At 61.5% G+C, this 57223-nt stretch carries 52 protein-coding genes and 1 riboswitch (2 of these 53 only partly in view); of the genes, 20 read left to right on the top strand and 32 right to left on the bottom strand.

All coding sequences use genetic code 11. The features are described 5' to 3' along the window. The 3 genes from OF385_RS03225 to OF385_RS03215 all read right to left on the bottom strand — a co-directional run. Window positions 1-213, bottom strand: partial view of an NRAMP family divalent metal transporter gene (locus OF385_RS03225; protein WP_264276954.1) — the 5' portion only. Its footprint begins 1008 nt before the window's first position; the window shows 213 of its 1221 coding nt (coding positions 1-213); the start codon lies at window positions 211-213; the stop codon falls past the left edge of the window. A 274-nt stretch (window positions 214-487) separates the two neighbouring features. Beyond that, window positions 488-2158, bottom strand: a complete 1671-nt coding sequence (gene purH / locus OF385_RS03220) for a bifunctional phosphoribosylaminoimidazolecarboxamide formyltransferase/IMP cyclohydrolase (RefSeq protein ID WP_264276953.1) — start codon at window positions 2156-2158, stop codon at window positions 488-490. Between the two features lie 97 nt (window positions 2159-2255). Then, the gene (locus OF385_RS03215; protein ID WP_264276952.1) at window positions 2256-3032 is read right to left on the bottom strand and encodes a hypothetical protein; all 777 of its coding nucleotides are present in this window, start codon (window positions 3030-3032) and stop codon (window positions 2256-2258) included. 150 nt (window positions 3033-3182) lie between these two features. Here OF385_RS03215 and OF385_RS03210 point away from each other — a divergent pair, with 150 nt between their 5' ends. Then, window positions 3183-4520: an MFS transporter gene (locus tag OF385_RS03210; protein WP_264276951.1), complete on the top strand. Its 1338-nt coding sequence runs from the start codon at window positions 3183-3185 to the stop codon at window positions 4518-4520. A gap of 150 nt (window positions 4521-4670) precedes the next feature. Here OF385_RS03210 and OF385_RS03205 read toward each other — a convergent pair whose 3' ends face one another. Further along, window positions 4671-5159 (bottom strand): TetR/AcrR family transcriptional regulator, encoded by a 489-nt coding sequence (locus OF385_RS03205; RefSeq protein ID WP_264276950.1) that lies wholly within the window; start codon window positions 5157-5159, stop codon window positions 4671-4673. Window positions 5160-5510: 351 nt separating this feature from the next. Between OF385_RS03205 and OF385_RS03200 the strand changes: the two genes are divergently transcribed. Next, a complete protein-coding gene (locus OF385_RS03200; RefSeq protein WP_264276949.1) occupies window positions 5511-8531 on the top strand; it encodes an alpha-mannosidase in 3021 nt (1006 codons plus the stop codon). Window positions 8532-8568: 37 nt separating this feature from the next. Here OF385_RS03200 and OF385_RS03195 read toward each other — a convergent pair whose 3' ends face one another. Then, the gene (locus OF385_RS03195; protein WP_264276948.1) at window positions 8569-9087 is read right to left on the bottom strand and encodes a hypothetical protein; all 519 of its coding nucleotides are present in this window, start codon (window positions 9085-9087) and stop codon (window positions 8569-8571) included. 169 nt (window positions 9088-9256) lie between these two features. Between OF385_RS03195 and OF385_RS03190 the strand changes: the two genes are divergently transcribed. After that, window positions 9257-9790 carry a sigma-70 family RNA polymerase sigma factor gene (locus OF385_RS03190; RefSeq protein ID WP_264276947.1) on the top strand — a complete coding sequence of 178 codons (534 nt, stop codon included), beginning with the start codon at window positions 9257-9259 and terminating at the stop codon, window positions 9788-9790. Window positions 9791-9797: 7 nt separating this feature from the next. Here OF385_RS03190 and OF385_RS03185 read toward each other — a convergent pair whose 3' ends face one another. Next, window positions 9798-11312 carry an SDR family NAD(P)-dependent oxidoreductase gene (locus OF385_RS03185; RefSeq protein WP_264276946.1) on the bottom strand — a complete coding sequence of 505 codons (1515 nt, stop codon included), beginning with the start codon at window positions 11310-11312 and terminating at the stop codon, window positions 9798-9800. Between the two features lie 62 nt (window positions 11313-11374). Further along, complete coding sequence (gene purN, locus OF385_RS03180; protein WP_264276945.1) at window positions 11375-11944, bottom strand: phosphoribosylglycinamide formyltransferase; 570 nt, start codon at window positions 11942-11944, stop codon at window positions 11375-11377. Between the two features lie 109 nt (window positions 11945-12053). Here purN and OF385_RS03175 point away from each other — a divergent pair, with 109 nt between their 5' ends. After that, window positions 12054-12584 (top strand): DinB family protein, encoded by a 531-nt coding sequence (locus OF385_RS03175; protein WP_264276944.1) that lies wholly within the window; start codon window positions 12054-12056, stop codon window positions 12582-12584. Window positions 12585-12616: 32 nt separating this feature from the next. Here OF385_RS03175 and OF385_RS03170 read toward each other — a convergent pair whose 3' ends face one another. The 4 genes from OF385_RS03170 to OF385_RS03155 all read right to left on the bottom strand — a co-directional run bounded on the left by OF385_RS03170 (window position 12617) and on the right by OF385_RS03155 (window position 16409). Further along, window positions 12617-13930 (bottom strand): DUF6350 family protein, encoded by a 1314-nt coding sequence (locus OF385_RS03170; RefSeq protein ID WP_264276943.1) that lies wholly within the window; start codon window positions 13928-13930, stop codon window positions 12617-12619. Window positions 13931-14011: 81 nt separating this feature from the next. Then, a complete protein-coding gene (locus OF385_RS03165) occupies window positions 14012-14821 on the bottom strand; it encodes an aldolase/citrate lyase family protein (RefSeq protein WP_264276942.1) in 810 nt (269 codons plus the stop codon). Continuing rightward, on the bottom strand, window positions 14806-15591 hold the full coding sequence (gene hpaH, locus OF385_RS03160) for a 2-oxo-hept-4-ene-1,7-dioate hydratase (RefSeq protein WP_264276941.1): 786 nt from the start codon (window positions 15589-15591) through the stop codon (window positions 14806-14808). The genes OF385_RS03165 and hpaH overlap by 16 nt, the downstream gene beginning before the upstream one ends. 131 nt (window positions 15592-15722) lie before the next feature. Further along, window positions 15723-16409: a CE1759 family FMN reductase gene (locus tag OF385_RS03155; protein WP_264276940.1), complete on the bottom strand. Its 687-nt coding sequence runs from the start codon at window positions 16407-16409 to the stop codon at window positions 15723-15725. 120 nt (window positions 16410-16529) lie between these two features. Here OF385_RS03155 and kynA point away from each other — a divergent pair, with 120 nt between their 5' ends. Both kynA and OF385_RS03145 read left to right on the top strand, forming a co-directional pair. Further along, complete coding sequence (gene kynA, locus OF385_RS03150) at window positions 16530-17396, top strand: tryptophan 2,3-dioxygenase (protein WP_264276939.1); 867 nt, start codon at window positions 16530-16532, stop codon at window positions 17394-17396. After that, the gene (locus OF385_RS03145; protein WP_264276938.1) at window positions 17386-18225 is read left to right on the top strand and encodes a PaaX family transcriptional regulator C-terminal domain-containing protein; all 840 of its coding nucleotides are present in this window, start codon (window positions 17386-17388) and stop codon (window positions 18223-18225) included. The genes kynA and OF385_RS03145 overlap by 11 nt, the downstream gene beginning before the upstream one ends. On the opposite strand, the gene OF385_RS03140 is transcribed toward OF385_RS03145, so the two are convergent. Together OF385_RS03140 and OF385_RS16620 are read right to left on the bottom strand one after the other, a co-directional pair. After that, window positions 18222-19592 (bottom strand): CoA transferase, encoded by a 1371-nt coding sequence (locus tag OF385_RS03140; protein WP_264276937.1) that lies wholly within the window; start codon window positions 19590-19592, stop codon window positions 18222-18224. The genes OF385_RS03145 and OF385_RS03140 overlap by 4 nt on opposite strands. Window positions 19593-19704: 112 nt before the next feature. Then, complete coding sequence (locus OF385_RS16620) at window positions 19705-20460, bottom strand: transglycosylase family protein (protein ID WP_319019219.1); 756 nt, start codon at window positions 20458-20460, stop codon at window positions 19705-19707. Window positions 20461-21138: 678 nt separating this feature from the next. Between OF385_RS16620 and OF385_RS03125 the strand changes: the two genes are divergently transcribed. Next, window positions 21139-22296: a YihY/virulence factor BrkB family protein gene (locus OF385_RS03125; protein ID WP_264276936.1), complete on the top strand. Its 1158-nt coding sequence runs from the start codon at window positions 21139-21141 to the stop codon at window positions 22294-22296. Here the strand turns inward: OF385_RS03125 and OF385_RS03120 are convergent. Then, the gene (locus tag OF385_RS03120; RefSeq protein ID WP_264276935.1) at window positions 22279-22998 is read right to left on the bottom strand and encodes a M50 family metallopeptidase; all 720 of its coding nucleotides are present in this window, start codon (window positions 22996-22998) and stop codon (window positions 22279-22281) included. The two genes, OF385_RS03125 and OF385_RS03120, sit on opposite strands and share 18 nt — an antisense overlap. A 159-nt stretch (window positions 22999-23157) precedes the next feature. Here OF385_RS03120 and OF385_RS03115 point away from each other — a divergent pair, with 159 nt between their 5' ends. Then, window positions 23158-23478: a hypothetical protein gene (locus OF385_RS03115; protein WP_264276934.1), complete on the top strand. Its 321-nt coding sequence runs from the start codon at window positions 23158-23160 to the stop codon at window positions 23476-23478. Between the two features lie 108 nt (window positions 23479-23586). Beyond that, window positions 23587-27042 (top strand): TM0106 family RecB-like putative nuclease, encoded by a 3456-nt coding sequence (locus OF385_RS03110; RefSeq protein WP_264276933.1) that lies wholly within the window; start codon window positions 23587-23589, stop codon window positions 27040-27042. On the opposite strand, the gene OF385_RS03105 is transcribed toward OF385_RS03110, so the two are convergent. Then, the gene (locus tag OF385_RS03105; RefSeq protein ID WP_264276932.1) at window positions 27029-28318 is read right to left on the bottom strand and encodes a polysaccharide deacetylase; all 1290 of its coding nucleotides are present in this window, start codon (window positions 28316-28318) and stop codon (window positions 27029-27031) included. The genes OF385_RS03110 and OF385_RS03105 overlap by 14 nt on opposite strands. Before the next feature lie 226 nt (window positions 28319-28544). Between OF385_RS03105 and OF385_RS03100 the strand changes: the two genes are divergently transcribed. The 3 genes from OF385_RS03100 to OF385_RS03090 are packed head-to-tail and all read left to right on the top strand — an operon-like array spanning window position 28545 to window position 34018. Continuing rightward, window positions 28545-30005 carry a DUF3375 domain-containing protein gene (locus OF385_RS03100; RefSeq protein WP_264276931.1) on the top strand — a complete coding sequence of 487 codons (1461 nt, stop codon included), beginning with the start codon at window positions 28545-28547 and terminating at the stop codon, window positions 30003-30005. Then, entirely contained in the window at window positions 30002-30688 is a 687-nt protein-coding gene (locus OF385_RS03095) for a DUF4194 domain-containing protein (protein WP_264276930.1), read from the top strand. The genes OF385_RS03100 and OF385_RS03095 overlap by 4 nt, the downstream gene beginning before the upstream one ends. Before the next feature lie 3 nt (window positions 30689-30691). After that, a complete protein-coding gene (locus OF385_RS03090; RefSeq protein WP_264276929.1) occupies window positions 30692-34018 on the top strand; it encodes an ATP-binding protein in 3327 nt (1108 codons plus the stop codon). Between the two features lie 128 nt (window positions 34019-34146). On the opposite strand, the gene OF385_RS03085 is transcribed toward OF385_RS03090, so the two are convergent. The 4 genes from OF385_RS03085 to OF385_RS03070 form a co-directional block, all read right to left on the bottom strand. Beyond that, window positions 34147-36642: an ABC transporter permease gene (locus OF385_RS03085; RefSeq protein WP_264276928.1), complete on the bottom strand. Its 2496-nt coding sequence runs from the start codon at window positions 36640-36642 to the stop codon at window positions 34147-34149. 3 nt (window positions 36643-36645) lie between these two features. After that, window positions 36646-37395 (bottom strand): ABC transporter ATP-binding protein, encoded by a 750-nt coding sequence (locus tag OF385_RS03080; RefSeq protein WP_264276927.1) that lies wholly within the window; start codon window positions 37393-37395, stop codon window positions 36646-36648. 142 nt (window positions 37396-37537) lie between these two features. After that, window positions 37538-38464, bottom strand: a complete 927-nt coding sequence (locus OF385_RS03075; protein WP_264276926.1) for a cation diffusion facilitator family transporter — start codon at window positions 38462-38464, stop codon at window positions 37538-37540. A 2-nt stretch (window positions 38465-38466) separates the two neighbouring features. After that, on the bottom strand, window positions 38467-38832 hold the full coding sequence (locus tag OF385_RS03070; protein ID WP_264276925.1) for an ArsR/SmtB family transcription factor: 366 nt from the start codon (window positions 38830-38832) through the stop codon (window positions 38467-38469). 317 nt (window positions 38833-39149) lie between these two features. Between OF385_RS03070 and OF385_RS03065 the strand changes: the two genes are divergently transcribed. Both OF385_RS03065 and OF385_RS03060 read left to right on the top strand, forming a co-directional pair. Continuing rightward, the gene (locus OF385_RS03065; protein WP_264276924.1) at window positions 39150-39743 is read left to right on the top strand and encodes a DNA-3-methyladenine glycosylase I; all 594 of its coding nucleotides are present in this window, start codon (window positions 39150-39152) and stop codon (window positions 39741-39743) included. A gap of 5 nt (window positions 39744-39748) precedes the next feature. After that, a complete protein-coding gene (locus OF385_RS03060; RefSeq protein ID WP_264276923.1) occupies window positions 39749-40600 on the top strand; it encodes a DNA-3-methyladenine glycosylase family protein in 852 nt (283 codons plus the stop codon). Between the two features lie 297 nt (window positions 40601-40897). On the opposite strand, the gene OF385_RS03055 is transcribed toward OF385_RS03060, so the two are convergent. The 8 genes from OF385_RS03055 to OF385_RS03020 all read right to left on the bottom strand — a co-directional run bounded on the left by OF385_RS03055 (window position 40898) and on the right by OF385_RS03020 (window position 47982). Further along, window positions 40898-41752: a siderophore-interacting protein gene (locus OF385_RS03055; RefSeq protein WP_264276922.1), complete on the bottom strand. Its 855-nt coding sequence runs from the start codon at window positions 41750-41752 to the stop codon at window positions 40898-40900. A 63-nt stretch (window positions 41753-41815) separates the two neighbouring features. Further along, window positions 41816-42283: an acyl-CoA thioesterase gene (locus OF385_RS03050; RefSeq protein ID WP_264276921.1), complete on the bottom strand. Its 468-nt coding sequence runs from the start codon at window positions 42281-42283 to the stop codon at window positions 41816-41818. Window positions 42284-42297: 14 nt separating this feature from the next. After that, complete coding sequence (locus tag OF385_RS03045; RefSeq protein WP_264276920.1) at window positions 42298-43371, bottom strand: App1 family protein; 1074 nt, start codon at window positions 43369-43371, stop codon at window positions 42298-42300. A 92-nt stretch (window positions 43372-43463) separates the two neighbouring features. Beyond that, window positions 43464-44321, bottom strand: coding sequence for a 3-hydroxyacyl-CoA dehydrogenase family protein (locus OF385_RS03040; RefSeq protein WP_264276919.1), 858 nt, complete (start codon window positions 44319-44321; stop codon window positions 43464-43466). A gap of 35 nt (window positions 44322-44356) precedes the next feature. Further along, a complete protein-coding gene (locus tag OF385_RS03035) occupies window positions 44357-44704 on the bottom strand; it encodes an aldehyde dehydrogenase family protein (protein ID WP_264276918.1) in 348 nt (115 codons plus the stop codon). Window positions 44705-44801: 97 nt separating this feature from the next. Further along, complete coding sequence (locus tag OF385_RS03030) at window positions 44802-45980, bottom strand: acyl-CoA dehydrogenase family protein (RefSeq protein WP_264276917.1); 1179 nt, start codon at window positions 45978-45980, stop codon at window positions 44802-44804. An 8-nt stretch (window positions 45981-45988) separates the two neighbouring features. Beyond that, complete coding sequence (locus OF385_RS03025) at window positions 45989-47140, bottom strand: CaiB/BaiF CoA transferase family protein (protein WP_264276916.1); 1152 nt, start codon at window positions 47138-47140, stop codon at window positions 45989-45991. Between the two features lie 122 nt (window positions 47141-47262). Beyond that, window positions 47263-47982 (bottom strand): GntR family transcriptional regulator, encoded by a 720-nt coding sequence (locus OF385_RS03020; RefSeq protein ID WP_264276915.1) that lies wholly within the window; start codon window positions 47980-47982, stop codon window positions 47263-47265. Window positions 47983-48089: 107 nt separating this feature from the next. Between OF385_RS03020 and OF385_RS03015 the strand changes: the two genes are divergently transcribed. Beyond that, window positions 48090-48965 carry an inositol monophosphatase family protein gene (locus tag OF385_RS03015; RefSeq protein WP_264276914.1) on the top strand — a complete coding sequence of 292 codons (876 nt, stop codon included), beginning with the start codon at window positions 48090-48092 and terminating at the stop codon, window positions 48963-48965. A 61-nt stretch (window positions 48966-49026) separates the two neighbouring features. Continuing rightward, complete coding sequence (locus tag OF385_RS03010) at window positions 49027-49239, top strand: hypothetical protein (protein WP_264276913.1); 213 nt, start codon at window positions 49027-49029, stop codon at window positions 49237-49239. Window positions 49240-49333: 94 nt separating this feature from the next. Here OF385_RS03010 and OF385_RS03005 read toward each other — a convergent pair whose 3' ends face one another. From OF385_RS03005 to OF385_RS02990, 4 genes are all read right to left on the bottom strand, one after another. Continuing rightward, window positions 49334-50977 carry a thiamine pyrophosphate-binding protein gene (locus tag OF385_RS03005; RefSeq protein ID WP_264276912.1) on the bottom strand — a complete coding sequence of 548 codons (1644 nt, stop codon included), beginning with the start codon at window positions 50975-50977 and terminating at the stop codon, window positions 49334-49336. After that, complete coding sequence (speB, locus tag OF385_RS03000; protein WP_264276911.1) at window positions 50974-51963, bottom strand: agmatinase; 990 nt, start codon at window positions 51961-51963, stop codon at window positions 50974-50976. Before speB ends, OF385_RS03005 begins: the two co-directional genes overlap by 4 nt. A gap of 217 nt (window positions 51964-52180) precedes the next feature. Beyond that, window positions 52181-52606, bottom strand: a complete 426-nt coding sequence (locus OF385_RS02995; RefSeq protein WP_264276910.1) for a hypothetical protein — start codon at window positions 52604-52606, stop codon at window positions 52181-52183. A gap of 96 nt (window positions 52607-52702) precedes the next feature. Then, complete coding sequence (locus tag OF385_RS02990) at window positions 52703-53266, bottom strand: helix-turn-helix domain-containing protein (protein ID WP_264276909.1); 564 nt, start codon at window positions 53264-53266, stop codon at window positions 52703-52705. A gap of 176 nt (window positions 53267-53442) precedes the next feature. Here OF385_RS02990 and OF385_RS02985 point away from each other — a divergent pair, with 176 nt between their 5' ends. From OF385_RS02985 to OF385_RS02975, 3 genes are all read left to right on the top strand, one after another. Further along, on the top strand, window positions 53443-54027 hold the full coding sequence (locus OF385_RS02985; RefSeq protein ID WP_264276908.1) for a DinB family protein: 585 nt from the start codon (window positions 53443-53445) through the stop codon (window positions 54025-54027). A 73-nt stretch (window positions 54028-54100) separates the two neighbouring features. Further along, window positions 54101-54213, top strand: a riboswitch (SAM riboswitch). A gap of 13 nt (window positions 54214-54226) precedes the next feature. Beyond that, entirely contained in the window at window positions 54227-54493 is a 267-nt protein-coding gene (locus tag OF385_RS02980) for a hypothetical protein (protein WP_264276907.1), read from the top strand. 55 nt (window positions 54494-54548) lie between these two features. Then, window positions 54549-55652, top strand: a complete 1104-nt coding sequence (locus OF385_RS02975) for a VIT1/CCC1 transporter family protein (RefSeq protein ID WP_264277842.1) — start codon at window positions 54549-54551, stop codon at window positions 55650-55652. A gap of 14 nt (window positions 55653-55666) precedes the next feature. On the opposite strand, the gene OF385_RS02970 is transcribed toward OF385_RS02975, so the two are convergent. Then, a complete protein-coding gene (locus tag OF385_RS02970) occupies window positions 55667-56845 on the bottom strand; it encodes an LOG family protein (RefSeq protein ID WP_264276906.1) in 1179 nt (392 codons plus the stop codon). An 86-nt stretch (window positions 56846-56931) separates the two neighbouring features. Here OF385_RS02970 and OF385_RS02965 point away from each other — a divergent pair, with 86 nt between their 5' ends. Beyond that, a protein-coding gene (locus tag OF385_RS02965; protein ID WP_264276905.1) for a DEAD/DEAH box helicase crosses the window boundary here: on the top strand, window positions 56932-57223 show its start. It continues 3056 nt past the right edge of the window; 292 of the gene's 3348 nt are visible here — the first part of the coding sequence; it begins with the start codon at window positions 56932-56934; its stop codon lies off the right edge, out of view.

The following is a 57223-nucleotide window of genomic DNA, read 5'->3' as shown; positions in this document are numbered from 1 at the left end:
GACGCGCCAGACGTTCAGCTGCACCGCGATGTCGACGAGGATCGAGACAACGATGGCGAAAGCGAAGGCCGCGCCGATTTGTACCGTAAATTCGGTGGTCTGGGTGATGAATCCGGGACCGATGGCGCTGGTGGCCATCAAGAACATGGCTCCCAGCAGGGCGGTGCGCCGCGCCTTGGGGCTCATTTCAGTCTTTGACTCAGGAAGTGCCATGGTGACGTTCCAATGCGATAGTGGTGACAGCTGTCACAGAATCAATGTAACGCACAAGACATTACAGGTTGTTGAACAACCTTGGCAAGATGTTGTTGAACAATTTTATGTTTCGCGCGTTTCACACCTTCGCCCTCGAAGCAGTTCGAGACCGTCACAGGACGTCTCCGGCCTGCGCGGCAAGGGCTCTCTCGCCTTCCGCTTGGCCAACGAAAACAGCCACGATCCACGCGAAAAACCCGCGTGGATCGTGGCTGGAAAGCGCTGCTAATTCCTAGTGGAAGAAGTGGCGTGCACCGGTGAAGTACATCGTGATGCCGGCTTCGTTCGCAGCTTTGATGACTTCCTCATCGCGCACCGAACCGCCAGGCTGCACAACAGCCTTGACGCCGGCATCGATCAGGATCTGCAGGCCATCAGCGAATGGGAAGAAGGCATCCGAGGCAGCCACGGAGCCTACAGCACGCTGCTCCGAAGCAGCGCCATCAGCATTCTCGGCACCGCCGGCAGCATCTGCGCCGGACTCGACCTTCACACCGAGGGTGTTAGCACGCTCAACGGCAAGCTTGCAGGAGTCGATGCGGTTGACCTGGCCCATGCCGATACCGGTGGCCGCGCCATTCTTGGCCAGCAGGATCGCGTTGGACTTGGCGGCACGTACCGCGCTCCATGCGAATTCGAGATCAGCCAGGGTCGCTGCATCGGCAGCTTCGCCCGTGGCAAGGGTCCAGTTCTCCGGCTTGTCGCCCTCGGCGTCAATCTTGTCGCCGGCCTGAACCAGCATGCCGCCGGAAACCTGACGGAATTCGTTCTTGTTCCGGCCATAGCCCTCTGGCAGGGCCAGCAAGCGGATGTTCTTCTTAGCCGAGAGGATCTCAACAGCTTCTGGCTCGAAGTCCGGAGCGATGACAACCTCGGTGAAGATGCCCTTGACGGTCTCGGCCATTTCCTTGGTCACCGTGCGGTTGGCGGCGATCACGCCACCAAATGCGGACACTGGGTCGGTCGCGTGAGCCTTGCGGTGCGCGTCAGCGATCGGATCAGCGGCATCGTCGGAAGCCACCGCAACACCACAAGGGTTTGCGTGCTTGACCACAGCCACCGCTGGCTTCTCGAAATCAAAAGCAGCGCGCAGCGCAGCGTCGGCATCAACGTAGTTGTTGTAGCTCATTGGCTTGCCGTGCAGCTGATCAGCCTGGGCGATGCCGGCTGGAGCAGCTTCGTCAACATAAAGCGCTGCCTGCTGGTGCGGGTTTTCGCCGTAACGCAGGACAGCTGAACGTTGCAGGGCAACGCCTGCGTAGGCTGGCCAGTCGATGACGCCGTCGCCGTCTTCATCGAGGAACTGGCTGGCGGTCCACGAAGCGACCGCGGTGTCATAGGCCGCGGTGTGGGCATAGGCCTTGGCGGCCAGGCGCTGGCGGGTCTTCAGATCGAAGCCGCCATCTGAGGCCGCGGAGATCACCTGCGAGTAGAAGGCCGGGTCGACCACGATCGATACTGCTGCGTGGTTCTTGGCAGCCGAACGGACCATGGCGGGGCCGCCAATGTCGATCTGCTCGACAACTTCATCCTGGGATGCGCCGGAAGCAACGGTCTGCACGAAGGGGTAGAGGTTAACGACCACCAGGTCGATCTGCTCGATGTCCATCGAGGACAGGGTGTCCATGTGCTCGGAAACGCGGCGGTCGGCAAGGATGCCGCCGTGGATGCGCGGGTGCAGGGTCTTGACGCGGCCGTCGAGCATTTCAGGCGAACCGGTCACCTGCTCGACCTCGGTCACAGGAATTCCCGCAGCGGCGATCTTCTTGGCGGTAGAACCGGTGGATACCAGCTGGACGCCTGCAGCGTGCAGTCCGGCGGCCAGCTCCTCCAGGCCGGTCTTGTCGTAGACGGAAATCAGTGCGCGGCGGATGGCGACTTTGTCCAGGACGGTCTTACTCACGAAATTTTTCTCCCGGCGGTGAGAATGAATGGGGCGGGCGGCACACAGGCCACCGCCCTCATTCTATCCAAGGCCTTGCCCGATTTTTCAGTTCGTGTCATTCCCCTTCAACGAGCGCGGAGAGCTGCGGGAAGTACTTGGAAAGCTGCTGGTCAGTCAGGCAAAGCCGCAAAAGCTTCTCGGCATGCTCCTCATCGGCGACGTAGCAAACCAGATCGGCGGTGGTGCGTTGCTGCAGCTCTTCGCGCAACGAGTTCGCCACGGCCACCAGCGTGCCATAGTAGCGCTTGATGGTCGGTTCCCAGCCCTCGCGTGAAGCAAGATCGGTCATCGCATCGGACCACAGCGTTGCCGCCGGATCCTCGCATAAATCAATAGCTGACCAGTGCCAATCGCTGGGCTCCCACTTATCCGAGTAGAAGCTTTCGGCGTCATCGGCCTCCAGGCCTTCTTCGAGCGAGGCAAGAACCTGGTCAAGATCATCCTCGTCGATATCTTCCTGGTCTTCCTCGTCGGCATCCTCGTCGTCAGTATCGGAAATCACGATGGAGTCTTCTTCCAATGTGACTTCTTCGGATTCCAGCGGACTATCCACCCGGGCATCCGGGCGGTCCTCGTAATCAGCTGGTTCGTCGGCGTCCTCGCCGCGTTCCACCAATTCTTCGCGCGAAGCCGTAGCACGGTCTCTTTCCAGGGCCTGGACCGAATTCAGCGCGAGCAACGGCATGGCGATGCTTTCGCTTTCCTCCGTGCTGACCCCATGCAGGGCTATGGCATAGAAGTCTTGGTCCGGGTGTCCAGTTATCACTTCCGCCGCGTGCCGAAGGGCGGTCACCCGTATCGCCTCTTCGAGAGCGGCCCAATCTACTCCCATGCCCAGAGATTACTCCCTGGCTCGCGATGACAACAGGCCTTGACGTGGCAAGCAAAGAAGCGTAGAGAGCTGGGGACTGGGATTGCTTTTCGGTTATGCTTCGACGCGGTACACACTACTTTTCGCTCGCACTGAGAAAGGCGCCGCACCGTGTCTTCTGCACCCCCGACCTCGGGCACGACCGTCGTGCAAGAACTCCCCTTCAAGTGGAAGGTCCAGGGCGCCATCTTCATCATTGGCGGCCTTGGATTCATGTTCGATGCCTGGGACGTGACGCTGAACGGGGCCCTGATCCCGCTGGTAGCCCAGGAATGGGGGCTGGATCGCCCCACCGCGGCACTGCTGGGCACCTCCAACCTGGTGGGCATGGCCCTGGGCGCGTTCCTCTGGGGCGGAATCGCTGACCGGTTCGGCCGCAAGAACGCCTTCAGCCTGACCCTGCTGATGTTCGCGGTGTTCACCGTCTTGGGTGCGCTTTCGCCGAACTTCGGCTTCTTTGTCGCCTTCCGTTTTCTCGCTGGCATCGGATTGGGCGGCTGCATTCCCGTGGACTACGCCCTGGTGGGCGAATTCACCCCGGCCAAACTCCGCGGCCGCGTGCTCACCGCCATGGACGGCTGGTGGCCGGTGGGCGCCGCGCTGTCCTTCTTCGTTTCGGGGTGGGTCATGGCCACCGCCGATAACTGGCGCCTGATCCTGGCAGTGATGATCCTTCCGGCCTTCATGGTGTTCCTTATCCGGCGCTCGGTGCGCGAATCCCCGCTGTATCTGGCGGCGAAGGGCCGGGAAGAGCAAGCGCGAGCCGTCATTGACCAGCTGGTGCAGCGCACCGGGGCCACGCCGCGCGATTACGTCATCGAGCAGCCTGTCGCCCAGCGCCCGGCACGCTGGTGGGAGCAGGTCGTGGCGCTGTGGCGCTACTCGTGGAAGATCACCGCCACCAGCTGGCTGCTGTTCGTCACCGTATTGCTGGTGTACTACCTGGCGCTGACCTGGCTGCCCTCGATCTTGACCGAAGCCGGCATGGCCCAGTCCGCCTCCTTCTTCGCTACCGCCGTGATGGCCTTGATGGGCCTGCTCGGCGTGGTCATCGCTGCCTTGTTGGTGGAGCGGGTGGGACGCAAATGGCTGTTGGCGATCTCGGCCCCGCTCTCGGGCCTTGTGCTGGTTCTGGTGGCGCTGAACCTGGATGTCCCCTCAACGGCGGTGGCTTGGGTGCTGGTGTTCGGCGTGGTTGTCCAGGTCGCGATCCCGGTGCTGTATGCCTACGTTTCCGAGCTGTATCCGACGGAGCTGCGGGCCAGCGGATTCGGCTGGGCCTCGACCATGTCGCGTTTTGCCGCGGGCTTCGGCCCGCTGCTTTTCGCCGCGTTGTGGCCAGTGGTCGGGCTGCCCGGGCTATTCACCGGAGCCACGGTATTGGTTGTCGTCGCCATGATTGCCATGGCGAAATTTGCTCCCGAAACCAAGGGCCGGGAACTGGGCTAGATGACTCCACGTCGAGAACCATGAAGCGTTCGCGAGCCAAGAAGCACCGTAGTTGGCTTCGTCGTCACTGGGATGATCTGCTCTCCATCGTCTTTGACCTTGTGCGCTTCTGGCCCTAGAGCGAACTGGATGCCCAAGCTGCTGCGACCGCTAGGCGCTGGCCATCATGGCATGAGGCTTGAAACCGTCCAGCATGAGTTGCACCAACCGTGATTGAAGGTGCGGAGCCTGGTCTCTGAATGCACGCGGCAAGGGACGAGTGGCAGCGCCAATAGCGGTCACCAGCTCAACACCGTTCAGATCTTCACGTACCAGTTCGTGGCGCTTGGCCAAGTCAAGAACCCGGCTGACCGCCCGCGCGCACTCGCGTTGAATGCCCAGCACCCGATCGCTGAGCGTCAATGGCAAAGCAGCACCCAGTGCTTCGCTCAGCGCTCCGATGTTCAAACCGACCAGGATCTCCAGATACTCGGTCCACGCATCGTGTTCTTCGTTCAGCCGTGCCTCGGCCGCTGTTGATGCGTCCAGGATTTCCTGCAAGGTCGAGACGGTCACTTCTTCAACGAGCTCCGCGCGGGAAGCGAAGTTGCGGTACAGGGTCCCGATGCCTACGCTGCTTCGCTCTGCAATGAGATCCATCGCAATATTGGCGCCATGCTGCGCGAAAAGTTCTCGTGCTGTCCTCAGGATCGTCTCTCGTCGTCGCAAAGCATCTGATCGCATAAGACCTGTTGTGCCTTTCCGTAGGGAACTCAGACAGCAGGCCAGCCGCCGTCTGCCGGTTTGAGGATCTTGGATAGATTACCTGATGGGCCGACTCCAAGCTCCAGTGATTTTTCCAGAAACCCGCGGTGCCGGCTACCGTCTCAAGCCATCTGCCAGAAAACCTCGCCCGTATGTCGAATAAATAGCTGTTCATCAGTGAATTTGGGTAGTCTAGCAGGGAACCACCCCGCTGATTTTCGGGGTGCCGCCCTTCGAAAGGCTGCAATGCACGACGACACCTCGCTGACCACCGGTCGAGTCAAACGAGTACTGCAGGAACGCGTTCGTCCTGCCATCTACTCCCAGTCGATTCCGCTGCAGGTGTCGTGGCATGAACTTCCCGGCGAACCGGTCACCCCTGCCGAGGGCCTGGCCCTGGACTACTCGCCGACACAGGCAGGAACCGCTTGGGGCGCCGCCTGGGGCACCACCTGGTTCCACCTGCAGGGGCAGGTGCCCGCAAGCTGGGCCGGGCGCCGCGTCGAAGCGGTGATCGATCTCGGATTCGACGTGAACATGACCGGGTTCCAGTGCGAAGGGCTGATCTATCGCCCGGACGGCAGCACCATCAAGGCCCTGAATCCGCGCAACCAGTGGGTGCCGATCACCGGCTGCGCCGCCGGGGATGAACTGGTGGATCTGTATCTGGAGGCCGCATCCAATCCGGTGCTGCTGGACCACCATCCTTTCCTGCCGACCGAGCAGGGCGATATCCTCACCTCCTCGAGCAGCCGGCTCTACACCACCCGCCGGATGGATCTGGCCGTTTTCGAGCCGCAGGTCCATGACCTGTCCTTGGATCTCGAGGTGCTGCTCGACCTCCAAGAGCAATTGCCGCAGGGCCCGCGCAAGATGCAGATCCTCCAGGCCCTGGACAACGCGCTGGATGTGCTGGACCTGCAGGACATCACGGGGACCGCCGGGCTGGCCCGCGATGAACTGGCAGAAGTCCTTTCCGCCCCGGCCGAGCACAGCGCCCACCAGATTTCAGCCATCGGCCACTCGCATATCGACTCCGCCTGGTTGTGGCCCTTGCGCGAAACCATCCGCAAGGTCTCACGCACCTGCTCATCCATGGTTGAACTGCTCGGCGATGAGCCCGACTTCCTCTACGGCATGTCCAGCGCCCAGCAGTACAAGTGGCTCAAGACCCACCGCCCCGAAGTGTGGGACCGGGTCAAGCAGGCCGTTGCCGATGAGCGCTTCCTGCCCCTGGGCGGAATGTGGGTTGAATCCGACACCGTCATGCCTTCGGGCGAATCCCTGGCCCGCCAATTCCTCTACGGCCAGAAATTCTTCCGCGACGAATTCGGCGTGAGATCCAAGGGCGTGTGGCTGCCCGATTCCTTCGGCTACTCCCCTGCCCTGCCGCAGCTGATGCGCCGTGCTGGCTTCGAATGGTTCTTCACCCAGAAGATCTCCTGGAACCAGCAGAACAAGTTCCCGCATCACTCCTTCGACTGGGAAGGCATTGACGGCTCGCGCATCTTCAGCCACTTCCCCTCGATGGATACCTACAACTCCCAGCTCTCCGGCGAAGAAGTCGCCAAGGCCTCCCGCCAGTTCCGCGAAGCGCGCATCGCCAATAACTCCATCGCCCCGGTGGGCTGGGGTGATGGCGGTGGCGGCACCACCCGCGAGATGACCGGAAAGGCCAAGCGCCTGGCCAACCTCGAGGGCAGCGCCAGGGTCACCTGGGAGCACCCCAACGACTTCTTCGATCGCGCCAAGGCCGAGCTTCCGCACCCTCCGGTATGGGTGGGCGAGCTCTACCTGGAACTGCACCGCGCCACGCTCACCAGCCAGCACCAGACCAAGCAAGGCAATCGCCGCACCGAGCAATTGCTGGTCGAAGCCGAGCTGTGGGCCGCCACGGCCACCGCCTACACCGGCGCCGAGTACCCGTACGAGCAGCTGGACGAGCTGTGGGAGACCGTGCTGCTGCACCAGTTCCACGACATCCTGCCGGGCACATCCATCGCGTGGGTGCACCGCGAAGTCGTCGCCCGCTACGCCCAGGTGATCGAGCAAGCCGAGCAGCTGATCCGCGAGGCCCAGCAGCGTCTTGCCGGCACCGGGTCGACTGCCATCACCTTCAACGGCGCCGCGTTCACCCGCAACGACCTGGCCTTCGGCGAAGCCAAGGCCCTGGAAGCGGGCACCGCGGCGGCGGTCCAGGCAACCGCTGTGGATGGCGGCTACGTGCTGGATAATGGCATCATCCGTGTCGTCATCAATGCCCGGGGCTTGATCACTTCCGCAGTGGATCTGGCCACCGAACGCGAGGGAATCGCCCCCGGCCAGGAAGCCAACCTCCTGCAGCTGCATCAGGACTTCCCGAATATGTGGGATGCCTGGGATGTGGACGAGTACTACCGCAATCAGGCCACCGACCTGCACGATCTGGACTCCATGGAGCTGTCTTCGTCCGAGGATTCGGGCGCGGTGATCACCATCAAGCGCAGCTTCTCCAAATCCACCGTGGTGCAGGAAGTCTCGTTGGCGCCGGGCGAACGCACCGTGCAGATCAGCCAGAGCACCGACTGGCATGAAGCCGAGAAGTTCCTCAAGGTCGCCTTCCCGCTGGATGTCCGCGCCGAGCAGGTCATCGCCGAAACCCAGTTCGGCTACCACAAGCGGGTGACCCACGTGAATACGAGCTGGGAGGCGGCCAAGTTCGAGACCTCCATGCACCGCTTTGCCCTGGCGGAGGAACCGGGCTTCGGCGTTGGCTTGATCAATGATTCCATCTATGGATTCGATGTCACCCGCGATGCCAAGGACGCCCAGGTCACCACCACCATGCGCCTGTCCTTGCTGCGGGCTCCGCGCTTCCCCGATCCGCAGACGGACCAGGGGCTGCAGACCCACCGCTACGGACTGGTGATTGGCGCGGATATTGCCACGGTGACCGAGGCCGGAGCCTTGCTGAACAGCCCGGAGCGCACTGTCAACGGTTCCCAACCCGTGGCTCCGTTGGCGAGGATCACCGGTGAAGGGCTGGTTATTTCCAGCGTGAAGCTGGCCGCCGATCAATCTGGTGATCTGATGGTGCGTGTCTACGAGTCGCTGGGCCGTCGCGCCCGCGGCGAGTTGCAGCTCAACGTCCCGGTGGCCGCAGCGACAACGGCGAGCCTGCTCGAAGATCCGTTGGATGACGGCGAACTCGAGCTCACCGACGGCTCGCTGCCGTTGGCCCTGGGACCCTTCGAGGTGCGGACCTTGCGCTTCAGCCTGGCACGGTAGCCTGCAGGCCTGAGGGGCCCGGGGCGAATCCGGCCGCTTACCGGATCAACGTGCCGTCCGGGGCCACCGCGTACCAGACCCCGCCCACGCCCTGTCCGGAAGTGTCCCCGGGCTTGGCGTCCTGGGCGAAGGTGTACAGCGGCATACCGTTGAGCGTCAGCTGCCTGCGCCCGTCGGGGCTTTGAATGGCGTCCACTTCGCCGGAAACGCCTTCCAGCGTCGGGTCATCGCTCATCGTGGTGGCAATCGGCCACTTGGCCAGGCAATCCCCGGTGCAGGCGCTGGTCGTGGTGCCTGGCTCATCCTCGGTGAAGTAGTACAGGGTCATCCCCTGCGAATCCACCACAACGTCGCCCAATTCTGTTCTCGCCACCCCGAGATCCACCCCCGAGGATGATTCCGCAGGGGCTTGACTGGTGTTTTCCCCGCCTCCTGAATACATGCCGCCGGTTCCGCCCTCCGATCCGCCATCGCCAGAGCAGCCTGCCAGCAGCAACGCGGCGCCGAACAGCGCGGCCACCCCGGCCACGCAATTTCTGCCATTCTTGTTACCCATGATCCGATCCCTTCTCGAAAGCTGGACCCGCCTCAAGCGCGGGCATTCAGCCCCTACCTTGTAGGACGCAGGGAATCCCCGCCAGGTTCACCGCAGGGAAAGAATCTTGCCCATACTTGGGCCATGGATGAACCACGTGCCTCACAGGCGTGTTCCGGGACCTAGCGCCTTGTCCCAGCCAAGACCAGGCGGAGCCAAGGCTCCCCGGGATGCCCAGCTGGCGTCCGAGATCTACCGCAAGCATGCAGATGCCCTGCGCCGCTTCGCGTTGCGCGGGTACTGCAGCAGGGAAGAAGCCGACGACGTGGTGCAGGAAACCGTGCTGAAAGTCTGGAAGGCCGCACCGGTCATCACCGGGTCGCTGCACGGCTACCTGTTTGCAACGGCGCGGCATGTCATCATCGATGGGCATCGCCGGGCTACGGCGCGCATTCGAACCGACTTGCTGGGCGATGCGGATCCCGCCGCTGCCCGATCCGCGGATGGCACTCTCCAGGTCCTGGATCGCCTGCTGATACAGCAGGCGCTGATGCGCTTGAGCGCCGAGCATCGGCTGGTCGTGCTGCATTTGCACTTTTTCGGTTCCACGGTGGCCCAGGCAGCCCATGACCTGCACATTCCGGAGGGCACGGTGAAGTCACGGGAGTATTACGCCCTGCGCAACCTGCGCGGGATCCTGGCAGGGATGGGGGAAGAACCGTGAGCCAGCCTTACCACGGCGACGGCTCGTAGTCCTTGAGGAAGCAGCCGTAGAGGTCGATCCCGCGTTCTCCGTCGACAATCGGCTGGTAGACCCTGGCTGCCCCGTCGATCAAATCCAGTGGCGCGTGCCAGCCCTCGGCCACCATGCGGACCTTGGAATCGTGCGGGCGTTCATCGGTGATCCAGCCGGTGTCTACCGCACTCATCAGGATGCGGTCGGTGGACAGCATTTCTTCGGCGCTGGTGCGGGTGAGCATATTCAGCGAGGCCTTGGCCATATTGGTGTGCGGATGCCCGGCCCCCTTGTAGCGGCGGGAGAACTGGCCTTCCATGGCCGAGACGTTCACGATGTATTTGCGCCGCGCGTCGCTGGCCGCCAGCGCCGGGCGCAAGCGCGAGGCCAGCAGGAAGGGCGCGGTGACATTGCACAGCTGCACTTCAAGCACCTCCAGCGCGTCCACATCGCCCAGGATCTGGGTCCAGGAGTTCTCTGCGACCACGTCGGGCACCAGGCCTCCGGCGTCGATGGCGGTGCCTGCGGCAATCCGTTCCAGCGACGCCGAGCCGGCTTTCATCGCCAGGTCGGCCAGCTGCTGCGCGTCGTAGCTGCCCAGCGGCGCCGGGGCGAGCAGGGCCGAGTCTTCGAGCCTGAAGGCGCTGGCCAGGGCCTTGGGGTGCTCGGCTGGCGGGTTGGCTTCGCCCCACAGCTCCGGGCCGCCATTGCCGGCGAGCAGTTCCTGGCCCAGCGGCTGCTGCTCGGATTCGATCAGGTGCTGGTAGGAGTTGGTGGTGCGCCGCACGGTCTGGGCGGCGTTGTTGATCAAGATGTCCAGCGGGCCTTCGGCGGCGACGCGGTCGGCCAGCGAGATGACCTGGGCGGGGTCGCGCAGGTCGATGCCGACAATGCGCAATCGGTGCAGCCACTGGCTGCTGTCGTCGATGGCCGCGAAGCGCCGGGCGGCGTCTTTGGGGAAGCGCGTGGTGATGGTGGTGTGCGCCCCGTCGCGCAGCAGTCGCAGGGCAATGTGCATGCCGATTTTTGCCCGTCCTCCGGTGAGCAGTGCGCGCTTGCCGCTCAGATCCGCGCGGGCATCGCGGCGCTCGCGTCCGGCAGCTGCGCAGTCGGGGCAGAGGTAATGGTGGAAGGCATCCACCGTGGTGTAGCGCTGCTTGCAGATGTAGCAGCCGCGGGGCCTGCGGAATTCGCCGGCACTGGCGCCCTCGGTGGGCGTGCTCAGATCCAGCCCCAGGGTTTCTTCATCCAGGCGCTGGGGCGAGCCGGTGGCGGTGCTTTCGATGAGCGCGCGGTCCGCGGCGCTGATTTCGGCACGCTTCTGCGACTTGCGGAAACGCTTGGCGGCTTTGAACATGTTGCTGGTGGCGCGGCGGACGGCGATATGGCGTTCATCGGCGGAATCCAGCTGGTGCACCACCGAGAGCACCTTCAGCGCGGAGGCCAGCTCGGCGTCGGTGAACAGTTCGGTGGTTCTCGCCTCGTTGGCGGCAGGTGTTTGCTCAGTCATCTCGCCACCAATTTTACGGCCTTGGAGTCGGGGCCAGGCAGCGCGAGGCCCTGGGCGCTCGGCTACTGGCCCTGCGCGAGATCTGCGAGGGTGGCGATGAGCAGGCGGCGCTCGACGACCTTGATGCGTTCGTGCAGCGTCGCTTCGGTGTCGTTGTCCTCGATGGCCACTGCCTCCTGGCGCAGGATCGGGCCGGTGTCCACACCGGTGTCGGCAATGTGCACGGTGCAGCCGGTGACCTTCACTCCATAGGCCAGCGCATCGCGCACGCCGTGGGCTCCGGGGAAGGACGGCAGCAACGCCGGGTGGGTGTTGATGTAGGTGCCGTCGAAGGCGTTGATGAATTCCTCGCCGACAATGCGCATGAAGCCGGAGGAGACCACATAGTCCGGTGCGTACGAAAGGCATGTTTCGGTCAGGGCATGATTCCAGTCGGCGCGGTCTTCGAAGTCCTTGAAGTTCACTACGAAGGTTTCGATTCCCGCTTGCGCCGAGCGCTCCACACCCAAGGTTCCGTGCTTGTCGGCACCCACAGCGGCAATCTCCACGTTAGCCAGGGAACCATCCTGGACGGCGTCGATGACTGCTTGAAGATTAGAACCGGTACCTGAAACCAAAACCACGATGCGCATGGGCTCAATTCTACGGTTCCTGCGGCCCAGTTTTTCATTCGGCAGCAGTTTGTTGCCTTCCCCGGTAGCAAATGTGGCAGAGTCCTCATCCGCGGTGCAAGATGATCACATGAGCAAAATTGTTCCAGATCAGAAGAATTGGACCTTCGTCTTGGACTCGGTTTGCCCCGAGTGCGAATACGACGTGCGCGCGGTGACTCCAGGAGCTGTCATCGCCCAATTACCCGATGGCGTGGAGCGCTATGTTGCCGCGCTGTCCAGGCCCGAGGCCCGCGTGCGGATCGACCCCTCGAGGTGGAGCGATCAGGAGTACGTCACGCATGTGGCGCACATGCTGGTGATCATGAATGACCGGCTGGATCTGATGCTGGAGCAGGATGAGCCGACTTTCCCCAATTGGGACCAGGACCAGGCCGCGGACGCTGGCAACTACAATGCCTTGGAACCAGAAGAGGCTGCGGCGCAGCTTCGCGGCGCGGCATCGAAGTACGCAGAAAAATTGGCCAGCATCAACGAGGATTCGTACTCGCGCCGTGGCCTGCGTTCGAACGGCTCGGCCTTCACTGTGGAAACTTTGAACCAATACGCATGGCACGATTTTGTGCATCATTTATGGGATTTGGATTCCCACGCAAGCTGATCCACGGGCCGCTCTCGCTGGCCTGATGCCGGCTACCCTTCGAGTACCGGGTCGGTTTCGAACAAGGGAGCGATCAGGTAGCCGATCGCAGTGCCGACGCCCACCTGCAGTACCAGCGCACCGGCGGTGAGCCACAGGTTGGGTCCGATGTCGACCAGACGGCCAATGGCCAGGGAACCAGAGGAAAGCCACGAACCGATCAGGCTCAGCACACCGGCGACAATGCCGGTGAACAGCGAGAGGCACGCGGTAGACAGTCCCAGGGAGAGCATGTTGAACGGGATGCGGCGGGCGAACCAGTCTTCAAGATGGTTCTCGCCGCCACGCAGGAAGTACCAGCCAGCCATGATGCCCGCGGCAACAGGCAGCAGGAGGAAGAGCCACTGGTGGGACATTTCCCCTGACGGCAGCGAAGCCAGCATCGGAATCGAGGGCAAAGGCCCGACAGTGGTCTCCAGGGTCGACAGCGTGCTTCCGGTGCCCAGGGTGAATCCGCCACCGCTGATCCATGACAGGACCCAGAAGACCGCGTTGGGAATCAAGGACAGCTGCACCAGGGTCAGGGCCGCGGAGCCGATCGGACCGGGCCTCAATTCCTGGTAGACGTTGGCCACTTCGGTCCAGTGCAATCCCAGGTTGATGGTCAGCAGCAGCCCGCTGATGCCTACCGCCGCGACATAGCCGAGGAACCCTGCCACGACCACGTGCCAGACATAGGAGCCGGCCCAACGGCGGTGCGGTGAAATCCGCTGGATATAGGCGGCCATGTCAACACCGAAGAGCCTGGCCCAGGAGCCTGCTTCGCGTCGCGCGCCGATGATCAGGCCCAGGGCGGCGATGATCAACGGAATGAAGGCGGCGGCCAAGATGTTGACCCGCCCATAGCTGTTATTGGACAGCGCGCCCACCGCAGCGCCGATGCCGCCATAGGCGATGAAGGCACCGAGCAGGCCCTGCCACAGCTGGTCGGTGTACGAGGCGCGGGCGATGCGCCGCCCCGCACGCAGGCAGAAGAGGAAGGGCAGCAGCGCAAGCCCCAGCGGGATCAGTGTCAGCCACCCGGAGGCAGACCCCGGGTCGGCTTCGGGGCCCAGGTTCAGCACCTCGATGGGGACGCCGTGGATCATCAGCCAGACGAATCCGGCGAACTGCAAGATGATGTTAAAGGAGTCTTCCAGGAACCCGCCGCTGAAGTACACCGCGACCAGGGGCAGCATGATCAAGGCAAGGCAAAAAACGACTGATTGCAGGATCTCGAACACGCCCTGCAACGCCAGGGGCATCGGCCAGCCGTTGCGCAGACGCAGCATCACGGCCTTCATGGGTTTCTTTTCGCGACTCATCATTGTCAATGTTGCCACCATTGATGGCGCCCCGCGCAGTTCGACGCGCAACCTGCCCCTGAGCGCTTGCCCAGAACCATTGCTTCAGTAGCTCTTCGGCGCTGGTGCCTGGGATTCGGCGGTGAAGCTCGCAGCCAGCGCCTCGGTGGCGCGAGCGAGCAATGCCACATCTGCGCCGACCCCGACATAGTCTGCACCGGCCTCCATGTACTGGCGCGCAGTCTTCTGGTCGAAGGCGTTGACTCCAGCGTATTTGCCGGCCGCCTTGGCAGCATCAATCGACGTGATCACGGCGGCGACAACGTCCGGGTGGTTTTGCTGGCCGATGACTCCCATCGAGGCAGCCAAGTCCGAAGGGCCGATGAAAATGCCGTCGATGCCCTCGGTTTCCACAATGGCCTGGACGTTGCGCACTGCCTCATCGGCTTCGATCTGGACCATCACGGTGATGGTTTCATCGGCACGCGTCAGGTAGTCCGGGATGCGGTTCCACCTCGCCGAGCGCGCCAGGGCCGAACCCACCCCGCGCACTCCCTTGGGCGGGTAGTGGCAGGCAGCCACGGCAGCGGCGGCCTGCTGCGCATCATTGACCATCGGAATAATCAGCGACTGCACACCGAGGTCGAGGAACTGCTTGATGACTACCGGGTCATTAACTGCCGGGCGCACCACCGGCACGACCGGGTAGCTGCGTACCGCTTGGAGCTGGGCCAAGATGTCCTGCAGGCCGTTGGGGGAATGCTCACCGTCAATGAACAGCCAATCGAATCCGGCGCCCGCGCAGATTTCTGCGACCAGCGGCGAGGCGGAGCATACCCAGATTCCCGCCAGCGGATGATCGGCCTGCTCCAGCGCGTCCTTGAGCGAGGGATCCGGTTCTATTCGAAATGACATGTCACAGTTCCCAGCGGTCCGTAGTCGGCAAAAACGGTGTCGTTGGCATTGACCCACATCGGCCGGGTGAAGGAGCCGGCGAGAATCAATTCGCCGGCCTTGAGCTTGTCGCCGTGCGGAGCAATCTTATTGGCCAGCCAGTAGACACCGGCTGCAGGGTGGTTCAGCACGCCGGCAGCGACGCCGGTTTCTTCCACGGTCTGGTTCTTGAACAGGATGCCCGAAACCCAGCGCAGGTCGATGGCGTCTGGTTTCACCGGGTTGCCGCCGATCACCATCGCGCCCATGGCCGCGTTGTCGCTGATCGTGTCGACGATGGTGCGCCCTTCCATTTCAACGCGGGCGTCGAGGATCTCGAGGGCCGGGATGACGTATTCGGTGGCGTCCAGAACGTCGAAGATGTTGGCGCGCGGGCCTTCGATGTCCTTGTTCAGCTTGAAGGCCAGTTCCATTTCGACGCGGGCGCCGGTGAATTCCGAGAAGTTGAATGTGGCGCCCGAGTCGTGGACCATGTCGTCGAAAATGATTCCGTAGTCGGGTTCGGTGATTCCGGTGGCCATCTGCATGGCCCGCGAGGTCAAGCCGATCTTGCGCCCCACGAGGACTCGTCCGGCCGCCTCGGAACGCTGGCGCCAGAGGTTTTGCACGCGGTAGGAGTCCTCGACAGTCATTTCCGGATAGCGCGCGGTCAAACGCGGTACCGGGGTACGCGTTTGGCCGGCCTGGACCAGCTCATCGGCAATGGCCGTGATTGTTTCCTCGGATAGCATCGGCGCTACACCTTTCACTCCAGTTGAAACCAAGGTGAGCCCCACCAACCAGCTCAATGAGATGGCTCACGTTTCTTGATCGTACCGAGCTTCCAAGTGCATGGCACATCGTACTAACATTTTTGCCCGCGTCAGCGCCCCGCGGCCTTCACATTCGCCAGCAGCGCCTCGAAGGGCAGCGAGGTCAGTTCGTCGTTCGGATCCGCGTTTTCGCTGACCGACGGGGCGATCGATCGGGTGTCGCCCAGATCGGTGTCGGCCTGAAGCCTTCCGCGTGAAGCACCGAGGGTGAGCATCACTTCCTCAGCAACCCGGCGAGCGCGCTCCGCCAAGGTGCCAGCAAGCCCTTGTCCGCCGAAGTCCTCCGAGGCGGCGAATACCGTGGTGGGCATGATGTCAGCCCGCAGGTAGCTGAAGATCGGCCGCATTGCATAGTCGATCGCCAGCTGATGGCGCTGCGTCCCCGCCGTCGCGGCGAGCACTACCGGCTTTCCGTCCAGCGATGTGGGGTCGAGGATGTCCAGGAATGACTTGAACAGCCCGGATACCGACGCGGTGAAGACCGGGGTGACCGCCACGAGGACGTCAGCGCTGGTGACGGCGTCGATCACGTGCTGGAGGCTGGGCGCGGCAAAGCCGGTGAGCATGTTGTTGGTGATTTCACTGGCGTGCTCGCGCAATTCGATGTTGCTGACATCTGCCTGGACGCCTGTCGAGGACAGTTTCGCTGCGATATTCTGGCCAATTTGGTGCCCGAGCATGGAGGAGCTCGAAGGCGAGCCCAGTCCGCCGCTGATGACCACTATCGACTTGCTCATTGCTGCCGCCTTTCATGATTTATATGCGTATGCATGTATCAACACAACGACCGGCACAGGTATTCCCGAGACCAATTTTCATTACTGTGACGTTGGTAAGAATATTGATACACTGGGCGCATGAGCAACCAGAAGCCACAGACCGAAAACCAGCGCGACATCGAAGAAGGCGTACGCACCGACTTCAGGAACACCATGTCCTACGGCAGCTACCTGGATCTGGACCGCGTGCTCTCCGCACAGCACCCGGTCAGCGTGCCCGAGCATCACGATGAAATGCTCTTCATCATCCAGCACCAGACCAGCGAGCTGTGGCTCAAGCTCATGCTCCACGAACTGGTCGAAGCCCGCCGGCTGCTCGGCACGGACGACATCGGCAAGGCGTTGAAGTGCCTGGCCCGCGTGAAGCACATCCAGAAGACCCTGACTGAGCAGTGGTCGGTCCTCGCTACCCTGACCCCGCGAGAATACGCGCAGTTCCGCGGCTTCCTCGGCTCGTCTTCCGGCTTCCAGTCCTTCCAGTACCGCGCCATCGAATTCATCCTGGGCAACAAGCACGAAGGCATGCTCAAGGTCCACGAGGCAGATCCCAAAGCCCACGAACTGCTGACCAAGCTCCTGCATGAGCCCGGCCTCTATGACGTCTTCCTGGCGGCACTGGCTCGCCGAGGCTACGAAATCCCCGAGGAAATCCTTTCCCGCGACGTCACCAAGCCATGGACCTTCCAAGAAGCCCTGGTTCCGGTCTTCAAGGAGATCTACGAATCGGAAGACACCCAGTGGAGCCTCTACCAGGCCTGCGAGGATCTGGTAGACGTCGAGGATAATTTCCAAGCATGGCGCTTCCGCCACCTGCGCGTGGTGCAGCGCACCATCGGCTTCAAGCGCGGCACCGGCGGCTCGTCGGGCGTTGATTTCCTCAAGCGCGCACTGGATCTGACCTTCTTCCCCGAGCTGTTTGCGGTGCGCACCGAAATTGACAACTAGCACCCCGATATCGGCCTTCAGCCTCGACGACTTCGAGGCACGCACCGGCAGCGCCACGTCGATCATCCGGAGCATTACCGGGCTATACCTGCGCCACCAGCCGGCCCCGGTGCCGCGCACGAAACTGGTAGAACTGGCGAGGGCGGCCGGCATCTCCGCCGCCGCAGCCCAAACAGCCATTTCCCGGCTGATCGACAAGCAGGTGCTGGCGAACTCCGCGGATGCAACCTTGGATGTGCCGCCGATGGCCCGGGCCATGTTTGAACGCGGAAGCCGCCGCATCTTCACGCCGCGGCAGATGTCTCCCGACGACCAGTGGTGCTTGGCGACCTACTCCCTGCCGGAAAGCATGCGCCCGTTGCGCCACCAGATCCGCAAGCACTTCCAGCAGCTCGGCGGCGGCTCGGTCGCTGCGGGGTTGTGGATTTTCCCGGAGTATCTTCGCATCGAGGTCGACGAGGCCCTAGCCGCCTTGCAGGTCCGCTCCCTGGCCACGCTATTCACGGTCCAACAGCCGCACTTCGCTGCCACGCCCCAGGAAGCCGCAGCTCAATGGTGGGATCTGGAACATCTCGATTCCCTGCACCAGCAGTTCCTCAAGGCCACTGCTGATCTCAACGCCGCCCACACCGCTCCAGCAGACGCCTACCGCGGGTACGTGGGCATGATTGATGCTTGGCGGGCACTGCCCTACCTTGACCCGGGACTACCCGATGCCATGCTGCCGGCGGCCTGGTCCGGCAAACGCAGCAGGGAACGCCTCTTGGAGTTCTCGGGCATCTTTGAACGCCCGGCCAAGGAATTTGTCGCCTCGGTGCTCGCGGGCTAAATCCAGATCGGCTCATCCTGCCCATAGGCCGGTGGCGCCGCCAAGAAATCGAGAATCTCGCCATCAACCACAAAGGGTGTCAGCGTATAGTCCAGTTTCCCACTGGCGCTTGCCATATGGCCCATGCGAGGAGCATCCAGCGACTGCGTCGGCAGGGTGGGTGCCCCGAATTCGAACAATGCGGCCGCGGTGCGCGCCAATGAAAAACGTACGCTGCCAACGCCGCGATGTTCTGAACGGGCCTGGACCATGGTGATGATCGCGGCGGCCAGGCCATAGCCGGTGGCGTGGTCCAACGCTTGCACGGGCAGCGCACCGGGCTTCCCATCCTGGGTCCGGTAGACATCGGAGATGCCGCAGGCGGCCTGCACAATGCTGTCGAAACCGCGCCGTCCGACCCACGGGCCTTCATAGCCCCAGGCATCCAGCTCGGCGATGATCAAGTCCGGGTACTTCTCGGCCAGGCTCTGCTCACTGAGGCCAAAACGCGCTAGCGACCCTTGCCGATAACCGGCAATCAGAACGTCAGCCTCCCGCAGCAACTGCGCCATTCGCTCGCTGCCCTCCGGCGACGAGAGATCGAGCAAGGTGCTGCGCTTGCCGAACCCGGTATCAACATGCTGCATTTCCAGCTCGGGCAGCTGGGGAGCATCAACGCGGAGCACTTGCGCGCCCAATGCTGCCAGGGTCCGGGTCGCGGTGGGCCCGGCAATGACGCGGGTCAAATCCAGAACGCGCAACCCAGACAGCGGACGCGAAGCTGCTGGGCTGTACTGCCAGGTTCGGACCGCGCCCGAAGGTCGAAGCGAGAATTGCGCCCAATCGCCTTGTTGCGCGGCCTGGCCCTGCGTTGATTCCAGCCATTGCCTGCGAGTTTGCACCGCGGCGGCCACGCCACCTGCAGCCGCAATGAGTTCCTGCGCTTGCGCCGAAGACACCTGGCCCAAGACTTCGCTCAGTTCATCGCCTGATTCCGCGCCGAGGGACTGCAATAATCGCCGTTCGTGATGCGGATAATTGGCGTGAGTCCTGATCCAGCCATCACTGGTGCGGAAGAAACCTGAATATTCGGCGAAGCCTTTGGTCGTTTCGCCATTAATCCGCAGGTGGCCGGAAGACCCGAATGCGGCGGCGACTTGGCTGGAACTGATGTCTGGCGCGAATTGTCCGTGGCTCAGTGCGTTCAAGGCCGAAGACACCAGAGCGACCGACCCCACGGCAAGCTGCTCCACGTTGAGGGAGCCGCCCCACCATGAACCTGGTCCGGCGATCTTTGGAACCGAAGACGCGGCCAGCATCCCGGATCGTTCAAAACCCCTGCTGAGAATTCGCTGAACAGCTCTGTCCGAATCGGCACTCATATCCATAGCACCAGACTACTGCGCCAATTCGTCCCCTATATATAGGTGGGTTAAATGCGGAGAGGTCCACACGGCGTCAACTGACGCCATGTGGACCTAACAAGCTTGTCTAGCGAAATTAGTTCGCTGGAACGTTCAGGGTCTGTCCAACCATGATCAGATCTGGGTTGGTCAGCTGATCATCGTTCAGAACGAACAGGCCGCGCCAGTCGTCAACACCGAGCTGGTCAGCAATCTTGGCCAGGGTGTCGCCGGACTTGACGGTGTAGTTCTTGCCCGAGTCGGTGACATCAATGTTGAACACTGGTGCCTTTGGAGCTGGAGCCGCGTGCTTGCCCGAGGTGCTTGGAGCAGCCTGCTTGGTGGACTTGACCGAGTTGCTGGTCGAAGTCTTGGTTTCGGAAACCTTTGGAGCTGCCTGCTGGGTCTGGGTGCTCTTCTTGGCCTGGGTGGTCGACTTGGTCTGGGTGGTCGACTTCTGGGTCTGAGTGCTCGCGGTGGATTCGCTCGACGAACCGCCGCTTGGGGTTCCGCTGATGCCCAGCTTTGCGGTACATGCTGGCCATGCGCCCCAACCCTGTGCAGCCTGAACCTTGGTTGCAATGCGGATCTGCTCAGCCTTCGAAGCCTGGTTAGGCATGCCCGAACCGCCGAATGCCTTCCAAGTCGACAGCGAGAACTGCAGGCCACCGTAGTAACCGTTACCGGTGTTGATGGACCAGTTGCCGCCGGACTCGCACTGGGCCAGCTTGTCCCAAGTGCTTGCTGCGTTTGCTGGTGCGGTGGTGGCAACGATTGCGCCACCGGCTACTGCTACGGCTGCCAGGGAGGCCCCGCCGCGGCGGATCAATTTCTTAGTCTTCTGCTGGATCATGATTCTCCAGTGCTCTTCCCGCGCTCAGGTCGTCCAAGACCATCTTCGTGCACCGCTCAGCGTCGCATTTCGACGTTGTATGAAGCACTGCCCTGGCGAGCGGTCTGGAAGTCCCGGCAGTACCTGTTTCCCCAATAACACAGCGAGTGTTATCGAAACGTTATAAAGACACTAACCCAGACCCCCACCCACTCTGCAACTCAGGAAACGTTCAGAATCCGCGTAATCACAGGTCAGTTTCGACCGAAAAATTTAAATTTCGGCACAACCACGGCCCTTAAACCCCTTGTGAACCCGCAAGAATGTTACCGAACCGAACTGGATATCAAATAACTTTTTGTGATATGGCTTTCAATCCGCTCAAGAGGCCAAAAACAGGCCCAGTCCGTATGTTAAAGTCCCGGACTCCAGCCGCCCCATAACGCCGTCGCTGACGACTCGACGACTGCCGATCAAAATGCGCAGAATATGGCCTGGACTTCTGGTCCTGCACCCCTAGGCAACAGCCAAATATCGGTCTTTCTCAACTGGCCAAGACACGACCGCAATCTAAATGACCTAGTCACTGGTCGGGCGGTTAGGTAGTGTGATGTGCGAAACCAGATCGTCGCACTGATGAATTCATTTGTCAGACAGGGGAACCCCATGCCAAACCAAGGCAGATTCACCAAAGAACACATGAAAGAATCACTCGCCTGCTTCCCGCGCGCATTGCGCGAGTTCTTCAGGAACGATGGTCTGGATGTCGCAGCGTCGCTCGCTTATTTCATGGTCTTGGCAATGTTCCCCGGACTTCTGGCCCTGATTTCCCTGCTGTCTCTGGCCGGGGCCAGCGAAAGCGGAACCAAATGGATCATGGAAATCTTGGAACAAGGCCTGGCACCCAATGGACATGCATCCAATAGCGATTCCCAGCAGCTGCTCGACACCACCGAACAATTGCTGGAAGGCCTGGCGTCCCAAGCCAGCGGAACGTTCTGGGCCATCCTTGCAGGTTCGCTCGGTGCCCTGTGGAGTACTTCCGGATACGTCACAGCTTTTGGCCGCAGTTTGAACCGACTCTACGGGGTGCCAGAAGGCCGACCGCAGTGGAAACGTCGTCCGCAGATGTTCCTGATTACCGTCATGATCATGCTGGTCACGGTTATCACGCTGGTCCTTCTTGTGACCTCGGGTTCCATTGCCCGAGGTATCGGCAACGTCGTTGGTCTTGGCGACAGTTTCGTGCTCATCCTGAACATCGCCAAACCGCCAATCATGCTGGTGATGATCCTGCTCGTCTTGGCGTTGCTTTACTACTTCACGCCCAACGTCAAGCGTCCACGATTCCGTTGGTTCTCAGCTGGGACACTGACGGCCCTGGTGATTTTGGGGCTGTCACTGGCTGGGTTCGGCATTTACCTTTCCCAGTTCGCCAGCTACTCCGCCACGTATGGAACCATCGGTGGTGTCATCATCCTGGTGCTGGCATGCTGGATCAGCAATATTGCCCTGCTGCTTGGCGCACTGGTCGATATCGAATTCATCCGGCTGCGCCAGCTGCGCACGGGCCTGCCCGCCGTTGACGAGGTACTGCTCCCCCTGCGCGATGATGCCCTGGTGGCCAAGCAGGAACTGGCTACTTACAAGGATCTCGTCCAGGCTCAAGAAGTTCGCATCAATCATGGTGGCGACCCGCTTAAGGACATGGAAATCGATCCGCAGCGACCCGCCAAGCGCAAGACGAAACTGTTGCCGATGGGACTAGCTGCGGGTGCCGCTTGGATGATGTCCCGCGCACTAACAAGCAGGTCCCTGCGCAAGAAAATGAAGACTAGCTCAGATGAAGGCCAGTAGGCTCGTGGCCGACCACCACAAGGCGACAGCGCCAAGAACAAGTATCAACATGAGCCACAAACCTGCAAAAGTATTGGTTGCACGCGCAATCAAGTACGCATCAGATTGCCCGATATCGCGGCGCCGCCAAGTGTGAACGGCAAAGAGCTTCACATAATCACGCAGTCCCGCAATCAGCAGGAATCCCGCGATGAGCAATGAAAGATAAAGATAGGCCTCCACTGGCGCGAAAAAGACGACGCAGAGCGCCACGATCGCGCTGACCGCACACACCACAAGGGCTGGCCAATTGCGGACAAAAATCAATGCCAGCAAGAAGAAGAGCGCGTAAATGCCCAGCGCTTGGCCTGCGTAGCCGATGGAAATCGCCCAGAGCATCACCGCAGAAACCCACAACGGTGCCGGGTAGCCGAAAATGCCCGACACGATCACGGAAAATTTTCCACGTCCCCGGCTTACCACTTCGCCCGAATGGTCCCAGCCCAGCCGCAGACCCGTGACAAATCTTCCGGTGAATAATGCAGAGACAATATGCCCTAGTTCGTGGACCAACGTCGAATACAGTCCGGTGATCCGCCAAGCTGGAGCAGGGATCACCAAGACCAGCACCACAGCGGCAATAATCACCCACTGCCATGAGCTCAGATCGACAGCAACCGGTTGAGCCAAACGATGCCAAGCTTCAACAATGTCCAAGTTCACTCAAGCTCCTCAATCGCGCATTGATGCTTCCCATTCTTGCAAGCACCACCTGTTTGACCCCTGTGCGACCCAGCAGTTCAACCACGTTCTGGGAAACATCACAGGTGCAAGGCATAACCTTCATAGCAAGACGTTGTGCAAAATATTTGGAGGAACTTCATGTCTCGCTTGGCTTCTACTGCGTTGGCCGTTACCGGATTGGCCGGAGGCTACGCTACCGGACGTGCGACCAAGAAACGCCCGCTGGCCGCCGTAGTGCTTGGCGCAGCAGGTGCTGGCGCATTCTTCATCTGGAAAAAGGATGCTGGAACCGGCAAGGCGATCGCATTGATCACTGCCTACGTTGGCGGCTTCGGCGCCTCCCACCCATTGGCAAAGAAGCTCGGTGCGTGGCCTGCAGTCAACAGTGTCACCGCAGGGGTGGGTCTCTTGTCCCTGCTGCTTGGCGGATCCAAGAAGTCGAAGGATGAGCTTTCCTAAGACTTGCCAAACGTGAATACCGTCGGTGACGGTGCAGAACAATGATTCTGTCGGGGTCCGGTGCTACGTTGACTAGGTAGATACCAGTCAGCGAAAGGCGCCGGCCCCGTGTTCTTTTTAGAGGATCAGTTCATCTTCTCAGCCAGCGACCTCGCCGTGTCCGTCGACTGCAATTTCCAGTCGCTATTTCTCCTCGACGTCAAGCTCGGCCGCCGTCCTGCTGCGGACAACGCTCGCGACGAAATGCTCGAGCGTACCGCCATTCTCGGCGACGTTCACGAGCACAACGTCTTGGATCAGCTGATCGAGACCTACGGCGAATATGACCCTGCCACCGGCCAGGGCGTCAAGCAGTTCCACGACCGTCCCGCCATGACGCCCGAGGGACTACGCCATGCTCACGAGCAAACCATGCAGGTGTTGCGCAGTGGTGCGGATGTCATATTCCAGGCCACGTTCTTTGACGGCTCATTCCTTGGATTCGCTGATTTCCTCGTGCGCCAGCCCGATGGCTCCTGGGCCGTCTGGGATACGAAGTTGGCCCGCCACGCGCGGGTCAGCGCCCTGCTCCAGGTCGCCGCATATGCGGATCAGATGATGGCTGAAGGCATCAAGGTATCCAGCAAGACCACGCTCGTCCTCGGCGATGGCACTCATTCGGTCCATCGCGTCGACGAGGTGCTTCCCGTCTTCCGTGCCCAGCGTGCTCGCTTCCTGTCGATGATCCAGAATCATCGCTTATCCTCGCAGCCGGTTGCTTGGGACTCGGACCAGCTGCGCATCTGCGGCCGTTGCGATTACTGCGCCGAGCAAGTCCGGGCAACCAGCGATGTCCTGCTCGTCGCCGGCATGTCCATGGTGCAGCGTGAGAAGCTGCGCAAACGCAAGGTGTTCACCATCGAGCAATTGGCTGCGCTGGAAGCGCCGGCTGGAACATCCCTGGCTCGTATGGTCGACCAGGCGCAAATGCAGCTGGGGCTAGGGCGCGTTGACGGTGAAGTCCAAGGTGTGAGCTTCCGGGTCAAATCCAGCCAAACCATTTCGCAGCTTCCGGCACCAGACCCCGGCGATATTTTCTTCGATTTCGAGGGTGACCCGCTCTACCAAGAACGCACCGACGGCTCCTGGGGCTTGGAATACCTTTTCGGCGTCATCGAAAACGACACCGGGGAACCGGTGTTCAGGCCCTTCTGGGCACACAACCGGGCCGAAGAGCGCCAGGCCTTCCTGGATTTCATCAGCTATGTCCAGCAACGGCGCCAGCAGTTCCCGCACATGAAGATCTACCACTACGCGTCCTATGAAAAGAGCGCCCTGCGCAAGCTGTCGCAGGTGCACATCGCCGGTGAAGAAGAAGTTGATACTTGGCTGCGGGAAAACTTGCTGGTGGATCTCTATGAAACGGTGCGAAATTCATTAGTGGTTTCCACCCGTTCCTACTCGATCAAGAAACTTGAACCGCTGTACATGGGGCAGCATCTGAGGGGCGGTGACGTGACCGACGCCGGCGCCTCGGTAGTGGCCTACGCCCACTACATGCAAGCGCGCGATGCCAACGATGCTGACACAGCCGGCGATGTACTGGCCTCGATTGCCGACTACAACGAATACGATTGCCTCTCCACGCTGCGTTTGCGCGACTGGCTGCTGACGCTGGAAGACCACCAGCCGCAGAGCCTTCCTGCCATGCCGTTGCAGGAAGAAGCCAAAGAAGAATACGAGCCGACCCCAGAAGAACTGCGGCTGCAGGACTACCTGGCGAACCTTCCGTCCGGACAGCCCCTGAGTGATGACGATCGCGCCATCGCCATGGTGGCGGCAGCCACCGGCTACAACCGCCGGGAGAAAAAACAATTCTGGTGGGAGCACTTCGACCGGCTCTCGGCACCCATTGATGATTGGGGCGACGTTCGAGGCGTGTTCTCGGTCGACAACGCCGAAATCCTCGAAGATTGGCACAAGCCCACCGAACGAGCACGGACCTTCACACGGCTGACCAAGCTCAATGGCACCTTGGCCGAAGGCTCGCTGCTCTCCCCGGGCTCATCGGTTTTCGCCATGTTCGCCTCCCCGTTGCCCGACGGCATGGAAGTCGACGAATCCCTGCGCGGCGGAGCATTTAATGCCACGGTCATGGAAGTCGGGGAGGGATGGATCGTTATTGCTGAAAAGTCCAGCGCCAAGATCCCTCCCTACGGATCGGCGCCCATGGCGCTCACCCCGGACAAGCCCTTGATGACCAAGAGCATTGACGACGCCTTATCGGAAATCGCGCAAAAAGTAGGGTCAACGGTTCCTGTGCTGCCACAGCAGCCGGGAATCGATATCTTGCGCCGGATCTCCCCGCGGCTCAAGACGCTTTCCGCCCCGGCGCAGCCGATTGTTCTCGATGGCCAGCCTCAGGTCTATCAAGCAGTTGTCGAGACGCTGAAGGACCTGGACCACTCATATCTTGCCGTCCAAGGTCCTCCCGGCACCGGAAAAACCTTCGTTGCCTCCCACGTGATCCGTGAACTCGTCCAGGACGGTTGGAAGATCGGTGTCGTCGCCCAATCCCACGCCGTCGTCGAAAATGTTCTCCGCAAAGCAGTCGACGCAGGGGTAGATCCCGAACTCGTCGCCAAAGAGGTCAAGCACAAGGACCCGGTGCCATGGTCCGGAACCTCTAAGGACTCCATTGCCGAGGTTCTGGCTTCGGCCGAAGGAGCGCTCATCGGCGGCACGGCGTGGACCCTCACCGGTTCCAAAGTCCCGGCAGGAAGCCTCGATTTGCTGGTCATCGACGAGGCAGGGCAGTTCTCTCTGGCCAATACCCTGGCCGTCTCCCGGGCTGCCCGCAATCTTCTGCTGCTTGGCGACCCGCAACAGCTTCCCCAGGTCACCCAGGGATCCCATCCGCAGCCAGTCGACGAGTCCGCATTGGGGTGGCTCTCTGCCGGGGAACCTGTACTGCCATCGGAACTGGGCTACTTCCTTGCGGCATCCTGGCGCATGCACCCCGAGCTGTGTGCCAAGGTCTCGGCCTTGAGCTACGACCACCAGCTGTTTTCAGCCCCGGCTGCAGGCCAGAGGTCGCTGGAAGGCACTCCCGCAGGGGTGAGCACTACGCTGGTCGAGCATCGGGGCAATACCGTCAGCTCGATTGAAGAGGCCAAGGCGATTGCTCAGCTGGTTCGCGAGCATCTGGGACTGATGTGGAGCCCGGCGCCCGGCAAGCCGCAACGAGCCTTGGAACCGGCTGACATCTTGGTTGTTGCCGCCTATAACGCCCAAGTCAATCTGGTGCGCGATGTCTTGGCCGCGGAAGGCTTGGAAGCCGCCAAGGTCGGCACGGTCGATAAGTTCCAAGGCCAGGAAGCGCCCGTTGTGCTCATGACGATGGCCTGCTCCAGCGCGGATGACGCTTCACGCGGCATTGAATTCCTCTTGAATCGGAACCGGATCAACGTAGCGATTTCCAGAGGCCAGTGGAAGGCGATTATCGTGCGCAGTGAGAGGCTCACTGACTATCTGCCTTCTTCCCCTTTGGCGTTGTCGCAGCTGGGCGCCTTCATGGCTTTGTAGACGAGGACGCCGACTCGGCCATTTTTCTGGCCGGGTCGATGACCTTTTCCACGTCGAAGAACGGGCCCAGTACTGGGCGGTCGCCTTTTTCCTCCTTGGCGAACTGCAACCCGTCAACGTTGATGCGCATCTGTCGCTGATAATCCGGGCGCTGCTGCATCCAGGATTCGGTGGTGCCATCCACGCCGTAGAAGTACTTGAAGCCCTGCTTCTTCAGGAACTCGTACCGCGGCCCCGCATAGGCCCCGGTATGCGCAATGTCAGAGCCAAAGGGATAAATGAATTGGTCCGTTGAGCCCACGATTGGTTCAACTTCTTCTTTCCAGAGCTTGGAATCGCGTTGCAGGCGCCCCATGCTCACGGTGCCAGTTTGGATGTGGCCCCATGAATGCGACGCGAAGACCCACCCGGTTTCCTTCATGGCCTTGGCGATTGCGGCGGCTTTTTGCTGATCCTGTTTCAGGTTCTTGTTATCTGGATACTGGCTTTGCGAGGTGCGGTAGCCGAACTCGCCGTTATAACCGGTCATGGCAACCAGGCCGCGAGCATCGCGATAACTGAAATCAGGGTGCTCCTTGATGAAATCATCAACCATCGTGGTCACGTCATAGGCGCCGACGTGCTTCTTGCCGTCGGCATCAACATATTCATTGCGGACTTCTCCGTGCTCGTCGAGCACCAGTTTGCTGGCGAACCCGTCGCCTTCCATATATTCGTAGTAGCTGAGATCATCCACCGACAAGACCAGCGGCTTCTTGCCTTTGGGGAGCATGATCTTTCGGTATTCCATCTGCTTCGCCTTATTCAGCCCGGCGAAATCCTGCGGATTGACCAGTACGAAGTCGTTGGCGTAGAGCGATGACAGAATGGCCGAGAACTCCTTCTGCGTCACCATGTAGTCCCCGTACCCGGCGGAGCTGTTGTCCTTGTCAAAGGCGCGGTCGGTATCCACAATGAGCGAGTGGAAAAACAGGTGCGGAATCTGATCGGGCCGCTCCCACGCTTTGGTCTGCTCTTTTTCGTCTTCCAGTCCGGCGGCCATGGAGGATAGTTCCTCGCTCTTGTCGTTCTTGGCGAGCTTGATTGCGGCGTCGTAGTCATAGCCATCGGCGAGCCGGTTGATCTCGGCTTTCACGCTTTCGACCCGGTCTTGTTCTTGTTGGGACTGTTCGGGAGCGGCGGACTGGGAATCCGGGGTTTCGGTGGCCGTTTGGCCGCTGCAGGCCGCCATTGCCATGACCAGGCTGACGGATATCGCCAGTCGCAAAGACTTCATTGATCGCCACCTCCGCGCATTTTGGCTTTTGCCATGCTTGGACAGAAAACAAGCTGTCATCCATCTAATTCGACCCTACACAGGATGAGGTTTTGGCAACACCCCAAGACGCTGTTTCATCGGCAATCCCCCCAGATTCAGGCCCAGACGCGATGGATTCACATTTACTGTTGGGCCCGATGATTTAGAATTGATTGGTTAGGCGTCCTAAAGATCAAGGAAGTACATGCAGCCCTCGCACCGCGCGAATAGTTTGTGGCTTCAGGCTCAGCAGTTCAAAGGCTCGGCAGCATATCGTCTTTTGACGGCCCAACCCTGGGCGGTTGCTTTCATTCGGGCAGAGTTCACCGCAGATCGATCCCGCGTAGCGCTGGAACTCTTCCATGCGTCGCTGGATTCGTTTTTGAAGCAGGCTCGAAAAAGCGACGAGCAGATCCCGCAGTCGTATTCCGCCCAGGATTTTGCCGAGGCCTGGGTCAAGCAAGGGATTCTTGCCCGTCCGCTAATCGATGGGCGCTTCGTCTACGAACCCAGTGCCCAGACCCTGCGCGCGCTTCGTTTCCTCGCAGATTTTTCCACCGATGATTCGCACCTGAACTCCTCGCGCCTGAATACCCTGCTTTCCTCGCTGGAATCCTTGGTCCACGAGACGGACCCCGATCCCGAGGCCCGAATCCGCGCCCTGGAATCCCAGATCGCCCAACGACAGGCGCAAATCGAGCAGCTGCGCAGCGGGGATGATCCTGCAGTGTTGTCGCGGACCACCGCCCTGTCGGCCACGCGTTCGCTGCTGGACCTTGCTTCAAGCCTCCCCGCGGACTTCCGCCGCATGCGCGATGGCGTCCAGGACATGTTGCACTCGCTGCGTGAAGGCATCCTCGATGCTTCCACAGCCAAGGGCGTCGCGGTGGGCCAGGTGCTCGAAGCCGATCGCCAGCTGCGATCAACGGCCGAAGGCGAAACCTTCAGCGGATTCACCGAATTCCTCAACTCCCCCGATGCCCAGCAGCGATTCCGCTCGGCGTTGGCTGAAGTCCTCGAGCGCGATTTTGTTGACGACCTACAGACCACAGAGCGCCAGATCCTCACGAACCTGCTGCGGGAATTGCGCCGGCAGGCCGCCGAAGTGCACGCGTCCTACGGCAAGCTGTCCGAGTCCTTGCATGCCTTTGTGCAATCCGAGGATTACAAGCAAGCTGAGCTTCTGCGCCAGGCGGTCCGCGAGGCGGAACTGGCAATCAGCAAGTCAACTGCGCTGAAACCCCGCAACGGCCTGACGCCGATGGACCTGTACAGCCCGCAGCTGATGACCCTCTCGGGATTGGGCATTTACGATCCTTCCGAGCATGTCGCGCCTCCACCGTTGGCCCAGGCGCCGGAATTCAGCGAGGCCGACATCGTCCGCAATCCGGCGACGCCCCAGGCCGACATGTCGTTGCTGCGCGCATCGATTACCCGGCACTTGGATGGCCAGCCAGGCTCGGCGGTGCGCATGGATGAAGTATTCGCCGCCTTGGATGACGAGCATCGGCATTTGAATACCATTCGCGCCCTGGTGGAGATCGGCCGCACCAATGGCGAGTCGCTCAACGAGGCTGACCTGGTCAACATTGAATTCCAGCAACTTGATGGTTCGATCAGAACCGCTATCCTGCCCGCTTTAAGCTTCACGAAGGAGCCGCTATGACCACGAGCGATGCCTACGCCGCACCGATCGCCGAACCGTTGTTCGAAGGTGATACCGGAAAGTACTCCCTGCAGCTGCGCCAGCTGCTGGTTCGCCTCTTGCGTGGCCCTTACCTCGACGGCTCGATCGATGCCGCGGCCTGGCAGTTGCTGCTGGATCAGCAGCAGACGATCACCGATTACTTCTCGGAGATCTTCTTGTCATTGAGCTTGGATATGGATCGCAAGATCGCGATGCTGGCCCCGGTGCACATCGAGCAGGTCCATACCGCGCCGATTGCCCCGCGACGCCCGTTGAAGCGCGATGAAACGCTGCTGGCACTGCGCTTGCGCCTGCTGCTGGAGCAGCAGTCCGGCAGCGGAGCCGATGCGGTGGCTTCCCGATCCACGATGCACGAGATCCTGGCCGAGCACCGCCAGGCCAGCGACCGCGATGACAAGCGCTTTGCCGAATCCTGCGATGCCGCCATTGCCCGCCTGCAGTCCTTGCGGCTGTTGACCGGCACCGAGTTGGAGAACGAGTTCCGCATCTCCCCTGCATTGGCGATGGCTTTGCCTCTGGGCAATATCCAGGACATCCCGCGGTATATCGCAGCCATTGATGCCAATGAACCGGCCTTGAACCTAGCAGCTGACGAGAACGACGAACTGGCTGAACAGACCCCAGAGTTGGTGCAGGAGTAACCGATGAGCATTGAAATGACTCTTCCGCTGGGCGGCGCCGTCAACCCCGGCCAGCATCGCCTCAGCCGGGTGCAGATCGTAAATTGGGGCACCTTCCACGGGCTTCACGATCTGGCCGTCGACCGTGCCGGCACCCTGGTCACCGGCCATCCCGGCGTGGGCAAGTCGACGCTGTTTGACGCCATGGGCCATGTGTTCTTCGCGACGCCGAGGCTGAATGAATCGGCCAATGACGCCGCCACCCGCGAGGACCGGCGCACCACCTTCTCCTATATGCGAGGCCGCCAGTTCAAGACCGCCGAGGGCACGGTCTACCAGCGTCCCGGGGCAACCTGGAGCGCCATCATCCTGAGCTACGACGACGGCATGGGCAATACCGTCACCTCCGGTGCGGTGTTCGACCTGCCCGACGCCGGCTTGGAAGGCCAAGTCTCCAAGCACTACCTGTTGTGCGAAGGCACGATCGATATCGCGGAGCTGGAACATCATGGCCCGCGCCGCTTCACCGTCTCTTCGCTTTCCAAGGCACTGGTTCCCACCGAGGCCTTCGACACCCACAAGGCATTTATCGAGCGCTTGCGCCGTCGCCTCGGGGTTGAAAGCGACAAGGCCTTTGCCCTGCTGCGCACCTTGCAAAACGGCAAGGGCCTGGCCAAGGGCGTCAACCAGTTCTTCCGCCACGAAGTGCTCGAGGAACCGGCAACGCTGAGGGCCGCAGCTGCGGCAGTGGAGGACTTCGCCCACCTTCGCGGCATCTATCGCCAGCTGGATACCGCTCGCGCCCAGCGTGATGCACTGGCCGATGTTCCGCAGCAGGACCAGGACTACCGGCAGCTGGAACGGCAGATCACCGAGACCCGCCAGCTGCTCGATAGCGATGTCCAGGAGCTGGAGTCCCAGGTCCGCCAGCTGGTCCTGCGCAATGACCTTGCCTCCCATCACAGCGAACTGTCGACCCTGCAGGCAGAAGAACAAGAGCTTCGGTCCCGCAAGGAGCAGCTCGATGACCAGTTGCAGTCCTTGGAAGCCGCCCACGATTCGGCTGGCTCTGCCTCGCTGATGCTTCTGGAACGCGAAGCCGATGTCGCGCGCAAGGCGCTGAGCGAGAAGGAGAACCACATTCGCGCCTTGCAGCAGCAGGCATCGGAGGCGGGGTTGAACTTCGAGTTCTCCGCCACCGGATTGGACGAGTTGCGTGCGAATGCTGCGCGCACCTTGCAGCAGCTGGCCTCGATCACCCATGATGCGCAGACCGTGGAATATGAGGCCATGGCCTCGCTGGTGAACTTGCGCAAGCGGGCCGAGACGCTGGCTGAACAGATTCGCTCCTACCAGCGTCGCGCCAGCAACATCGATGACCGCTCCATCGCGGCTCGCCGCGCCATTGCCTCGGCCTGCTCGCTGAGCGAGGAACAGCTGCCGTTCGCCGGCGAGCTGATGGATGTCGCGGCCGACGCCTCGACCTGGCGCCTGGCGGCCGAGAAAGCCCTGCATTCCCTGGCCCGCACCCTGCTGGTTCCGGGCGACCTGCTGGGCCAGGTGACCCACGCTATTGACCAGCTCAATGGCCTGGGACGAGTGCGGTGGACCGATATTTCACAGCAGCCCAAGCACGCCGAAGCCGGGCCTGCCGATCTGGTGACCAAGCTCGACTTCGCTCCCGGCGAGGCCGGTGCCTGGCTCAAGGCCAAGATCACCGCGGACTACCCGCTGGCCTGCGTCGAGAACGACGCTGCCATGCACGTGCATCCCAAGGCCATCACCCCGGCGGGCACGATGAAGACCGCACATGGCACCTTTGAGCGCGATACCCGCGGGCTTCCTGCTTCCGAGTACCTGCTCGGCTTCACCAACGAATCAAAAATCTCCGAGCTGCAGTCCAAGGCCGCCGGCTTGGAAGAGAAGATCACCGAAGCCCAGGCATCAGCCGATGAGCGCAGTGCCGCCAAGAACAAGGTGGTCGCCAAGTCCCAGCTGCTCAAGGCGATCATCGCTGACGAGCGCAGCTTCAGCCAGCTGGATTCTTCGCCAGCGTTGGAGGCCCTGCGCCGCGGCGAGCAGAAACTCGGCGATGCCCTCTCGCTCTCCGGCGATTCCTCACGGGTTCGCCAGCAGATCGAATCCGCCAAGGCCGACGCCGAAAAGCTGGTTGGCGATTTGGCGCTGGTGCGCTCGCGCATCCAGGATCTGCAGCTTCAGATCCAGCGCGCCGAGCAGGTCCTCGCCACCGCGCAGGAGCCGAGACAGGACTGGGAGCAGGCGATTCCGCTGTCCCTGCGCCAGCATCAGCACCTAGGCCCGGTCCTGGATCAGGTTGTTGCCGGCAACTGCCCGGCCAGCGAGCAGATCAGCGAGGCTTTCGCCGAAGTCAAGCTGCAATTGGGCAGCCAGATGAACTCGCTGAGCAGCAAGCGCCAGGAAATCGGCAGCCAGCTCAGTGAAACCTTCCGCCGTTTTGCCCGGGATTTCGGCACCTCGCATGCCCAGACCCACGGCACTTCTGCCGAGGCTGCCGAGCACTATACGCAACTGCACGACCAGATTGTCGCCGATGGCTTGCCGCATCATGAAGCGCAGTTCCGCGAATACTTCGCCAACCGCTCCTATGAGCGCTTCAGCGACCTGTTGCAGCTGCTGGATGAAGAACGCCGCATGATCTCCGAACGGATCAAGCCGCTGAACCAGATCCTGGCCGAGGTGACCTTCGAACACGGATCCATCCTGCGTCTGGAAGTCGAGAACGCGATTCCGGCCGAGGCCGGAAACTTCCGCAAGGAATTGAAGGATGCCCTGCAGGAGGCCTACACGACCAAGGATGAAACCACTTTGGCGACCTCGTACCAGGCGCTGGAATCCCTGGTGACAGCATTGAGCGATCCGGCGTTGAACGCCTGGCGCTCCACCGTGCTGGATGTTCGCCAGCACGTGGTCATCAGCTGCAATGAGCACAAGACCAATGGCGAAATCGAAACCGGTTTGGAGCCGGGAACCCTCTCCGGCGGCGAGGGGCAGCGCTTCACCTCCTTCATCATGGGTGCTGCGCTGGCCTACCAGCTGGGCTTCGCTTCGGCCGGATTCACGTCCTTCGGTACCGTGATGATCGATGAAGCCTTCATCCAGGCCAACTCCGAATATGCAGCTGCCGGCATACGCGCCTTGCAGGAATTCGGCTTCCACCTGGTGCTGGCCGCGCCCGAGGACAAGATCGATCTGAGCCGCCATCTGGGTTCCATTACGGACATCATCAAGCACCCGGGATCGAATATCTCGGGCTTCGTGACCACCGGTCGCTCACCTGCCATGGCCACCACCATCACGCTGCGCAGCTAGCGCGCCATGCACGGCAAAAGGTCCGGTTCCCTCGGCAGGGAACCGGACCTTGAGCTTCGTGGCGCAGTGGCTGCTCCAAGAGTTCGATCTTGGACCTGCTTGCCCGTCCTCCAGTGTCCAGGGAGCGGCTACTCGGTGGCCAAGCCTTCCACGGGTGAAAGCTTTGCAGCCCGCCGGCCTGGCGTGATGGAAGCCAGGAGCGCAGCAATCACGCTGATGGCCAGGACAGCTGCCAGCTGCCACCACGGGATGGAGTAGGTCAGGGTTCCCATGGATGCCAGGGCAGACTGGGCACCGAGCAGGCCATAGGCGACACCCAGGATCATGCCCAGCAATGCCGCAACACCGCCGATCAATACCGCTTCGGTAGCCAGCATGCTGCGCAGCTGCTTCTTCTTCAAACCCAGCGCCCGAAGCAGCGAGTTCTCACGGGTGCGTTCAAGCACCGAGAGGCTGAGCGTATTGGCGACGCCGATCAACGCGATGAGCACGGCAACGGCCAGCAGCGCCGAGACGATGGTCAGCAGCACGTCGATGATCTGGGTGAACATCGACTTCATGACCACGCCTCCGTCGATCATCGAAGATTCAACACCGGTGATATCCGAAATCTCGGTCACCAAGTCATTGATCTGCGCACCAGCGACAGTCGAATCGACCTTGACGATGATGCCCGGGTAGGAATTCGGATCCTTGATTCCCAGGGATTTGAACGTCTCGTTCGTGATCAGATTTCCCGAGAGCAACGCCCCGGACTGCTTGACCTTCAGCGAGGTGCCGGCCACCTCGATGGTCTTCTGCTCAGTCTCCCACTGCGACAAGATCAGTTCGCCGTCCTGCGGAACGACCTTCTGGTCCAGAACGGTCGTGGCGTACTGATCCGGATCAACGGCGAGCAGCTGCATAGTGACCAGTTCGCCCTTGGACAGTTCCACGTCGGCCGAGGCGCTGGTGAAGGTCGAGGTTGCGCTCACGCCATCAACGTCGTCGATCTGCTTGGCCAGCTTGTCAGCCTTGGCTTGATTCGTCGTGCCATCGTAGAAGGACACCATCATGTCCACTGGATATTCGGCTGCTACCGAATTGTTCAGGCTGGCTTTGGCGGTTTGCCCGCCGACCATGATCATCGATACCAAGGTCACGCCGATCAGCAGCGCGGTCGCCGTGGCAGTGGTTCGCCCTGGGTTGCGGACCGCGTTCAGCGCCGCCAGGCGACGGGACGTGGACTTGCCGGCCATAGCCTTGCCGATGCCTGCCACGCTGCTCGGTACGAAGAGCGAGGCAAGCATCAAGATGCCCGGGAAGGAGACCAGGCCGCCGAGGAAGGCGACGATCAGGTTGCCCTTGATCGCTCCGAAGACCAGCAAGGCAACGCCAATCAATGCGAGGATCGCGCCGAGGATGATGCGGACAAGACCTGCGCGGTTCTTCACGCTGGCTGCGTCAAAGGGGCGAAGGGCTGCCAGTGGCGCCAGTTTCATGGCTCGACGGGCAGGCAGGCTCGCGGCGACAACGGTCATCAGGATGCCAACAACAATCGGAATGGCCAGGCCAACCGGAGTCATCGCCAAGGTTGCATAGGACATGGCAGGAACCAGCGCATGCAGGAGCTGGATCAGGCCGGCCATCAGCACGATGGCCAGCAGGACGCCGATGACCGATGCGACGATGCCGATGACCAGGGCTTCAATCAGCACCGAGCTGCGGATCTGCTTGCGCTTGGCGCCCAAGGTACGCAGCAGCGCCAATTCACGGGTGCGCTGGGCGATCACCACGGAGAAGGTATTGACGACAACCAGGCCGGTGACGACCAGCGCGATCAAGGCGAAGATCACGAGGATGACGCTCAGCTGGTCGGTGCCGCCGGTCATTTGCGCTACTTCGTCGATGACCTTTTGGTCCGCGGTGACTACCGAGACGTCCTTCTTCTTCTGGTCGGCGAAGTAGTCTTGCAGCTGTTGCCGCACAGCATCGATGGAGCCCTCGGCGTTGATGACCACATCGCGGAAGACCGCGCCGTCGCCAGCGAAGTGGTTCCAGGCCTTTTCGCTCATCCCGGCCAGCGCGTAGGCAGAAGTCTGCGGGTTGGCTGATGATCGCTGGATGCCAACAACCTTGATGTTCTGGGTTTTGCCCTGGTCATCGCTCAGTGCGACAACATCGCCAATGGAAACGCCCATCTCCTCAGCGTGTGATTCATCGATGGTCATCTCGTTATTGGCCAGTGGAGCCCGGCCTGCGAGCAGTTCCATGCCGCCAAGACCCTGGTTAGGGTCGACCGGCTGGATCTGCACGGTGTAGCCGTTGTCCGCGGTATGCAGCTGGCCGTAGGCAAAGCCCAGGCCATAGGCGGTGGACACGCCGGAAAGCTCGCGAACGCCGCTGATCTCCTTGGCGGTCAGCTCCGTCGTCTCCTCCGGGTCGGCGCTCGGGCTTGGATCCCAGTAGGCGACCAAGTCGGCGTTCTTGTAGGAATCCCCCAAGGAATTCCGCAAGGTCGCCTGTGTTGACGAGTTCACGGCCAGTGTTGCGGCGAGAAACGCGGTGCCGATGGCAACTGCGAGCACGACAGCGATATAGCGTCGCGCATAGGTCTTGATATTGGAAAGTGCTACGTGCAGCATCGCTTACTCCGCCAATGAGGCGAGTGCCTCGGACACGGTAGCCACGCTTGGCTCCTCGATGGTTCCCACGATGGCGCCGTCCTTCATGAGCAGGACGGTGTCAGCGTACGACGCGGCGACAGGATCGTGGGTCACCATGATGATGGTCTGCCCCATCTCACGGGTCGAGGTGCGCATCAGCGACAAGACCTCGGCTCCGGTACGGGAATCCAGGTTGCCCGTTGGCTCGTCGCCGAAGACCACCTCGGGACGGGTGAGCAAGGCCCGGGCAACCGCGACGCGCTGCTGCTGGCCGCCGGAGAGCTCATGCGGCTTGTGGGTCAGGCGATCGCGCAGGCCCAAGGCGTTGATCACGGTCTCGAACCAGGCTTTATCGTGCTTCTTGCCGGCAAGGGACAGCGGCAGCAGGATGTTCTCTTGCGCGTTGATGGTGGGCACCAGGTTGAAGGACTGGAATACGAAGCCGATCTGTTCGCGGCGCATTTCGGTGAGCTGGTCGTCGCTGAGCGAAAGCAGGTTCTTGCCGCCGATGACGATTTCTCCGCCGTCTGCCGAGTCCAGGCCGGCCAGGCAGTGCATCAGGGTAGACTTGCCGGATCCGGAAGGCCCCATGATGGCGGTGAAACGCGAACGTGCGAAGGAAACGTCCACGCTGCGCAGCGCTTCGACTCGGGTGGTGTCATGCCCGTAGGTTTTGGTCAGTCCGCGAGCGGCGACTGCATAGTCTGTTTTTGGCAGGGTTTCAGAAGTCATATCAAAAGAATATAAACTTCCTAGCCAGAGGGGCATCCACCAACAGGCTTGTCTTGTTTACCGGGCGCTCATACTCAGGTATGACCCAGTTCGGACAAAACTAAACCACAGGCGATCCAGTGCCAATCTGCTGGGCCGCGGACTAGCACCCGTGCTGGTGCTCGGTGCTTTGATGCGACGATGGCTCGATCTGGAAAGTCGAATGTTCAATGCTGATCGTGAAGTGGTCCGCCACGCAATTTTGCAGGTTCTTCAACAGGTCGCCGGCAACTCCTGCAGAGAACATGGCGTCTTCGACCACCACGTGGGCGGTGAGCACGGGAAGGTTGGAAGCGATCTGGCTGGCATGCAGATCATGCACTGCGATGACCCCGGGCTGGTTCTCAAGATGCTCGCGTACCGCAATGAGGTCCAGACCCCGCGGCGTGGATTCCAGCAGGATGTGGGTGGTTTCGCCCAACAGCCTCATGGCGCGTGGGACGATCAGCGCGCTGATCACCAGGGCTGCAATCGAGTCTGCGCGCATCCAACCGGTAGTCGCGATGACAATGGCAGCAATGATCACGGCGACAGAACCCAGGGCGTCGTTGACGACTTCAAGGAATGCGGCGCGCATATTGAGGTTGTTCTTGCGTCCCGCGGAGATGATCCACATGGAAATGACATTTCCCAAGAGGCCAACGACACCAAAGACCAGCAGCCCCGTGGGGTGGATTTCTGCCGGAGCGAAGAGCCGGCGGACGGCGTCGACGGCCGCATAGATTCCCACCGCCAAGAGCAGTGCTGACTGCACGGTGGCCGAGAGCACCTCGGCCCGCCGGAAGCCCCAGGTGCGTTTTGTCGTAGGTTTGCGTGCAGTCAGGTTGGCTGCGGTCAAGGCAAGCAGCAGCCCGAGCGTGTCGGTCAGCATGTGCGCGGCATCGACAAGCAACGCCAGCGAGCTGGTGACGATGGCTCCGATGACTTCGGCGACCAGGATGCCAGCAGTGATGGCGAAAGCCAAGGCCAATCGGGTGCGGTTTGCATCCGAATGGTTGTGGGAATGGCCATGGGAATGATCGTGGCCCATGATTACACCTCCCCCAGGTTGCCGGTGTGCGCTTCATGCCAATGATGCGTTTGGCTTGGAATGAGCTGCTGTGCCAGCAAGAGCAGCTGATCCAGATAGTCTGCCTGGCCCAGCGAATAGATGCTGGCCCGCCCTTGGCTGCGGGCAGTCACCAGATCGGTATCCCGCAGGCAGGCGAGATGGGCGCTGACCGTGCTTTGGGCCAGCCCCAGATGATCGGTGAGTTCCTTGACCTTATGGTCTCCGGTCTTCAGGTGCTCGAGGATCAGCAGCCGTGTCGGGTCGGCAAGGGCATGGAAGAGGGCGGCTTGCCGCGTCTTGCCTTCACGATCCAGCACTTCATCGCTTTTGGACTCTATCATCGCCATATAACGATGATAAATCACTGCGCCCGGAATCTGAAGACCGGAAGGCGAAGGTTGCGCAGATGCCGCTTCTCGCGGCGCGCCGAAGCACTCGCGCTTGGTGCAGACCCCCGCTGATAGGCGAGAGGACCGGCCTATACTGAACGTGAAGGAGTGGACGACCCACCGCCTCATTCGCCGGGGCACAGGTCTAAAACTCGCGGTTCAGCACCAGCAGACCGCCTCGCACCCATCTGCTCGACCGACACTCAAGATTTACTAAAATCTGAAGCATTTCTTCAGTACATGCCCTTGACCTCACTCAATGCGAAGATAGATAGATGACTGAAGATCTTGTTATTGGTGAAGATGGTCTCGCCCGACCGCAATGGGCAGCCAGCAACGATATGCTCCGCGACTACTACGATTCCGAGTGGGGCATGCCGGTGAATACCGAGGCAGGAGTCTTCGAGCGGCTGAGCCTGGAATGCTTCCAGTCCGGGCTTTCATGGGCCATCATCCTGTCCAAGCGGGAGGCATTCAGAGAGGCATTCGCTAACTTCGATCCCGAAAAGGTCGCGCTCTTCACGGAAAACGACTTTGATAGCCTCATGGACAACCCCGGCATCGTGCGCAACAAGCTGAAGATTCGCGCTACCATCGCGAATGCGGAGGCTACGCTCATGATGCGCGAAGAGGGAGGATTGGCCGATTTCATCTGGTCTTTCCAGCCCGATGCGACTCCCATTCCTCGAACCATTGCGGAGATCCCCACCCAAAGCCCTGAATCCAAGGAGCTGGCCAAAGCCTTGAAAAAACGCGGTTTCAGATTTGTTGGGCCTACGACGATGTTCGCCCTCATGGAAGCGATCGGCATGGTCGATACGCATCTGGTGGGATCCCACCGTCGCAATAGCTCTGGAATCTGGGCCTAGGACTCATGCGGCTGCGCTTGGAAGCAGAGGGAACGCTGGATATCGCGCATGCGCTCTCGGTGCTGAGTCTCCATTCACTTCCTGGCCAGGAGATCATCAACTTCGGCAGGGGCGAGGTCCACAGGATTCTGCGTATTGAGGATCACCTGATTGATGCTCGCCTGACGTTGGATCCATCAGGAATCTGCGTGGATCATGATGCCCCGCTGGAGTTGCTTCCCCGGCTTCAGGCGGTCATCATCCATTGGCTCGGGCTTGAGCAGGACACCACGGGCGCCTATCAGGCCCTCTCGGAAATGTCAGGATTCAGGAGCCTGGCCGCGGCATTTCCCCACCTGAGGCTCATTAGCTACCCGGACCTATTCGAAGCGCTCGCAACGACGGTCATCGGCCAACAGGTCTCGTTGGCTGCCGCACGGACATTGGCCGGGCGATACGTAGAACATCTGGGTGAGGCGCATCCATCGGGACTGCGGGCCTTCCCCACCGCCGAGTCCACCGCAAGTCTGAACCCCACGGAGATTCAGGCCATTATTCGATGCCCCTTGTCGCGGGCCGCAACTTTGCACAACGTCGCCTCGTGGTACCTCGATGACGGACAAGAACTTGGTCAACGACCGGACGAATTCCTAGGTCAGCTGCTATCTTTGCGCGGGGTAGGCCCGTGGACACGGGACTACATGGCACTGCGCGGGCTGCGAGACCCGATGATTTTTCTGGATTCTGACCTTGTCGTCAGACGGGCTCTCAAGGATCTTGGCATGGCGCCTGGCACTAGCGCATCCCTGCCCGAAGGTTCGGGATACCTGGCCACTTTGCTTTTGTGGGCCCATGACTCCGCCTATCGCGGCAAATGAAAAAGGAACTTGCCAAGGTGTGCAATCTTGGCAAGTTCCTTTTTCTGCGATCCGGATGACTGAGCAGGTCACCCGATTCCCTATTCCCCTTATTCAAGCCGGCTAAGCCGACCACTAGGTCGAGGTGAGCAGCCCCGAACCGTAGTGAACTGGCCGATGATATCGGTCAAGTTTGTCGCTTCTCCCGACCACACACGGGAGAAGCTCTGGAATAAGCATAACCTAACTAGCCCTAATAAGGTCAACCCCTAATCACCTAATATCGGTAATTTTTTATTAGGCCTGTCTAACTTAGCGTTAGTCGGCGAAGATTTTGCCGACCTCAGTGCGCTTTTCAGCCTGGAAAGCATCTTCGGCCCGGCCGAATGCCCAGTACGCGGACAATGACATGTCACGGCGTTCCACGGCGCGCTCATCATAGAAGTAGAGGCGCAGCCGCTTCATCACTTCACGCTCGCCGTGGGCGAAGACCTGCACACGGCCACCTGACCACGGGTGCTCTCGCACGGCCTGCTCCAAGACGGTATTCTGCGGAGTAAATGCTCCCTTCCGATGCAGCCACCGGACTTCCACACCTTCGGGATGGACCAATTCCAGCTCATCAGCAGCGTCAGCGACCTCTATGATGGCCACGCCTTTCATCTGAGGAGACATCGCTTCCAAGGCAGCAGAAATTGCTGGAATCGCGGTCTCATCACCGGCAAAGAAATGGAAATCGAATTCTTCGCGTGGAACGAAGAGGCCAGCTGGCCCGGCGAAACAGATCGACGAACCGATCTGAGTGTCACGCGCCCACTTGCCAGCCAGTCCTTCATCCCCATGGACGACGAAATCGACTTCAATAGTCTGCGCTTCATGATCGCTGCGGCGCACAGTGTAGGTGCGACGCACCGGCAGATTTTCCGGTGCCAGCTTATGGCGCAGTTCTTCCATGTCGTAAGGCATGTCCAAGCCCAGCTCGGGCTTGGCGAACAGGAACTTGACGTAACGGTCCGTCACGTCCTTGTCGACGAAGTTGGCAAAGCCGGGCCCGCCGAGCGTCAAGCGAATCAAATGAGGTGCGATCTGTTCCCGCTTGAGCACCTGCAAAACAACTTGAGGACGTGCAGGTCGAGCCTCGGTTTGCGGACGTCCGCCAGCTGGCTGAGACATAACATCACTTCCTGTCCTAATAAGAGTAGATAGATCAATCCTAATTGACAGGAGCGCCAGAGCTTACTTGGGGAAGGTCGGAGCACCCTCGAAGGCGCTTAATCCCTCACGTTCTTCAGGGCTCAGCCTTTGCACGCGTGATGTCGACGGGTCAAAGTACGCCAGCGTTGTGGCGGCTTTGACACATAGGTAATCCTCAATTGGATCCCGGAATTCGTAGCAGATGTCAAAACTTGCGGGTTTGATATTGGCGACCCACAGGTCAACATTCACCGGTACATTGCGGTATTCCAGCGGCTTGGAGTACCGCACGCGGTGCTCCACTACCAGAATCTGGGTTCCCGCTGGCACGGCGGAGAAAATATCGGCCCGCGGCTCAACGCCCGGAGCGCCGGTGCCGCCGGGCACGCCAAACCCGGCGATGCGCGCTTCTTCCATCAACCTGATCAGGTTCACGTTGTTAACGTGCCCGTACGCGTCCATATCACCCCAACGCATTGGCACCTGCACGCGAAGAGTTGATTCAGCCATTTTCATACTTCCTTCTACAGATCTTTTGCGTCTGCATCGACCAATTCCAGCTTGACCAGCTGGTCCAGAATCCGTGCGCCGTCTGGCTCATAGACCCAGCGCACGCCCGGAGTCGTTCGTCGCAGCTCGTTGGAACGGCCGCCAGCGAGCACGGCTTCGGACGGGGTCAATTGGCGAATCACGATAGCGCGCACCAGTTCGGGATACCGCCGGGCAAACTCTGCGTAAATCGCAGGATCATGCTGCCCGTCGTCGCCCACGAGGATCCACGAGATGTGCGGGAACTCCTGGGCCAAACGCCGCAGCTGGTCCACTTTATGCTGCATGCCGCTGCGGAACCAGGAACGGTCTGTGGGGCCCCAGTCCGTCAGCAGCAGCGGTCCTTCGGGATAGAGATTGCGGGACATGAAACGCTGCAGTGTCTGCGCAACATTCCATGCGCCGGTGGAAAGGTAGATCATCGGTCCGCCAGGGTGTTCTTGCCGCACTTTTTGCAGCATGACCGCCATGCCCGGCGTTGCCACGCGTGCATGTTCCGAGAGGACAAATGAGTTCCATGCGGCCAGCAGTGGACGCGGCAAAGCCGTAACCACCACGGTGTCGTCCACGTCGCTGATCACGCCGTATTTCTGGGTCTGGTCAATGACCATGATGCGCGCGGTTGCCTCGTCGCCATCATGCGCCTGGAGATGGATTTCATTCCATCCAGCGGGAAGATCGACCGACAGCTTCACGTCGAGGACGCCGCCGCGGTCCGCCTGCACCTCGAACCGGTGCTCGCCGACCATGATGCTGACTTTGCCGAATGGCAGAATGGGCGAGACGAAATTCCGGAAGCCCCTGATCCCGTCCGCGATCATTTGTGCTTGATGCTGCCCGAATTCAAAGGCTCCTGGGCCGGCAAGCACGACGCGTGCCAGAACGCGGATCCATCCGCCATCGGGGCCGGTGGAGCCGTACCCGGCATAGGGAAGAATCACCGCCCCTTGGCCCTTCGCCAGTGCCCGCTTGGCACGCCAGTTGTGGAATCTGTCTTCCACTCGCGAAGCAACGTGACGGGCTCGCTGATCAGTCGAAATGTGACTCATGCTCACAGTCTTTCATGATCTCGCCAAACCTTGGAAAAACGACAAGCAGTCAACGCCCGCCACGTGGCTCGACCCGTGCACTTGCCTGTTCTCTAGGAGTAGGGATAGAACCCTTCCCCGCTCTTGCGCCCCAGCAGTCCTGCTTGCACCTTTTCGGTAATCAGCGGATGTGGCTTATCAGCTTCGTCTCCGGTTTCGGCATAGGTGGCTTGGGCGATGAAGTCGATGACATCCAAGCCAACCATGTCCATCAGCTCAAAGGGGCCCATGGGGTGGCCGAGCGCGGTTTTTGCCGTGGTGTCGATATCTTCAATGCTGGCAATCCCCGCGTGGGCCAGGTTCAGTGCTTCGGCGTTGAGAGCCCCCATCATGCGGTTGGCGATGAATCCGGGAATCTCTTTGTTCACCAGCACCGGCCGCTTGCCCAGCCTGGTAGCCACCTCGGTCACGGCTTGCACGGTTTCTTCACTGGTCTGTTCATTGCGGACTACCTCAACGCATTTCATTACCAACGCGGGATTGAAGAAGTGCATATTGCATACCTGCTCAGCGCGGCCGCTGGCTTGGGCCACGCGAGAGGAAGGCAAGGTCGAGGAGTTGGTTGCCAAGATGGCGTGGGCTGGCGCATTTTCGCCCAGGGTGGCAAAAATCTGCTCCTTGATATCCAGACGCTCCACAGCCGCTTCAATAACCAGGTCAGCGTTCCTTGCGCTGTCTTCCAAGTTGGTGCTCTGGGCCAGATTGTTCAAGGCAGCGTCCGCGTCCGCCCGCGCTAGTTTGCCCTTGGCAACCCTTGAGGCGGCCCACCCTTCCAATTCCTTGCGGGCGGCGGCCAAGGCGTCGCTGGAGATATCTTGCAAGACCGTCGTGTAGCCGCTGAGCGCGCAGCTCATCGCGATCTGCCGGCCCATGGTTCCGGCGCCAATTACCAAAATGCGTTCAATCGTCATTGATGATTCTTCCTTCGGCACTCCAGCGCGGGCTCTCAGCCCCGCAGATACGTCGTCGTCATTCGGGTGTAGAACTCGCGAGCTGCCGCTCCTGGTTCCTTCGGCCCGTAGCCAGATGCTTTGGCTGCTCCGCAGGGAACGTGCGGGTCTGCACCTGCTGATTCCGAATGTACAGGCAATGTGCCAACATCCAGTGTTTGTCGGGCCTGGCGGTCCGCAGAAAGATTGCTGGTGGACAAGGCAAGGCTCAGGCCGAAGTCTGAGTCCTCCGCGGCTTCACATGCCTGTTCGTTGCCTCTATCGGTGCGCACCCCCAGGATCGGGGCAAAAATTCTTCCCTCCGCACTCAGCTGCCGCGACGGAAGTGATTTTGCGGCCTTCACCTTCAATCCAGTCGCCGTTGGGGTACCGGCGCAATGCCACCGGGTCGGATGCTGGTTCCCTGGTCATGTTTCCTCTAGGTTTTCTATGTTCTTCGCTCTAGCGGAAGGCTGGTACGCCGGTGAGCTGGTTGCCGAGGATCAGGGTGTGGACTTCGTCGGTGCCTTCGTAGGTGCGCACCGACTCCAGGTTGTTGGCGTGGCGCAGTGGCGAGTAGTCCAGGGTGATGCCGTTGCCACCGAGGATTGTGCGGGCCTCGCGGCAGATCTTGATCGCTTCGCGGCAGTTGTTGAGCTTGCCTACCGAGATCATGTGCAGATCCAGCTTTCCTGAGTCCTTGAGCCGGCCAATGTGCAGGGCCAGCAGGAAGCCCTTGTTGATTTCCAGGGCCATGTCCACCAGCTTCTGCTGGGTCATCTGGTAGCCGGCCAGTGGCTTATCAAATTGGAGTCGCTGCTGCGCGTAGGCCAAGGCATCCTCGAAAGCGTCGCGGGCTGCTCCCATCGATCCCCAGAGAATGCCATAGCGCGCCTCATTCAAGCACGAGAACGGTCCCTTCAGTCCTCTGACGTCGGGCAGCACCGCGGTGCTTGGAAGCCGGACATCGACCAGGTCGATCTCGCACTGGATCGAAGCGCGCATGGACAGCTTCTGCTCGATGGGGGTCGCGGTAAAGCCGGGGGTGTCCGTTGGCACGACAAAGCCGCGGATCCCTTCGTCGGTCTGCGCCCAGATGACCGCTACCTGTGCCACGTTGGCCAGGCCGATCCACCGCTTGGATCCGTTGATCACCCAGTCACCGCCATCACGGCGGGCAAAGGTTTTCATGCTTGACGGGTCGGATCCTGCGGTTGGCTCGGTCAGGCCGAAGCAGCCGATGGCTTCGCCGGCGGCCATTCTCGGCAGCCATTCCTGTTTCTGTTCTTCCGAGCCGTGCTTGTGGATGGCGCTCATGGCCAGGGATCCCTGCACGGAGACGAAGGTGCGCAGCCCCGAGTCGCCGGCCTCCAATTCCGCTCCGGCGATGCCGTATTCGACGGCTGATCGGCCACCGCAGCCGTAGCCGGCCAGATGCATTCCCAGCAGGCCCAGCTTCGCCATTTCCGGGACGATGTCCAGCGGGAACACCGCGTCGTTGTACCACTGGGCGATATTCGGCTTGATGTGCTCCTTGACGAAGCCGCGCACGGTATCGCGCAGGGCCAGCTCGTCGCTGCTGAGCAGTGAATCGAAATTGATGAGATCTGCCGGGTCAAGGACGTGCTCGGTGGTGGTCATTCTCGCTCCTAGGCGGTTGCTGTCGTCTGCTGGTCGAATAGCTCTTGATCCGCACCATGCCTCGGTGGCACGGTCCGGTATCGGGCCGCAGTGCGCGATAGCCCGATGGGGCTTGCGACGTGGGTCGTGGTTTCCCCGGTCGCCGGGTCTTCGATGACCGCCACGGGATCCAGGCCCAGTTCCCGGGCGAAGTCTATGGCTTCGGCGATGGAGTTCACCTTTCCAGCGGGCACTCCCGCCTTCATGAGGCTGCTCTCCCAGCTGCTGGCGCTTCGCTGTGCGGTGGCCGATTCGATGAGTGCTTTCAGTTCCCCGCGGTGAGCCACGCGGTCGGCATTGCTGAGGAAGCGGGGGTCTTCGGCGAGCGCGGCGTCACCCAGTTGGCGGCATAGCGCCGCGAATTGGCGCTCATTTCCCACGGCGATGGCCACCATCCCGTCGCTGGCTTTGAAGGTTTCGTACGGGGCGATGCTCGGGTGGGCGTTGCCCATGCGTACCGGTGCTTTTCCGGTGGCCAGCGTGCTGCTGGTCTGGTTGGTCATTCCCGCCAGCACCGAGGAGAGCAGGTTGATGCTCACGCGCTGCCCTTCACCGCTGCTCTCCCTTTCGCGCAGCGCCAGCAGGATTCCGGCGACGGCATTTTGCGCGGCAAGCACGTCTACCAGTGCCACCCCGGCCTTGCTTGGCGTTCCTTCTGGGTCCCCGGTAATGCTCATCAGCCCGCCCACTGCCTGGACGAGCAGGTCATAGCCGGGCAAGGACGCGCCGGCCTGCTCGCCGAATCCCGAAATCGAGCAATAGACCAGGCGGGGATTCAAGTGCTTCAGGCCGTCGTAGTCCAGCCCGTATTTTTTCAAGACGCCGGGACGGAAGTTTTCCACGAGGACGTCGGCCTCCCGGATCAGTTCCAGAAGCCTTGCCCGGTGTTCAGCATTGGCGAAGTCGGCAACGATTGCCTGCTTGTTGCGATTCACCGCCCAGTAGTAGGTGCTGATGCCCTGGGCATTGACCGGTGGAACCCAGCCGCGGGTTTCGTCCCCTGCCTGGCTTTCGACCTTCAGCACATGGGCGCCGAAGTCGGCCAGGGTCATGGTGCACAGCGGCCCGGCCAGGATGCGCGAGAGGTCGACGACTTTGATTCCGTCGAGCGGTTGGCCCATCTCTGCACCTCTTCGTGATTCACAGCTGACGCTTGTTACATGTTGCATGCTACTCTATGTTGCGCAGCTCACCAATGGCAAGAGATCGTGGAAAATTGCGTTGCGCCGTTCAGGAACCGGATCTAGGACGACAGGTCGTCCAGTCGCTCCAGGAACGGTTCGGGTTCCAGCCCTTCGGTCCGCGAACAGATCGAGCGGACCAGCATCTGCGCGGTGCGCATGATGTGCCCGCGCACCGCCTGGGCGGCGGCCGGGGCGTCCTTGGCGAGGATCGCCGCCATGATTTCTTCGCGGTCCCCTGCCAGCTCTTGGCTGCTTCGCGCATAAGGGATGGTGGTCTGGCCATGCGCCAGCACCAGATTGCGCAGCTGCCCCACTACGCCGTCAAGCTTCTTGTTCCCGGCCAGCCCCAGCAAGCAGAGGTGGAATTCCTTGTCGGCTTCCAAGGTCGCGCGCCCGTCGCCGCTGCGCCCCGCCTGCAGCATCTGCGCATGCAGCTGCGCCAATCGGGCCCGGTCGTCATCGCTGGCATTGATGACCCCGCGCGCGGCAGCCGGCGGTTCAATCGCCAGTCGCAGCTGGAAGACCTCGACAATGTCTTCCAGGGAGATCTGGTTGACCCGGACACCGCGGTTCTTGGCCACGGTCACGATGCCTTCTTTTTCCAGCAGCTGCAGCGCTTCGCGCACAGGAGTACGCGAGACCCCCAGCTTTTCGGAAATGCCGATCGCCGAGTAATGCTGCCCCGGTGCCATCTCCCCCGCCACGATGGCTGCCCTGATCATCGTGGTGACCTGCTCGGTCAGCGAGGCCTTGGGCAGTATCGGTTGCATGCTACTCATGAGCAGAAGCTTATCCTGCTTCACTCCCGGGCCAGGAACGCCAGGTGCTCCTGATCGCCCTGCCGCACGATCGCACGGCTCTACTCGCCGCGCGATATGCTGGCACGGTGAGTGAGCATCAGGCAATCTGCGATAATTCCCGCGCCGAAGAACTGCGCCTGGCCGCCCTGTCCGCGGCGCGCAGCGCAGCAGAACTGCTGCGTTCGACTTTCCGCACGTCGGTGCATGCGGAGCACAAGACCAGCACCCATGACCTGGTCACGGACATCGACCGCCGCAGCCAGCAGATCATCACCGAAGCGCTGCTCGCCTCGGTCCCGGATTCATGGGTCCTGGGCGAGGAAAAGATCGCCACGCAGCCGGGACAAGCAGCATCCGGGGCGGTGCAGTGGATTGTCGACCCGATCGACGGGACCAGCAATTTCGTCCACGGCGTCGCCTTCTTCTGCATTTCCATTGCCGCCGCGATCGACGGCCACCTGGTGGCCGCGGTGATCATCGACCCGATCTCCGGTGACGAGTTCACCGCGAACCTGCAGCAGGCGCTGCTCAACGATGTCGTGCTGCGCCCGCAATCGCGCCCCGAGCAGTCCCGCGCCAACCTGATGACCGATTATCCCGGCGCGGAATCCTTAGGGCGGGACGGGGACTTGGCCTTGCAGCTCTTCGGGCAGTGGATCGAGGACTTCGCCACCGTTCGGCGGAAGGTCAGCGCCGCGCTGGCCTTGGCCCATGTGGCGGCCGGGTGGTGCGATGCCACGATCGGCTTTGATACCAAGGTCTGGGATGTGGCCGCCGGAGCGCATTTGGTGCGTATGGCCCACGGCAGCTTCCGCGGCCTGTCCTACGGGAACAGCCGATTGGCTGATCATGAATGCCCCGGCTTCATCGCCCAGGGTCCGGGCGCCGCTTACCCCTCGCTGGAGAGCGCCGCCCGGCAGATCCACGAGCTGCGCACCGGCAGCGGAACCCAAGAAATCTGACAATATCCGGATTCCGCCCCGATCCCTCGGCTCGGCAGCAATTCGGTCGTATCATGGCGGCATGGAACCACTATTCCACCGGACCGCACACTCCGCCGTGCGGCACCATGGAGGCGGAGGAGTGATCCTGGGAGGAATCGGAGCGATAGTTCTCTTCGGTGCCTTCGCAGTGATGTTGGCAGCCCAGTCCCTGGACTGGGAGCCACTGCTCATCGGAGTTTGCATGGGCATTTCCACAGTGCTTTTCGGCGTGGTGTACCACTTCACGCACTAGGCGCTGCTGGCATTCGATAAGGCTGTGGCCCCGGACCTCGGCAATTGCCGACGGTCCGAGGCCACCATATTCTTGCCCGCTCTCGCCCGGCCCTTTACAGATGCGTCGGGGCGAACATCTTGAGCAGGGTTTTGACCACGAGGACGTTAGGGCCCTGCTCGGCCAGCGCCTCGGTGAGCGCTTCGCCGATCTGCTCGACCTCTACCTCGCGGGCCGGTACGCCGAAGGACTGGGCCAGCGCCACGAAGTCCGGCCGGGCCAGCTCGGTGGCCGTCGCCTTGCCGAAAGCGCCCTGCATGTATTCACGCAGGATGCCGTATCCGCCATCGTCAACGATCAGCCAGGTCACCGGGGCCTGATGCTGCTTGGCGGTCGCCAGCTCCGCGATCGAATACATCGAGGATCCGTCGCCGCTGACCGCCAGCACGCGCTGGCCGGTGCCGATGGCCCCGCCAATGGCCGACGGGAAGCCGAAGCCGAGCCCGCCGGCGCCCTGCGCCGAGTGGAACTGCCCGCCCCGGGTATCCCAGCAGCTCCAGCCCCAGTAGGCCGCGATCGTCATATCCCAGAAGGTCTGCATCTGGGCCGGAACGGCCGCGCGGATATCGGCCATGAACTTGCGCTCCTTGGCCAGGTCCTGCTCGTCCAGGCGTGCCTGGATCTTCTCCAGGGTCTGGGCGACGATGCGGGCAGGGTCCTGGCCGTGCCAGGTGGCCTGCGAGATGAACCCGGCGGCGCGCAGATCCCGATCAAGGAATTTCAGCGCTTCGCGGGCATCGGCGCGGATACCCAGGGCCGGGGTGTTGGACTCCAGCACCCGCGGTTCCGCATCGATCTGGATCATCTTGCCGCGCGGCTCCAGGGTGAAGTAGTTGCTGGTCACTTCGCCCAGCGCCGAGCCAATGACCAGCAGCACGTCGGCATCTTCCATGACCTGCGTGGCATGGCGGTCCTCGACCCAGGACTGCAGGGACAGCTCATGGTTCCAGGGGAAAGCCCCGTTGCCGCCGGGGCTGCAGAGCACCGGTGCCTGCAAGGTTTCGGCCACCGCCAGCAGTTCAGCCTGCGCGCCGGCACGGCGCACGCCGCCGCCGGCGATAATGGCCGGGCGCTGGGCATCCGACAGCCAATTGACCGCTTCGCGGACCAGTTCCTCGCGCGGCGGGTGCTCGTAGGCTTCGGCCAAGGCGTCCTGCACCGGCGGGACCATGACCTGGGCCAGCAGCACATCCTGCGGCACCTCGACCCAGACCGGGCCCATGGGCACGGTGATGGCTCGGGCCCAGGCATCCTGGATCGCCGAAGGGATGCCCGAAGCATGGTGCACGGTCTGCTGGAACTTGGTGACGTTCGCGGCCGAGGCCTTCTGGTCATCAAGCTGGTGCAGCATGCCCTTGCGGCGGGCGCCCAGCCCATCCAGGGGAATCTGGCTGGCCACGACGACCATCGGCACGCCAGTGGCGTAGGCTTCCTGCAATCCTGCCAGCGAGGTCAGCGCCCCGGGGCCGGTGGAGAGGAAGAGCACGCCGACTTCGCCGGTGGCGCGGGAGTAGCCGTCGGCGGCGAAGGCCGAGTTGTTCTCCACCCGCGAGGAGACGAATTCCAGGTTGGAACGCGACAGCGCGTCGAACAGCCCCAAGGCGTGCTGTCCGGGGATGCCGAACACCGTTTTGGCGCCCAGCGCGGTGAGGGTCTCGATGACCAGGTCGCCGCCATTGCGTTGAGGCTGTTCGCTCATGACTTGTTCAGCCCCTGGGTGGAACGGAAGTCGCTGATCAGGCTGATCAGGTCGTAGGTGACGTGGCTGGCGGCCACACCGGTGAGTTCCGCGTGGTCATAGGCCGGGGAGACCTCGACGATGTCGGCGCCCACGATGTTCAGGCCGCGCAGGCCGCGCAGGATTTCGAGCAGTTCGCGGCTGGTGATGCCGCCGGCTTCCGGGGTGCCGGTGCCCGGTGCGTGGGCAGGATCCAGCACGTCGATGTCCACCGAGATGTACAGCGGGCGGTTGCCGATGCGGTCCCGCAGCTTGTCGACGATTTCGCGCACGCCCTGGTAGTACACATCCGAGCTGGTCACGATGCCGAAGCCGAAGCGCTTGTCATCTTCCAGGTCCTTTTTGCCATACAGCGGGCCGCGGGTGCCCACATGGCAGATGGCTTCGGTGTCCAGGATGCCTTCTTCCACGGCACGGCGGAAGGGGGTGCCGTGGGTGTATTCGGCGCCGAAGTAGGTGTCCCAGGTATCCAGGTGGGCATCGAAGTGCAGCATGGCCACCGGCGCGCCGGCGCGCTGGGAGGCGGCGCGCAGCAGCGGCAGGGCGATGGTGTGGTCGCCGCCGATGGTGACCAGGCTCGAGCCATCAGCGGTTAGCTCCAGGGCCTCGTCCTGGATGGTCTCGATGGCCTCGTTGATGTTGAACGGGTTGACCGCGAGGTCGCCGGCGTCCACGACCTGGCTCTGCGCGAAGGGCGAGGTGTCGGTGGCCGGGTTGTACGGGCGGATCAATCGCGAGGATTCGCGCACGTGGTTGGCGCCGAAGCGGGCGCCGGGGCGGTAGGAAACGCCGGTGTCAAAAGGAACACCGATGATCTTGATGTCGGCGTTCTGCACCTGGTCCAGGCGTGGCAGGCGGGCGTAGGTTCCAGCGCCTGCGTAGCGAGGAATCACTGCAGCATTGATCGGCCCCAGATGGCCGTTTTCCTCGATGCGGACTTCTTTCATGTTCTTGCCCTCCTGGCATTCAGCGGGCAACTGCCATAGTTGCCTAATACGAAACTTCAGTTTCCTATTATGCTATTTTGTTGGCGAGGTCACGTCAAGGCTCAAGCCGCCAAACCTAGGACCATGACGCGCAAAGCCGCTGAATGCCACAGATGCCGTGACCCCTAGGGGGTCACGGCATCTGTCATCCGGGTTCGGCCATGGCTGCAACGCCCGCCTAGGTTCCCGGCGCTGCGCGATAGTTCTTCTTGCTGCCATTGACCAGCGAGCGATCGATTTCATGGATCCCGAGGGTTAATCCGGCGGAAAGAACCAGCGACTTCAGCATCAGTTCCGAGAAGTCATCGGCAACGTAAACCAGCTGGATTGGCCCGACCAGGATCAGCAGAATGACCGCCCAGAAGGCATAGGACCAGGAAACATGCGCTTGGGCCATCTGCGGGAAGCGAGCGCGGCGGCGGATGGTCCGCAGCCCCAGGGCCACAATCACCACGGCGATGATCACCGCGCCGATGAAAAAGAAATTGCGTTGCGTGCGGATCAAGGTCAGCGTCGTGCCGGCAAGAATGCCGACCAGCAATGAGGCCCACCAGCTGATGCAGCGCAGCTGGCCTCGTGTGCCAGTTTCCTCGCTAGTACCCACGCCACTCCTATCAATCACCGCATGGTGTGCGTACGCCGAGCACACCTTTTTAGAATACGCGCTGAACGGCATCACGCCGAATGGCGGCGCCTCGGATCAGAGGATCAAGGTCCACGTCACCAAGGCAACATCGTCCGACTCGTTCTCCCAGCTATGCGGTTCGCGCCCCGGGAAAGTCATGGTGTCCCCCGCTTGGAGCTCGACGCGCTGCTCTGGCAGCACCAGGGTGAACTTCCCGGCGATCACATGCAGCACTTCCAATTCGCAGTCCACGGAGTACAGCTCGGCCTCGCCGACCCCCTTGGGAGCGACTTCGGCACGGATCATCTGCACGCGCTTTTCACTGCGCGGCGTCACCAGCTGCTCGGTAATCCCTTCGCCGCCCAGCGACACCCGGGGCGCATCTTCCAAGCGCACCAGCATCGTCTCGGGCACTTCAAACAAGTTGCCCACCTCGATGCCAAGCACTTCGCACAACTTCAGCAGCGTTGACACCGAAGGACTGGTGAGATCCCGTTCCACGCGCGAGAGAAACCCTTTGGTCAGCCCGGACAGCTCGGCTACCTGGTCGATGGTCATCCGCTGCCGCTGACGCACCCCGCGCAACCGCGAACCAATATTGATCGCGGTTCCGCTTGATTCCACGGGCAGGGTTTTCATTCGTCAGCTCCATCGTGTCGTTTATTTCGGCACACCAGCGGCCATTTTTGGCGGTCGCATCAGGCTGCCGCGGCAAGTTTACCAATAGTAAACAGAGCATAGCGCCAGTCCTGCAAATATGCCTTGTCTCACACACTTCACACTTCGATATCGCTCCCGCTGATTAGACTCTTAGCATGGACCACAGCAAAGAGCTCCTGCTCGAATACCTCGGCGACGCGCGCCAAGCCGTCATCTACAAAGCCCAGGGGCTCAGCGACCGGCTGGCCCGTAAACCGCTGACCCCCACCGGAACGCACATCCTTGGTGTCGTCCATCATCTGGCCATCACCGAATACGGGTATTTCGGGCAGTGCCTCGGCCGGAGCGTGGACGACCCCTACATCCAGAACCTGCTGGATGCCGAGGATCCGCAGGCCGACTTCCTGCCGCCGGCGCACTTGAACGCGAACGGGATCATCGGCCTGTATCGAGACTCGATCCTCTTCTCTGACGCCGGCATCAAGTCGCTGCCACTCGATGCGCCGGTCGAGGTGCCCTGGTGGATCCGGCGCCGGCACACCACGCTGGAACAACTCGTGGTGCATATGATCGCCGAGACCTCCCGGCACGCCGGCCACCTTGATATCGTGCGCGAGCAGCTCGATGGATTCACCGGGCTACGCCCAGAAGCACCCAACCTCCCTGACTACTCCGCTGCGCAGTGGGCCGAGCAATTCGAGTCCATCAACCGCCTTGCCGACGGCGGTAGCCAGCTGTAGATCGACGGCCAGGTCATATTACGGAACAACTCTTCACTATGCGTAGTGCAGGCGGGTAGCATCACTGGTGTTGCTTCACGAGACACGGCGTCAAGCTCCGACTTGCCGTGCACCAACCCCAGATTCATGGGTGGTTCGGATGAAGAAGCGGTCCGTTCACTAGTTGTGCCCGGGCAAGAACCCAGCGAGAGTGCATCCCATGGCATATTCCGTCCTGCCCATCGTCGATGGCCAAACCGGCCAAGTGCAATTCACCGTCCAGGGCCACTGGCACATCTGCTACGTCAGCGATCCGCAACGCCTGGAATTCCTCCTCGCCCGATGCGCACGCCGCCCGATCTTCATCCCCGAGGCCTGCGAGCTCCGATTAGCCGTTGCCGCCGCCGGCAGTCCGCAGGGGCGCACCATTGCTTTTAGCCTTGCCAAATTCCCAACTCTGGAACCGGCCACTAAAATAGGTAGCTGACCTGTTCACCGGATTTCTCCAAGGAATTCGATCTGCCAAGAGAGCTGTTGTCGTGATGTCGAACCAGTCAGCAACCGAACCTACCCGCGCCCAGATCCAGCGCTGGCGAAAGTATCTGGCCGATGAAGTCGCCGAAGGCGCCATCTACCGCACCCTCGCGCAGAAGAAAACCGGACAGGAAAAGCAGATCCTGCTAGGTCTGGCTGAAGCCGAAGCCCGCCACGAAGAACACTGGCGAACCAAACTCGGCGAACAGGCCAAGCCGGTGCGCCCTTCATTGCGCCGCATCATCCTGCGTTTCCTGGCACGCAGCTTCGGCTCGGTCTTCGTCCTGGCCATGGCGCAGCGTTCCGAGAGCAATTCGCCGTACCGCAACGACAAGGACGCGACCGCGCAGATGGCCGCGGACGAACAGGTCCACGAAGAAGTAGTCCGCGCGCTGGCCACCGCGGGACGCGCCCAGCTCTCCGGCAACTTCCGTGCCGCGGTTTTTGGCGCCAATGACGGTTTGGTCTCGAACCTGGCGCTGATCATGGGCATCGGGGCCACCGGGGTTTCCTCGACCTTCGTGCTCTTCTCCGGCATCGCGGGACTATTGGCCGGTGCGCTATCCATGGCCGCTGGCGAGTTCGTCTCCGTGCGTTCCCAGCGTGAGCTGCTCACCGCCTCGCGCCCTACCCAAGTCACGCTGACCGCGGCGCCCAACCTCGATCTGGACTCCAACGAACTGGTGCTGATCTACAAGGCCCGCGGCATGAACGATGAAGATGCCGAACACCGCGTCGCGGAACGCATGGGCCTGTTCACCTGCGACTGCAACCCGTCCTTCTCCTTGAACCCCGAGGAACGCGCGGAGGAATTGGAAAGCGAACATGAGGAGCTCGGCTCGGCCACCGGCGCCGCGGCTACCTCATTCTGCCTTTTCGCTTCCGGCGCCGTGATTCCGATCCTGCCTTATATCTTCGGACTGGGCGGATTGACGGCAGTCATCATCTCCGTGGTCTTGGTTGGCATCGCCCTGATGATCACCGGTGCCATCGTCGGATTGCTCTCGGGCGCTTCGCCGCTCAAGCGGGGCCTGCGCCAGCTGGCTATCGGCTGGGGTGCCGCCGCGGTGACCTATTGCTTGGGTCTGCTCTTCGACGTACAGGTCGCCTGACCGGCCGCCGGCCCTCACCAGCGCGTGCGTCGACGCAAGGCGCCCATGGAACCGATGAATTCCATCGCCTCGGCGGCCGTGTCCACCAGGGCGATCCGGTCGTCCATGACCCGCTGCGCGGCGAGCGCTTTGAGCAGGGGCCACGCCGGCATGGTCGTGGTCCAGTATTCGCGCCCCAGCAGCACCATGGGAACCACCCTGGCTCCGGTGGCGTAATAGTTTTCGCAGGCATCCTGGAAGATCTCCTGGACCGTTCCGGCAGCCCCGGGCAGGACGATCAACCCGCCATTGGACTGCTCCAGGAGGATTGCTTCCCGGATGGAGTTGGTGAAGAACTTCGCGATTCTTGTGGCGAAGAGATTCGGCGGTTCATGGCCATAGAACCAGGTGGGCACGCCCAGTGATTGCCGGGCGCTGGGGAATCGCTCCTTGACGGCGAGCGCGGTGCGGGCCCACCCTGTGCGCTGATGAATGGCATCAGGCTCGGCAGCCAGCATTTCCAGGGCGACCCGGACGTCCGCGGGATCGTAGTCCGCCAGCCATGCACCCGCATTGGCCGCTTCCATGGCTCCCGGTCCCCCGCCGGTGGCGACGGCGTAACCGGCCCGGGCAATAAGTTGCCCGAGTTCCACGGTGCGCTCGTATTCGGGTGTCCCGCGCTCCATGGCGTGGCCGCCCATCACCCCAATCAACGGGGAATCCTTGAAGGCGCCCTCGTAGACTTCCGAGACGAGGGCCTGCCCGATGTGATGATCGTGCAGTGTCCTTGCCATCGCATCCTCGGAGGTGCGCACAGCTGGCGCCGTGTGCTGCTGCGAGTAGGCGTAGATCTTCGCGTCCGGAACCTGTTCGTAGCTTCCTGTCCGGATTCCCGAATACAGTTCCTCTGGGCTATACAAGCCCCGCTCACCCGTGGAGAAGGGAAGCTCCTGGCCCGAGCCCATGCACAATCCGCCCGTCGCCTGGACCAAGGTCCTGCCCTGCGGGGAGAATTCGCAGTCGATGAAGATCGCTTCTGAAAGATCCAGGGACCGCAGGACGGAATCACGCTCGCGCAGGTCGACGCGATGCACCCGCCAACCCATTCCCCGGGCCGAAGTTGCGGCCAGCGCCTCGGAAGCCAAGCGATCGAACTCGATCAGCGAGGTGATATTCACTGCCCGTGCCGGTAGATAGGGCCAGATGTGCGACATGCGTCAACGCTACGTCATAGATAGTGATTATTCACAGACCGGCCCTTCAACTTTCACCACGGGCCGGAACGTGAAACGATGAGAGGATGAGTGATTCTGTTCCACCAACCATCGACGCCCGCCACTTGCTGCGTTATCTCGGCGACGTCCCGTTCTTCTACGGAAAGAACATAGCGGCACAAGAAAATTCCGTGGTTGACGTGGAATTTGATGGATCCACTCGGCAAATCGAAGGCACCGTTCGTGCCAACGACGAAGAATTCTCGCCGATGATCCAGGTCCAGCAAGAGGGCAACGACTGGACAATCGAACTCTGCGAGTGCACTTGCGACAATCCAGGCATCTGCGCGCACATTGCCGCGTTGGCCATCGTCTCGA

The sequence above is a fragment of the Glutamicibacter sp. JL.03c genome, assembly GCF_025854375.1.
Classification (GTDB): domain Bacteria; phylum Actinomycetota; class Actinomycetes; order Actinomycetales; family Micrococcaceae; genus Glutamicibacter.
Note: the sequence above shows the minus strand (reverse complement) of the source record. Positions and strands in the feature narration are given on the sequence as shown.

Bases quoted from the DNA above. Each gene is read 5' to 3' on its own strand.
- OF385_RS03030 (WP_264276917.1), bottom strand. From the start codon at position 45,980: ATGACCACCACCGAGCACGTCCTTGACCCGGCAGATCTCATCAATTTC.
- OF385_RS03090 (WP_264276929.1), top strand. From the start codon at position 30,692: ATGAGCATTGAAATGACTCTTCCGCTGGGCGGCGCCGTCAACCCCGGC.
- OF385_RS03020 (WP_264276915.1), bottom strand. From the start codon at position 47,982: ATGAGTAGCATGCAACCGATACTGCCCAAGGCCTCGCTGACCGAGCAG.
- OF385_RS03185 (WP_264276946.1), bottom strand. From the start codon at position 11,312: ATGACTGAGCAAACACCTGCCGCCAACGAGGCGAGAACCACCGAACTG.
- OF385_RS03175 (WP_264276944.1), top strand. From the start codon at position 12,054: ATGAGCAAAATTGTTCCAGATCAGAAGAATTGGACCTTCGTCTTGGAC.
- OF385_RS02970 (WP_264276906.1), bottom strand. From the start codon at position 56,845: ATGTCGCACATCTGGCCCTATCTACCGGCACGGGCAGTGAATATCACC.
- purN (WP_264276945.1), bottom strand. From the start codon at position 11,944: ATGCGCATCGTGGTTTTGGTTTCAGGTACCGGTTCTAATCTTCAAGCA.
- OF385_RS03095 (WP_264276930.1), top strand. From the start codon at position 30,002: ATGACCACGAGCGATGCCTACGCCGCACCGATCGCCGAACCGTTGTTC.
- OF385_RS03105 (WP_264276932.1), bottom strand. From the start codon at position 28,318: ATGAAGTCTTTGCGACTGGCGATATCCGTCAGCCTGGTCATGGCAATG.
- OF385_RS03155 (WP_264276940.1), bottom strand. From the start codon at position 16,409: ATGAGCAAGTCGATAGTGGTCATCAGCGGCGGACTGGGCTCGCCTTCG.
- OF385_RS03050 (WP_264276921.1), bottom strand. From the start codon at position 42,283: ATGGCTGAATCAACTCTTCGCGTGCAGGTGCCAATGCGTTGGGGTGAT.
- OF385_RS03070 (WP_264276925.1), bottom strand. From the start codon at position 38,832: ATGGCGATGATAGAGTCCAAAAGCGATGAAGTGCTGGATCGTGAAGGC.
- OF385_RS03170 (WP_264276943.1), bottom strand. From the start codon at position 13,930: ATGATGAGTCGCGAAAAGAAACCCATGAAGGCCGTGATGCTGCGTCTG.
- OF385_RS03080 (WP_264276927.1), bottom strand. From the start codon at position 37,395: ATGACTTCTGAAACCCTGCCAAAAACAGACTATGCAGTCGCCGCTCGC.
- OF385_RS03060 (WP_264276923.1), top strand. From the start codon at position 39,749: ATGCGGCTGCGCTTGGAAGCAGAGGGAACGCTGGATATCGCGCATGCG.
- OF385_RS02990 (WP_264276909.1), bottom strand. From the start codon at position 53,266: ATGAAAACCCTGCCCGTGGAATCAAGCGGAACCGCGATCAATATTGGT.
- OF385_RS03065 (WP_264276924.1), top strand. From the start codon at position 39,150: ATGACTGAAGATCTTGTTATTGGTGAAGATGGTCTCGCCCGACCGCAA.
- hpaH (WP_264276941.1), bottom strand. From the start codon at position 15,591: ATGCTATCCGAGGAAACAATCACGGCCATTGCCGATGAGCTGGTCCAG.
- OF385_RS03115 (WP_264276934.1), top strand. From the start codon at position 23,158: ATGTCTCGCTTGGCTTCTACTGCGTTGGCCGTTACCGGATTGGCCGGA.
- OF385_RS03025 (WP_264276916.1), bottom strand. From the start codon at position 47,140: ATGGGCCAACCGCTCGACGGAATCAAAGTCGTCGACCTCTCGCGCATC.
- OF385_RS03205 (WP_264276950.1), bottom strand. From the start codon at position 5,159: ATGGATCTCATTGCAGAGCGAAGCAGCGTAGGCATCGGGACCCTGTAC.
- OF385_RS16620 (WP_319019219.1), bottom strand. From the start codon at position 20,460: ATGATCCAGCAGAAGACTAAGAAATTGATCCGCCGCGGCGGGGCCTCC.
- OF385_RS03075 (WP_264276926.1), bottom strand. From the start codon at position 38,464: ATGGGCCACGATCATTCCCATGGCCATTCCCACAACCATTCGGATGCA.
- OF385_RS03055 (WP_264276922.1), bottom strand. From the start codon at position 41,752: ATGTCTCAGCCAGCTGGCGGACGTCCGCAAACCGAGGCTCGACCTGCA.
- OF385_RS03010 (WP_264276913.1), top strand. From the start codon at position 49,027: ATGGAACCACTATTCCACCGGACCGCACACTCCGCCGTGCGGCACCAT.
- OF385_RS03085 (WP_264276928.1), bottom strand. From the start codon at position 36,642: ATGCTGCACGTAGCACTTTCCAATATCAAGACCTATGCGCGACGCTAT.
- OF385_RS02985 (WP_264276908.1), top strand. From the start codon at position 53,443: ATGGACCACAGCAAAGAGCTCCTGCTCGAATACCTCGGCGACGCGCGC.
- OF385_RS03140 (WP_264276937.1), bottom strand. From the start codon at position 19,592: ATGGATATGAGTGCCGATTCGGACAGAGCTGTTCAGCGAATTCTCAGC.
- OF385_RS03200 (WP_264276949.1), top strand. From the start codon at position 5,511: ATGCACGACGACACCTCGCTGACCACCGGTCGAGTCAAACGAGTACTG.
- OF385_RS03125 (WP_264276936.1), top strand. From the start codon at position 21,139: ATGAAAGAATCACTCGCCTGCTTCCCGCGCGCATTGCGCGAGTTCTTC.
- OF385_RS03195 (WP_264276948.1), bottom strand. From the start codon at position 9,087: ATGGGTAACAAGAATGGCAGAAATTGCGTGGCCGGGGTGGCCGCGCTG.
- speB (WP_264276911.1), bottom strand. From the start codon at position 51,963: ATGAAAGAAGTCCGCATCGAGGAAAACGGCCATCTGGGGCCGATCAAT.
- OF385_RS03045 (WP_264276920.1), bottom strand. From the start codon at position 43,371: ATGAGTCACATTTCGACTGATCAGCGAGCCCGTCACGTTGCTTCGCGA.
- OF385_RS03165 (WP_264276942.1), bottom strand. From the start codon at position 14,821: ATGTCATTTCGAATAGAACCGGATCCCTCGCTCAAGGACGCGCTGGAG.
- OF385_RS02975 (WP_264277842.1), top strand. From the start codon at position 54,549: ATGTCGAACCAGTCAGCAACCGAACCTACCCGCGCCCAGATCCAGCGC.
- kynA (WP_264276939.1), top strand. From the start codon at position 16,530: ATGAGCAACCAGAAGCCACAGACCGAAAACCAGCGCGACATCGAAGAA.
- OF385_RS02980 (WP_264276907.1), top strand. From the start codon at position 54,227: ATGGCATATTCCGTCCTGCCCATCGTCGATGGCCAAACCGGCCAAGTG.
- OF385_RS03040 (WP_264276919.1), bottom strand. From the start codon at position 44,321: ATGACGATTGAACGCATTTTGGTAATTGGCGCCGGAACCATGGGCCGG.
- OF385_RS03005 (WP_264276912.1), bottom strand. From the start codon at position 50,977: ATGAGCGAACAGCCTCAACGCAATGGCGGCGACCTGGTCATCGAGACC.
- OF385_RS03215 (WP_264276952.1), bottom strand. From the start codon at position 3,032: ATGGGAGTAGATTGGGCCGCTCTCGAAGAGGCGATACGGGTGACCGCC.
- OF385_RS03100 (WP_264276931.1), top strand. From the start codon at position 28,545: ATGCAGCCCTCGCACCGCGCGAATAGTTTGTGGCTTCAGGCTCAGCAG.